General features: G+C 45.2%; 52 protein-coding genes (1 of these 52 running past the window's edge). 20 read left to right on the top strand and 32 right to left on the bottom strand.

Going from position 1 to position 57671, the window contains the following annotated elements:
- The 15 genes from MED222_RS00885 to pilM all read right to left on the bottom strand — a co-directional run.
- Window positions 1–71 carry the beginning of an aspartate aminotransferase family protein gene (locus MED222_RS00885; RefSeq protein WP_009848916.1) on the bottom strand. It extends 1141 nt beyond the left edge of the window, so 71 of the gene's 1212 nt are visible here — the first part of the coding sequence; the start codon lies at window positions 69–71; its stop codon lies off the left edge, out of view.
- 465 nt (window positions 72–536) lie between these two features.
- Window positions 537–1115 (bottom strand): aminodeoxychorismate/anthranilate synthase component II, encoded by a 579-nt coding sequence (locus MED222_RS00890; RefSeq protein WP_009848915.1) that lies wholly within the window; start codon window positions 1113–1115, stop codon window positions 537–539.
- Window positions 1116–1303: 188 nt separating this feature from the next.
- The gene (locus MED222_RS00895) at window positions 1304–3898 is read right to left on the bottom strand and encodes an ExeM/NucH family extracellular endonuclease (RefSeq protein WP_009848914.1); all 2595 of its coding nucleotides are present in this window, start codon (window positions 3896–3898) and stop codon (window positions 1304–1306) included.
- Window positions 3899–4282: 384 nt separating this feature from the next.
- Window positions 4283–5299 carry a tryptophan--tRNA ligase gene (gene trpS / locus MED222_RS00900; RefSeq protein ID WP_009848913.1) on the bottom strand — a complete coding sequence of 339 codons (1017 nt, stop codon included), beginning with the start codon at window positions 5297–5299 and terminating at the stop codon, window positions 4283–4285.
- Between the two features lie 175 nt (window positions 5300–5474).
- The gene (locus tag MED222_RS00905) at window positions 5475–6161 is read right to left on the bottom strand and encodes a phosphoglycolate phosphatase (protein WP_009848912.1); all 687 of its coding nucleotides are present in this window, start codon (window positions 6159–6161) and stop codon (window positions 5475–5477) included.
- Window positions 6162–6263: 102 nt separating this feature from the next.
- Window positions 6264–6938 (bottom strand): ribulose-phosphate 3-epimerase, encoded by a 675-nt coding sequence (rpe, locus tag MED222_RS00910; protein WP_009848911.1) that lies wholly within the window; start codon window positions 6936–6938, stop codon window positions 6264–6266.
- Window positions 6939–7126: 188 nt separating this feature from the next.
- A complete protein-coding gene (locus MED222_RS00915; RefSeq protein ID WP_009848910.1) occupies window positions 7127–7987 on the bottom strand; it encodes a Dam family site-specific DNA-(adenine-N6)-methyltransferase in 861 nt (286 codons plus the stop codon).
- Window positions 7988–8056: 69 nt separating this feature from the next.
- Window positions 8057–9574: an SPOR domain-containing protein gene (locus tag MED222_RS00920; protein WP_009848909.1), complete on the bottom strand. Its 1518-nt coding sequence runs from the start codon at window positions 9572–9574 to the stop codon at window positions 8057–8059.
- Window positions 9575–9653: 79 nt separating this feature from the next.
- A complete protein-coding gene (gene aroB, locus MED222_RS00925) occupies window positions 9654–10742 on the bottom strand; it encodes a 3-dehydroquinate synthase (protein ID WP_009848908.1) in 1089 nt (362 codons plus the stop codon).
- Window positions 10743–10766: 24 nt separating this feature from the next.
- The gene (gene aroK, locus MED222_RS00930; RefSeq protein ID WP_009848907.1) at window positions 10767–11285 is read right to left on the bottom strand and encodes a shikimate kinase AroK; all 519 of its coding nucleotides are present in this window, start codon (window positions 11283–11285) and stop codon (window positions 10767–10769) included.
- Between the two features lie 176 nt (window positions 11286–11461).
- Complete coding sequence (locus tag MED222_RS00935; RefSeq protein ID WP_017100004.1) at window positions 11462–13180, bottom strand: type IV pilus secretin PilQ; 1719 nt, start codon at window positions 13178–13180, stop codon at window positions 11462–11464.
- A gap of 35 nt (window positions 13181–13215) precedes the next feature.
- Window positions 13216–13734, bottom strand: a complete 519-nt coding sequence (locus MED222_RS00940) for a pilus assembly protein PilP (protein WP_009848905.1) — start codon at window positions 13732–13734, stop codon at window positions 13216–13218.
- Window positions 13721–14332: a type 4a pilus biogenesis protein PilO gene (locus tag MED222_RS00945; RefSeq protein WP_009848904.1), complete on the bottom strand. Its 612-nt coding sequence runs from the start codon at window positions 14330–14332 to the stop codon at window positions 13721–13723. Before MED222_RS00945 ends, MED222_RS00940 begins: the two co-directional genes overlap by 14 nt.
- Window positions 14325–14939, bottom strand: coding sequence for a PilN domain-containing protein (locus MED222_RS00950; protein ID WP_009848903.1), 615 nt, complete (start codon window positions 14937–14939; stop codon window positions 14325–14327). The genes MED222_RS00945 and MED222_RS00950 overlap by 8 nt, the downstream gene beginning before the upstream one ends.
- Window positions 14923–15948, bottom strand: a complete 1026-nt coding sequence (gene pilM / locus MED222_RS00955; RefSeq protein ID WP_009848902.1) for a type IV pilus assembly protein PilM — start codon at window positions 15946–15948, stop codon at window positions 14923–14925. The genes MED222_RS00950 and pilM overlap by 17 nt, the downstream gene beginning before the upstream one ends.
- 151 nt (window positions 15949–16099) lie before the next feature.
- Here pilM and MED222_RS00960 point away from each other — a divergent pair, with 151 nt between their 5' ends.
- On the top strand, window positions 16100–18658 hold the full coding sequence (locus tag MED222_RS00960; RefSeq protein ID WP_032555356.1) for a penicillin-binding protein 1A: 2559 nt from the start codon (window positions 16100–16102) through the stop codon (window positions 18656–18658).
- Window positions 18659–18765: 107 nt separating this feature from the next.
- Here MED222_RS00960 and oxyR read toward each other — a convergent pair whose 3' ends face one another.
- Window positions 18766–19659: a DNA-binding transcriptional regulator OxyR gene (oxyR, locus tag MED222_RS00965; protein ID WP_009848900.1), complete on the bottom strand. Its 894-nt coding sequence runs from the start codon at window positions 19657–19659 to the stop codon at window positions 18766–18768.
- Between oxyR and MED222_RS22780 the strand changes: the two genes are divergently transcribed.
- From MED222_RS22780 to MED222_RS00980, 3 genes are all read left to right on the top strand, one after another.
- Window positions 19658–19837 (top strand): hypothetical protein, encoded by a 180-nt coding sequence (locus MED222_RS22780; protein WP_017099997.1) that lies wholly within the window; start codon window positions 19658–19660, stop codon window positions 19835–19837. The two genes, oxyR and MED222_RS22780, sit on opposite strands and share 2 nt — an antisense overlap.
- 44 nt (window positions 19838–19881) lie before the next feature.
- Window positions 19882–20610 (top strand): glutathione peroxidase, encoded by a 729-nt coding sequence (locus tag MED222_RS00975; RefSeq protein ID WP_009848898.1) that lies wholly within the window; start codon window positions 19882–19884, stop codon window positions 20608–20610.
- A 305-nt stretch (window positions 20611–20915) separates the two neighbouring features.
- Window positions 20916–22382: a dihydrolipoyl dehydrogenase gene (locus tag MED222_RS00980; protein WP_009848897.1), complete on the top strand. Its 1467-nt coding sequence runs from the start codon at window positions 20916–20918 to the stop codon at window positions 22380–22382.
- A 180-nt stretch (window positions 22383–22562) separates the two neighbouring features.
- Here MED222_RS00980 and MED222_RS00985 read toward each other — a convergent pair whose 3' ends face one another.
- Window positions 22563–22910 carry a RidA family protein gene (locus MED222_RS00985; protein WP_004729674.1) on the bottom strand — a complete coding sequence of 116 codons (348 nt, stop codon included), beginning with the start codon at window positions 22908–22910 and terminating at the stop codon, window positions 22563–22565.
- An 87-nt stretch (window positions 22911–22997) separates the two neighbouring features.
- On the opposite strand from MED222_RS00985, the gene MED222_RS21635 reads away from it, so the two are divergent.
- Window positions 22998–23246, top strand: a complete 249-nt coding sequence (locus tag MED222_RS21635) for a DUF3624 domain-containing protein (RefSeq protein ID WP_032555354.1) — start codon at window positions 22998–23000, stop codon at window positions 23244–23246.
- 253 nt (window positions 23247–23499) lie between these two features.
- On the opposite strand, the gene argH is transcribed toward MED222_RS21635, so the two are convergent.
- The 4 genes from argH to argC form a co-directional block, all read right to left on the bottom strand.
- Window positions 23500–25374 carry an argininosuccinate lyase gene (argH, locus tag MED222_RS00990; protein ID WP_009848895.1) on the bottom strand — a complete coding sequence of 625 codons (1875 nt, stop codon included), beginning with the start codon at window positions 25372–25374 and terminating at the stop codon, window positions 23500–23502.
- Between the two features lie 347 nt (window positions 25375–25721).
- Window positions 25722–26933 carry an argininosuccinate synthase gene (locus MED222_RS00995; RefSeq protein WP_009848894.1) on the bottom strand — a complete coding sequence of 404 codons (1212 nt, stop codon included), beginning with the start codon at window positions 26931–26933 and terminating at the stop codon, window positions 25722–25724.
- Between the two features lie 113 nt (window positions 26934–27046).
- Window positions 27047–27835 (bottom strand): acetylglutamate kinase, encoded by a 789-nt coding sequence (gene argB, locus MED222_RS01000; RefSeq protein WP_009848893.1) that lies wholly within the window; start codon window positions 27833–27835, stop codon window positions 27047–27049.
- 12 nt (window positions 27836–27847) lie between these two features.
- On the bottom strand, window positions 27848–28852 hold the full coding sequence (argC, locus tag MED222_RS01005; protein ID WP_009848892.1) for an N-acetyl-gamma-glutamyl-phosphate reductase: 1005 nt from the start codon (window positions 28850–28852) through the stop codon (window positions 27848–27850).
- 153 nt (window positions 28853–29005) lie between these two features.
- Between argC and argE the strand changes: the two genes are divergently transcribed.
- The 3 genes from argE to MED222_RS01020 all read left to right on the top strand — a co-directional run bounded on the left by argE (window position 29006) and on the right by MED222_RS01020 (window position 33917).
- The gene (gene argE / locus MED222_RS01010; protein WP_009848891.1) at window positions 29006–30142 is read left to right on the top strand and encodes an acetylornithine deacetylase; all 1137 of its coding nucleotides are present in this window, start codon (window positions 29006–29008) and stop codon (window positions 30140–30142) included.
- Window positions 30143–30393: 251 nt separating this feature from the next.
- Window positions 30394–33030: a phosphoenolpyruvate carboxylase gene (ppc, locus tag MED222_RS01015; protein WP_170962733.1), complete on the top strand. Its 2637-nt coding sequence runs from the start codon at window positions 30394–30396 to the stop codon at window positions 33028–33030.
- A gap of 347 nt (window positions 33031–33377) precedes the next feature.
- Window positions 33378–33917, top strand: coding sequence for a PadR family transcriptional regulator (locus MED222_RS01020; RefSeq protein ID WP_009848889.1), 540 nt, complete (start codon window positions 33378–33380; stop codon window positions 33915–33917).
- 130 nt (window positions 33918–34047) lie between these two features.
- Here the strand turns inward: MED222_RS01020 and metF are convergent, their stop codons facing one another.
- The 3 genes from metF to MED222_RS01035 form a co-directional block, all read right to left on the bottom strand.
- Entirely contained in the window at window positions 34048–34947 is a 900-nt protein-coding gene (gene metF / locus MED222_RS01025; protein ID WP_009848888.1) for a methylenetetrahydrofolate reductase, read from the bottom strand.
- Between the two features lie 339 nt (window positions 34948–35286).
- On the bottom strand, window positions 35287–37698 hold the full coding sequence (locus tag MED222_RS01030) for a bifunctional aspartate kinase/homoserine dehydrogenase II (RefSeq protein ID WP_009848887.1): 2412 nt from the start codon (window positions 37696–37698) through the stop codon (window positions 35287–35289).
- A 2-nt stretch (window positions 37699–37700) separates the two neighbouring features.
- Entirely contained in the window at window positions 37701–38882 is a 1182-nt protein-coding gene (locus MED222_RS01035; protein ID WP_009848886.1) for an O-succinylhomoserine (thiol)-lyase, read from the bottom strand.
- 208 nt (window positions 38883–39090) lie between these two features.
- Between MED222_RS01035 and metJ the strand changes: the two genes are divergently transcribed.
- Window positions 39091–39411: a met regulon transcriptional regulator MetJ gene (gene metJ, locus MED222_RS01040; RefSeq protein ID WP_004729686.1), complete on the top strand. Its 321-nt coding sequence runs from the start codon at window positions 39091–39093 to the stop codon at window positions 39409–39411.
- A gap of 198 nt (window positions 39412–39609) precedes the next feature.
- Here metJ and MED222_RS01045 read toward each other — a convergent pair whose 3' ends face one another.
- Entirely contained in the window at window positions 39610–40899 is a 1290-nt protein-coding gene (locus tag MED222_RS01045) for a malic enzyme-like NAD(P)-binding protein (RefSeq protein WP_009848885.1), read from the bottom strand.
- 331 nt (window positions 40900–41230) lie between these two features.
- Complete coding sequence (gene rpmE / locus MED222_RS01050) at window positions 41231–41449, bottom strand: 50S ribosomal protein L31 (protein ID WP_009848884.1); 219 nt, start codon at window positions 41447–41449, stop codon at window positions 41231–41233.
- 330 nt (window positions 41450–41779) lie between these two features.
- On the opposite strand from rpmE, the gene priA reads away from it, so the two are divergent.
- The 7 genes from priA (at window position 41780) to rraA (ending at window position 49721) form a co-directional block, all read left to right on the top strand.
- A complete protein-coding gene (gene priA, locus MED222_RS01055) occupies window positions 41780–43981 on the top strand; it encodes a primosomal protein N' (protein WP_009848883.1) in 2202 nt (733 codons plus the stop codon).
- Window positions 43982–44221: 240 nt separating this feature from the next.
- A complete protein-coding gene (gene cytR, locus MED222_RS01060; RefSeq protein WP_009848882.1) occupies window positions 44222–45226 on the top strand; it encodes a DNA-binding transcriptional regulator CytR in 1005 nt (334 codons plus the stop codon).
- A gap of 122 nt (window positions 45227–45348) precedes the next feature.
- Window positions 45349–45888 carry an SPOR domain-containing protein gene (locus MED222_RS01065; protein WP_009848881.1) on the top strand — a complete coding sequence of 180 codons (540 nt, stop codon included), beginning with the start codon at window positions 45349–45351 and terminating at the stop codon, window positions 45886–45888.
- A 220-nt stretch (window positions 45889–46108) separates the two neighbouring features.
- On the top strand, window positions 46109–46657 hold the full coding sequence (gene hslV / locus MED222_RS01070) for an ATP-dependent protease subunit HslV (protein WP_004729692.1): 549 nt from the start codon (window positions 46109–46111) through the stop codon (window positions 46655–46657).
- Between the two features lie 58 nt (window positions 46658–46715).
- Window positions 46716–48056, top strand: coding sequence for an HslU--HslV peptidase ATPase subunit (gene hslU, locus MED222_RS01075; protein ID WP_009848880.1), 1341 nt, complete (start codon window positions 46716–46718; stop codon window positions 48054–48056).
- A 155-nt stretch (window positions 48057–48211) separates the two neighbouring features.
- Window positions 48212–49129 (top strand): 1,4-dihydroxy-2-naphthoate polyprenyltransferase, encoded by a 918-nt coding sequence (locus MED222_RS01080; protein WP_009848879.1) that lies wholly within the window; start codon window positions 48212–48214, stop codon window positions 49127–49129.
- 73 nt (window positions 49130–49202) lie between these two features.
- Window positions 49203–49721 carry a ribonuclease E activity regulator RraA gene (gene rraA, locus MED222_RS01085; protein WP_009848878.1) on the top strand — a complete coding sequence of 173 codons (519 nt, stop codon included), beginning with the start codon at window positions 49203–49205 and terminating at the stop codon, window positions 49719–49721.
- Between the two features lie 109 nt (window positions 49722–49830).
- Here rraA and zapB read toward each other — a convergent pair whose 3' ends face one another.
- Entirely contained in the window at window positions 49831–50073 is a 243-nt protein-coding gene (zapB, locus tag MED222_RS01090; RefSeq protein WP_009848877.1) for a cell division protein ZapB, read from the bottom strand.
- 324 nt (window positions 50074–50397) lie between these two features.
- On the opposite strand from zapB, the gene glpX reads away from it, so the two are divergent.
- The 3 genes from glpX to MED222_RS01105 all read left to right on the top strand — a co-directional run bounded on the left by glpX (window position 50398) and on the right by MED222_RS01105 (window position 52716).
- Window positions 50398–51405: a class II fructose-bisphosphatase gene (glpX, locus tag MED222_RS01095; RefSeq protein ID WP_009848876.1), complete on the top strand. Its 1008-nt coding sequence runs from the start codon at window positions 50398–50400 to the stop codon at window positions 51403–51405.
- Window positions 51406–51605: 200 nt separating this feature from the next.
- Window positions 51606–52232: a helix-turn-helix transcriptional regulator gene (locus tag MED222_RS01100; RefSeq protein ID WP_009848875.1), complete on the top strand. Its 627-nt coding sequence runs from the start codon at window positions 51606–51608 to the stop codon at window positions 52230–52232.
- Window positions 52233–52368: 136 nt separating this feature from the next.
- On the top strand, window positions 52369–52716 hold the full coding sequence (locus MED222_RS01105) for a DUF3135 domain-containing protein (protein ID WP_009848874.1): 348 nt from the start codon (window positions 52369–52371) through the stop codon (window positions 52714–52716).
- A 69-nt stretch (window positions 52717–52785) separates the two neighbouring features.
- On the opposite strand, the gene MED222_RS01110 is transcribed toward MED222_RS01105, so the two are convergent.
- A complete protein-coding gene (locus tag MED222_RS01110) occupies window positions 52786–53208 on the bottom strand; it encodes a DUF805 domain-containing protein (RefSeq protein WP_009848873.1) in 423 nt (140 codons plus the stop codon).
- 100 nt (window positions 53209–53308) lie between these two features.
- Window positions 53309–53656: a 5-carboxymethyl-2-hydroxymuconate Delta-isomerase gene (locus MED222_RS01115; RefSeq protein ID WP_004729703.1), complete on the bottom strand. Its 348-nt coding sequence runs from the start codon at window positions 53654–53656 to the stop codon at window positions 53309–53311.
- A gap of 249 nt (window positions 53657–53905) precedes the next feature.
- Between MED222_RS01115 and tpiA the strand changes: the two genes are divergently transcribed.
- Entirely contained in the window at window positions 53906–54676 is a 771-nt protein-coding gene (gene tpiA, locus MED222_RS01120; RefSeq protein WP_009848872.1) for a triose-phosphate isomerase, read from the top strand.
- A 150-nt stretch (window positions 54677–54826) separates the two neighbouring features.
- On the opposite strand, the gene pfkA is transcribed toward tpiA, so the two are convergent.
- The 3 genes from pfkA to MED222_RS01135 form a co-directional block, all read right to left on the bottom strand.
- The gene (gene pfkA, locus MED222_RS01125; RefSeq protein ID WP_009848871.1) at window positions 54827–55789 is read right to left on the bottom strand and encodes a 6-phosphofructokinase; all 963 of its coding nucleotides are present in this window, start codon (window positions 55787–55789) and stop codon (window positions 54827–54829) included.
- Between the two features lie 316 nt (window positions 55790–56105).
- On the bottom strand, window positions 56106–57014 hold the full coding sequence (gene fieF / locus MED222_RS01130) for a CDF family cation-efflux transporter FieF (RefSeq protein WP_009848870.1): 909 nt from the start codon (window positions 57012–57014) through the stop codon (window positions 56106–56108).
- A 163-nt stretch (window positions 57015–57177) separates the two neighbouring features.
- Window positions 57178–57671, bottom strand: a 494-nt coding sequence (locus MED222_RS01135) for a CpxP family protein (protein WP_009848869.1), incomplete at its 5' end; no start/stop codon positions are given.

Below are 57671 nucleotides of genomic sequence, written 5' to 3'. Positions count from 1 at the left end.
TCCATTGGGTTATAACAAGGCACCATCACCTCATTAAACAGACTACGTTCTACTTTATTTTCCACTGTCATCGTACATTCCTTCTCGATACCGCAAGCTTCGCAAATAAGCGTAATGGTTCATAAGTGAGACAAAGATATTTTGTCTCGCCATAATCCCGCTGCAGCATTATATTTACATTTAATTAACCTTTTCAATAGTAGATTATTCTTTAGCCATCCCTCACAACCAGCTAAACGTCACTACCTATGACTATTTATGCATCAATTAATCTGTTTTATGAAGCTTTTTTTACCTAAACGTATGACTAGTAATAGCAAAGCCTTACTGGCACAGCGGTATATAGGGTTCGAGAGGAAATAACGCGAATAATTTTGCATAGGCTAAAAACTTAGCGAAGCGAGAGAGAAATGTTATAAAAAGTGATCGGCGTCAGAGGAGTAAGAGACTCGTAGAGCCCGAATTTAAACGCTTAACAAATTGGCTGACAGGTTTAACTGGCTTATTTAGGCGGAGAAAGGGGCAAATTTAAACACTCAACGCGCTAAGAAGTTAGCGAGAAGTTGGTGTCCCTGCTCTGTTTTAATCGACTCAGGGTGAAATTGTACGGCATCAATCGGCAAGGTTTTGTGTTGATAACCCATGATCTCATCCATGCTGCCATCTTCAAATTCCGTCCAAGAGGTCAATTCAAAGCAGTCAGGCAGCGTGCCATTTTTCACCACTAGAGAATGGTAACGTGTCACGGTTAGAGGGTTATTCAACCCCTGAAAAACACTCTTGCCATTGTGGCGGATGGGAGAGGTTTTACCGTGCATCACTTGTCTGGCTCGCACGACTTCACCACCAAAGACTTGAGCAATGGCTTGATGACCAAGGCACACACCTAAGATAGGCAACTTACCCACGAAGTGTTCAATGACTTGCAGAGAGATTCCCGCATCATCGGGCGTACACGGGCCCGGCGAGATAACAAGATGGCTAGGATTCAGCGCTTCGATACCTGCGATATCAATCTCATCGTTGCGAACAACTTTCACAGTGACCCCTAACTCACAGAAATACTGATACAAGTTATAGGTAAAAGAGTCGTAGTTATCGATGATAAGTAACATGGGTCGAAATCGTTTGCTAAATACTAAATGATTGGGAGATATAGGGGCGGTATTGTGCAATACCCATGGCGAAAGGCAAGTGGAAACTGCATTTCGCCAATAATTAAGGCCAACCTAAGTTGACCTTAATTGTTTACAGATAACTTTCAGTTACCTGTATCAACTGGCTTGCGCAGTTAACGATGTCACTACTTGCGACGACGCCACATTGCTAAGCCAAACAATGACATCAATGCACCTAAGCCGAATGAACCACCGACTTTAAGCTCAAGAACTGCCGGATCATGATCCGATGAACGGAAGTGATCTTGGTACTTCGGCAGATCACCTTTGAACTCTTCGTTGTAATCAAGCAACTTCGATTCACCGCCGTTGATGTGCCAGTCAGTCGCATCCACCACCATGTCTTTCAGGCTGTCGCTGATCAACAGGTGATCCAAAGCGCCAACCTCATCATTGTATGAGTAGCTCCAGCTGTCTGGGTGCTTTTGAGCCACAGCATTAATGTAGCCGTAGTTCTTAGTAATCACCGCACCGTTATCGCCAAACTGCTCGACACCGTCAATGTAGGTGTTACGCGCCGCTTTGATTTGCTTACCGTATTTCTCTTCAGAGTAATCCGTCAGTACCAGCATTGGGTCTTCCATGCCGTACGAGTTCATATCACCCAGAATCACTTTATGGCCTTTGATGCCATCTAGCGCTTCACCCAGTGCAACCGCAGCAGCCACACGGAAGTTCTCACATGAGCCTTGCTTATCGGCGTCAACACCACCTTGGCCGCCCTGTTCGACAGGGGCTGCATCTTCCCAACACTTAGAACCTTTCGATTTAAAGTGATTAATCGCAACGGTCAGTTTCTCTTTGGTGCCTTTCACTTTAAAAGTTGGCGCCAATGAGTCACGTTGATAGTTCTTACCGTCTTCAATCACCTTGCCTGAATCGTCTAACACTTCTGGTGCTTGTTGGCTTGGCATCGCGATAACACGGCTGTTTTTAAGCTTCACTACCTTCTTGCGGTAGATAACACCCGTTGTGATAACGTCAGTACCAATCGAGTCCATCTCGTCGGTTACGCCATCTTCGTTCGAGTCGACAGCCACAAAGGTATAACGGTCTTTCTTACGCTCAATGCGATCATTCAGTTGGTTTACAAGTTGCTGAATAGCAGAGCCTTCACCAAAGCCGTTGTTCTCAATTTCCATCAAACCAATGATGTCTGCATCTAAGCGAAGAATCGCGTTCACAATCTTCTCTTGCTGCATCTCAAACTCAGTGATGGTGTTCGCGCCACGGTTGTTGCCGTGCTGATTCGCGTCGCCACCAAATGGAGAGTTAAAGTAGTTCAATACGTTGAAGGTCGCGATACGTAAATCACCTTCATCCATATCTGGTTTGTCGGTACGCGGATCGTTACGTAAGAAGTTTTCAGCCGAGATCTGGTTGGTCGTAATTAAACGATACTCACCGTAGCTGTAGGTCAGCACGCCTTCTAGGCCAACAATGGTGTCATCAATGCGGATGTAATCTTCTGTTGAACCGTCTTGGTCGATATCAGTGCGGCCAAAATCTGGATAAAAAGGGACTTGTCCATCAGCCGCTTTTTGATCGGTTTCAACGAAAAGACGACGGTCTGCGTTGTCTTCAGTTTGCTGCTTCGCTTCGTCAGAACCCGCGGCGAAAAGCTGATTTGGCTGCATGTTAATACGCTCATGCGCCAGTACCATGTTGTTACGACGACCTGCGTAGTCATAACCAAAGGTACGCGTCACACGCATATCAAGTGCTTCGGTTGTTTTCACCAACATGCCTTCGTAGCGTTCAAGCGTTGCAGCGAAGTTCTCGTCACTGTCTAACACTTCAATCGCTGTCGCTTGTGGTGCTTGTTGTTCGCCCTGCTTTAGCCATTGGTTGTTTTCAACTTTAAGCTGAGTGTGGCTGTAGTATTCTTGAACCTTACCTTTCACACACACCACATCGCCCGCAGTTAAATCTGAGCTTGACTGGTTAGTGTGAATAAATAGACCTTCAGAGGTACTTGAATTGAAGTCATCCTCAAGTGCTTGCAGATAGAAGCCTTTGGTTAGGCCAGTAGTGACTGCACTTACCACACCTTTGACGAAGTATTCATCGTCAGTGATGTATGGATAGCCATCGATGAATGGCGATGTAGCGCCCTCACCTTGGATTTCTTGAATGGTGGTGAATACTGGGTCAGAGCCATCTTGTGTACAAGTAAACGCTTCTGGCAGTTCAACACTGTCTAGTGAACCTAGGCCTTCAATACTGTCTTTTGGTAGCGATACCCATTGTGAAGCATCAAACGTCGCAGAAGGTGTTTGTGTCGCACGAACCAAAGTAACATCTTTGCCCCAGTCCACATCGCCCATCAAACCAACAACATCATGTACCGAACCATCTGAATTCAAAATAGCCAGCGGGTCGTCACCGTTATGATTGGCGATAGAGGCATTAATGATGTCAGCTTGAGCTTTAATCTCATCACTCGCACTAGAATGTGCGACCACGAGTACTTCACCGGGCGCTAAAACGTGGCCATCTAAAGGTAAAGTGGCGCCCCATGATCCATTGCCATTGGCAGACTTCGCCAGTGAGTAACCATCTAAGTTAATGCTGCTATCGCCGTTATTGGCGATCTCAACCGCTTTGTTGTAGCTGCCGCCTTCCACATATTGTGAAATAAACAAATCAGCGTGTGCGCTTGTGGTTAACAAGCTACCAATTGCCACTGCTAGCAATGAAGGTTTGTGTAAAAGAGCCATCCGTTTCACCTGAGTTCATTGATTTATAGTCACTGCCATCTATGGACAGTCATGTATTTTGTGGTAACTATCAGGTTTATTTATGAAAGGAATAAGTCAGTTGGCAAGAAAATGAGGAACTTATCACTTTGGAATCATCAATTGTTTGGCACGTTATATATTTCCAACATATATAGAAACGAGAGTGACTTTATAAAGCTTGAGGATACCAAATAAGATCACCTGCACAGCATTAGCATGATGAATGTGTTAGCTAGATAATGCTTAAATTATCAATTCAAACAAGAGATTTACTGGGAAGGTAAATGGAGCGGGCAATAAAAAGCCCAAAGTAAACAAAGTCACTTTGGGCTTGAATTTCTAAACGAGTCGTTTTAGTAAACCCTATGGGCGAGTAACAAAACCTACCGCTTCGTATGCTTTTTTCAGTGTTACTGCAGCACGCTCAGAGGCTTTTTCGGCACCCGCTTTCATTACTGCGTCCATGTAAGCACGGTCAGCACGGATACGGTGGTATTCAGATTGAATCGGCTCAAGCATCTCAGCCAATGCTGCGCCTACATCTTTCTTAAATGGACCGTACATTTCAACGCCTTGGTACTGCGCTTCGATCTCTTCAAACGTTTTACCCGTCGCCGCAGAGTAAAGACCCATTAGGTTAGAGATACCTGCTTTGTTTTCCCAATCGTGAGCAATACGTGGTGGCGTTTCTGCATCGGTTTGCGCTTTGTTGATCTTCTTGATGATCGACTTAGGCTCTTCTAGCAGAGTAATCACGTTCTTACGGTTGTCATCCGACTTAGACATCTTCTTCGTCGCATCTTGCAGGCTCATTACACGTGCATTCACTGTTGGAATGTAAGGTTCTGGTACTTGGAAGATTGGCGTTTCAGGACCGTAAATGTTGTTAAAGCGAGTTGCGATATCACGCGCTAGCTCTAAGTGTTGTTTCTGGTCGCTACCTACTGGCACTTGGTGAGCACCGTAAAGCAGGATGTCTGCAGCCATCAACACTGGGTAGTCGTATAGGCCTACGTTTACGTCGTTTGAGTGACGTGCAGACTTATCTTTAAACTGAGTCATACGGCTCAGTTCACCCATTTGCGTGTAACAGTTAAGAAGCCAACCAAGTTGAGCATGCTCTGGTACGTGTGACTGAACAAATAGCGTGCTCTTCTTTGGATCAACACCGACAGCAAGACAGATTGCTAATGCGTCTAGAGTCGCTTCGTGCAGTGCTTTCGGATCTTGGCGAACCGTAATTGCATGAAGGTCTACAACACAGTATTGGCAATCGTAATCATCTTGCATCTGTTGCCATTGACGTAGAGCACCCAAGTAGTTACCGATACTTAGTTCACCAGATGGTTGAACACCACTCAATACGATGGGCTTGCTCATGGTTTTAATTCCTTTGCTTGTTAGCTAAGCTCGTTAACTTAGTTTCTTAACCTAGTATCTGAAAAACTTAGCTTCTTAACTTTAAAATAGAAAGCCGTACAGCTCTTCTGCACGGCTCATCCAGTGTACTCATTGATAAGTATTTTGCTAGTAGGTTAGCTAACTTTTATCCGCTTTATGCTGAAACTAGAACGACATCTAGTAATTGCGCAATATTGTCTGCGACATAGTCAGGGTTTGATACTGAAATCGACTCACCGTGGTTGTAGCCGTATGTCAGACCAAACGAGTGACAGCCAGCATTCTTAGCCGCTTTGATGTCATTGCTTGAATCGCCAACCATCAGCATCTCTTCAGCTTTTACATTGTGCTTTTCTAGCAACCAGTTCAACGCCACTGGATTCGGCTTTTTCTCTGGGAAAGAGTCGCCACCCAACACATCAACAAAGTACTTATCAATATCGTGTTGCGCCAGAACGGCTGGTACAAATTTCGATGGCTTGTTTGTTACAAGCGCCATGGTGAAGCCCGCTTTATCCAACTCAGCTAACGTTTCTTTTACTGATGGGTAAAGGTGGCTCAGCTTATGGCCACTCTGCTCGTAAAAATCATCAAACAAGATACGCGCTTTCTTTAGCAGTTCAGGCTCTAGGTTTGGATCAACCGTCAAGTTGCGGCTCAGTGAGCGCCCGATAAGAACGTCAGCACCATTACCCACGTAGTCGCGAACTTGCTCTTCGCTTACAGAAGAAAAACCCAGTTCCTGACAAGCCTGATCAGCGGCAACAGCCAAATCAGGCACGCTATCTAACAAGGTTCCATCCAAATCAAAGGCAATCAGTTTTATTGAGCTTAATGACATCTTACTTTCCTATTTATTATGTTCGTCTTATGAGTTGAGCTCCAAGACGTAAAAAAGGGGCCAATGAGCCCCTTAATATTCAATCTATCTGTAGTTTTACGATTATGCGTTTACTTTTGCAAGCTCTGAACGCATCTCATCAATCACTTCTTTGTAATCTGGTTGATTGAAGATAGCGGAACCCGCAACGAACATATCTGCACCCGCTTCTGCAATTTCACGGATGTTATCAACCTTCACGCCGCCATCAATCTCAAGGCGGATATCACGGCCAGATTCGTCAATAAGTTTACGAACAGCGCGCAGCTTATCAAGAGTATGAGGAATGAAAGATTGACCGCCAAAGCCAGGGTTCACTGACATCAGTAGAATCATGTCGACTTTGTCTAGGATGTAATCAAGGCAAGAAAGTGGCGTTGCTGGGTTAAGTACGACACCCGCTTTACAGCCGTGTTCTTTGATTAACTGTAGAGTGCGATCAACGTGCTCAGACGCTTCAACGTGGAAGGTAATCATTGATGCGCCAGCTTTGGCAAACTCAGGTACGATGCTGTCTACTGGCTTAACCATTAGATGAACATCGATAGGAGCTGTGATGCCGTAGTCGCGCAATGCTTTACAGATCGGTGCACCAAAAGTCAGGTTAGGTACGTAGTGGTTATCCATCACATCGAAGTGCACAACGTCGGCACCGGCTGCGAGTACTTTTTCGACGTCTTCACCAAGACGAGCAAAATCTGCAGACAAAATCGATGGAGCGATTAGAAAATCTTTCATACCAAACCTCTTAAGAGTGAGTAAATTGCGAATATCACCGCCTTGTGACCTCTCATACACAAGTACAAGACTCAATCCCAAGACTATTTGGTGTGCAATTCTACCTAAGCACCTAAGCAGATCCTAGCAGTTCGAAAGATTAGTTTAAGAAAGTACCCGTGGGTCACTCAATTTAATGAGTTCGAGGATTATGCTGACGACGGCAATTCTGTTGAAGCGTGTTGCTGGTTTTTCTCTTTATGGAAAAGCGCCAGTAACTCATCAACTTTATTGCGCCCTGCGCCATTCCGGCTAATGGTGCGTTTCACCTTGACCACGTTCAGTTCCGCACCATGGTATAAACGGCGCGTTAAGGTGGTGTCATGGTTTGAAATCAAGACAGGAATATCGCGTTCCATCGCCGCTTTTTCAGCGACATCCGCCAGTGCAGCTTGGTCATCTAAGCTAAAACCATTACCTGCGTAAGAGGTAAAGTTAGCCGTGTTCGACAGCGGTGCGTATGGAGGATCACAGTAAACCACGCAACCTTTGCGCGCGCGGCTAAAGGTTTCATGGTATCCCTCACAGACGAAGGTGGCTTTTTTCGCTTTCTCAGCAAAAAACTCTAGCTCGGCTTCAGGGAAATAAGGTTTTTTATAAGAACCAAACGGAACGTTAAAACCGCCCTTCTTGTTGTAACGACACAAGCCATTGAAGCCAAATCGGTTCATGTACAAGAAAGCTAACGAGCGATACATAACGTTATCTGTACCATTGAACTCAGCGCGAACATCTAAGAACACTTCTCTACGGTTATTCTCCGGACAGAACCAACGCTTCGCTTCAGTGATATAGGTTTCAGGATCGGTTTTAAGTAGATTGTATAGGTTGATAAGATCAGGATTAATATCTGCAAGTAGGTACTGTTCAAAATCAGTATTCAGAAATACTGATCCGGCACCGACAAACGGTTCTACCAATTTACGAGCAGGTGGCAGGTGACGTTGGATGTCTTCAACTAGGCCATATTTACCACCAGCCCATTTTAGAAAGGCACGCTGCTTTTTCATTTACTGCTCTATCTATCAACTCAAAAATAAGGCTGCGGAATGTAACATATTTTGAGGCTAAGCTCAGGGTTATTTCGCACGTTCTATCTCTCGATGCACTTGATTCATCGATTTTGCCCAAGGTTCCAACTGTTGAAGTGGTTTTGATAACGCACTTGCCGCATCTCGCGCCACTTGAATCGTTGGGTAATCTTGATAAGTGATAATAAACCACTTGGTGTCGTTACGAAGTGTTGGGTAAATACGAACCTTGTTCTCAAGCTCATACTCTTCAATGAAAGATTGTACATCTTCCAATGATGTCATCGCACTCAACTGCAGGGTATAAGCGCGCGGCGAGATAGCTTGTAGCTCTTCGCGTGCAAATGAAAATGTGATTTTTTTTATCGGAGGTGCTGATTGTGTTAGCTCTGAACCTTCATTCGTTGCCGGCAATGACTCACGTTCCACAACATCAGGCTGCGGGATAACGACTGCATCTGTCTTTTCTTCAACTACAGCTTCAATTGCACTGGTATCAACACTCTCAGGTTTATCATCAAGCAAAGCATCGACCACATCAGAGGTGATCACCACACGTTGCTGGTCTTGTTCTACCTGACCAACACTGGCTGTCTCTTCAACCACGACCGGCGGCAGAGAAGAGCTGTCATCGTCAGCACCTTGATAACTCATATCAACTTCGGCTTCAGAATCGACAGTTCCGTCGATTGTGGCTTGCTCAGTTACATTTTCCACTTCCAACGTTGGAATAACTGTCTGCTCAATAGGGGCGATAATAGATTGCGCTTTATCGTCAGGCGTTGGTTGATTAAACATCCACCAGTAACCGCCGCCGATAACAAGCAACAACAACGCCACCACAATCGCAATATTGATAGGTGAACCAATGATTGAGCGAATAATAATCCTTTTTTCCACTTTCAATTCTCCTAAGGCTATTAGCTCACCGGGCAAAGGTTGCGCTTTTTTAAATGCATTTCGCACCCGAGATTCTGACTCATCATCGACATATCGAATCACCAGTGACTCAAAGAAATGTTCAGCTTCTGGTTGCGAAAGATCATCGATCTCAAGGGCGATAGGTTTGTGCGGCTGACCGTAACTAAGTCGTGTTAATAGCGTGTCTAGGTGACCAGTTTGCGAGAACAGAACGATATTAATCGTCCATTGAGGGTTTGATTGAGATTCAAGTACCAACATCCATAATTCTGATACCAGTAGCTCAGACAGTCGGTGGGCGTCATCAATGACAATAAGCACATTACACGTATCTCCATCCAGCAACCTAGCAAGGCTATCAGATAAAGAATCATGTTGATTAAAGAGTGGGTCAGAAACAATCTGACTAAGAATAAGTGCGCGGCGCTGTTGATCGTCTTGGCTTGGGTGACAAAGCAGTAAACACTGATTTTTTTCTGTCGACCATGCTTCAAGATAACGCTGAGCTAACCAAGATCGGCCAGAACCCGTTTTACCAGCAACATTTACAAAGTTTGAACCAAAGTTAGTTAAAAGCTGTAAACGCTCTAGCAACTCAACTTGAGACTCTAACTCCAATACTCTTAAATCATGAGCCAAACTCATTGGGGATCCCTACTGATAAGTTCGATCTGTAAAGCGCTTGAGTTGCCTAGAGTTTAGCTAGGCAACCTCACAACCGAATTTAAAGAGTACGGCAGAAATCAATCGCTTGTTTAATGATGTCTTGAGGTACATCAGCAACCACTTCAGCAGTACCAATACTTGTTGGTAATACCAGACGCAACTGACCAGACAGCACTTTTTTATCGCGCATCATGTGCTTCATAAAGTCTTCAAAAGACATGCTTTCTGGCGTATGGATTGGTAGTTTCGCATTCTTGAGTATAGAAATAATTCGCTCAAGTTGCTGCTGAGAAATCAGTCCCTGTAATTGGGCGGTTTTTGCTGCCATTACAGTGCCTGACGACACAGCTTCACCATGTAGCCAATTACCATAGCCTAGTTCTGCTTCAATCGCATGACCAAATGTATGACCTAGGTTCAATAACGCTCTGATTCCTGACTCTTTTTCATCGATAGCAACCACTTCAGCCTTAATTGCACAACAACGAGCAATCGCGGTAATCAGTGCGTCTTCATCAAGTTGATACAGTTTCTCTAGATTCTGTTCCAACCAGCCAAAAAAGGCTTCATCGTAAATGATGCCGTATTTGATCACCTCAGCCATGCCCGCTGCAAACTCACGCTCTGGAAGCGTTGATAGGCAGTTAGTATCGATGATGACAGATTTTGGTTGGTAAAAAGCGCCGATCATATTCTTGCCAAGGGGATGGTTCACTGCAGTTTTACCACCCACAGAGGAGTCCACTTGAGAAAGAAGGGTCGTCGGGATTTGAATGAAATCAATACCGCGCTGGTAGCAAGAGGCAGCAAAACCGACCAAATCACCGATAACACCACCACCCAAAGCAATCACCACCACATCGCGGCTGTAATTTCCTTCAAGCATGTAGCTCATCACTGAGTTGAACGTTTCAAGTGTTTTGTATTGCTCACCGTCTGGCAACTCTAAAAGAGATGTCTGACAGCCGACTTGATCCAATAGCGATAAAATTTTATCAGCATAAAGAGGCGCTACTGTCACATTACTGATAACAACAACTTTCTGCTTACCTGATAAAAAAGAAAGGTACGCCGGGTCTTCAAATAACCCGGCGCCAATAGAGATAGGGTAGCTACGCTCAGCTAGATTGACCGTAATCCGTTCCATGGGTTTGCTCTCCGAAAAATGAACTTAACGTTCTTCTAGCATTTTTACGATCTGGTTGGCTACCACTTTTGCACTTTGGTCGTCAGTACGAACTGTGTAGTCCGCCACTTCTTCGTATAGTGCGTTGCGAGATACAGCTAGATCTTCTAGCACATCACGCGGGTTGTCTGTTTGAAGTAGAGGGCGTTTCTTGTCGCGGTTAGTGCGAGCAAGTTGCTTTTCAATTGTTGTCTCTAGGTATACAACAATGCCTCGTGCAGATAGACGGTTACGGTTTTCTTTGCTCAGCACTGAACCACCACCTGTCGCAAGAACAATACCTTGTTCTTCTGTCAGATCGTTGATTACAGATTCTTCGCGCTTACGGAAACCATCTTCGCCCTCAACATCAAAAACCCATGCGATGTCTGCGCCAGTGCGCTCTTCGATCACAGTGTCAGAGTCTAGAAACTCCATATGAAGTTGGGAAGCTAGGTGTCTACCAATTGTACTTTTGCCGGCGCCCATTGGGCCAACAAGAAAAATATTGCGTTTCTCAGCCATGTTTTTAGCAGTAATTTACAACGTTAATTCAATGACATCGCCACAAGGTAGGTCAGTACAAGTACTGAAATTAAAAGGCCCGTGGCACCGATTCCTCACAGATAATTCGTGATAAGACCCGAAATTATCAAGGTTAGGTGCCACTAATGCAACTTTATTTTTAATCTAATTGCTCATTACTGAATCACAACTTTAGGTGTAACAAAAATAAGTAGTTCACTTTTGCCTACATTTTCATAGCTACGACGGAACAATGCGCCAAGAACAGGAAGGTCTCCTAACAGTGGAACTTTATCAACTTGGCTGCTCACACTGTGTTGAAAAATACCACCTAACACGACCGTTTCACCATTATTAACAAGTACTTGCGTTCCAATTCTTTGCGTATCAATAGCGACAGCTTCACCGGTGCCGGTTTTCACCACTTGCCCCGGCCTATCTTGAGTCACGCTCAAATCCAATACCAAACGATTGTCGGGTGTGATCTGCGGAGTCACCTTGAGACTCAATACCGCTTTCTTAAATGCGACTGAAGTAGCACCACTTGAAGAAGACTCTAAATAAGGGATTTCAGTACCTTGCTCAATATAAGCGGGTTTTTTATTGGTGGTAATTAAGCGTGGGCTAGAAATAATCTCTGCTTTCGACTCTTGTTGCAGTGCTGACAATTCAAGATCAAGCAAGGTATCAGAACCCAGCTTGGCTACCTGAAACGCAATACTCGACGCGCTCGGGGAAGTTGCTCCTAAATTAACGTTGAGGAAATCGTCAATCGCACTATTCCCACCATTATCGTCATACGGTGTAATTTGCGATGGATGGTTGCCCTCTATCGAGCCGCCAACTTTGAAGCTTCCGTTGGTCGAGGAAACGCCCCAACGCACTCCTAGTTCATCAAGATTACCCTCAGTAACAGTGACAATACGTGCTTCTATCTGAACTTGCTTCACGGGAATGTCTAGCGATTCAATAATACCTCGTATCACCGCAATGTTTTCTTCCAATTCACGGATCAACAGGGAGTTAGTTCGCTCATCAATGGTAATCGAGCCTCGCTCGGACAACATGCTTACCGCCCCTTCCCCACCAATCATGTCGGCAATGTCGGTGGCTTTGGCAAAGTTAATCTTGATGATTTCCGACTTGAGTTCACCTAGCTCTTCTTCCAAACGAGATTTCTCTAGCGCTTGTTGCTCTCTAAGGTCGAGCTCAGCTTTAGGTGCCACCAAGATAACGTTGCCATCAACACGCTTATCCAACCCCTTAACTTGCAAGATAATGTCGAGAACTTGCTGCCAAGGCACACCATCTAAACGTAAAGTCAGATTACCCGTGACTGAATCAGAAACAACGAGATTGAAATCGTTGTAATCAGCAATAAGCTGCAAAACATTACGTACAGGGATATCTTGGAAGTTAATCGATATCACCTTGCCTTCTTTTTCTAAAACATTTTTCTCTATTGTCACTTCATCAATAGTAGGCCTACTGATCATTACCTCAATAAAGCGACCTTTTAAGTTGTATTCATATTGATAGTCACCAGCGATCGTTGCCAACAATCGCGTACTGGGCGTTTCCTTATACACCTCAATACCTTCAACTGAGGTCGCGAAGTCCTTCACATCCAGGAGGTAAAGCTTATCGTCATTCACCTGAGTATTGAGTAACTCGATACTTAAACCTTCCTGAGCACGTTGAACATCCACCACAGCAGTGCTGGTTGCCAATTCGATAATGATGACGGCGTCTTTCTCCTTGTTGACCCTAAAATCAATATTTTCCAATTGATTTGGCAAGCTCTCGGCATAGCTGAACACGCTAACCACCAACATCACAGACACAGCAAAACCTTGTAGAGCCTTGCTCACTAATCCACTTATTCCTTTAATCATATTTACATCTCATATCCACATCATGTGACATTGGTTTACTTCAGAGCGAGCCTAACGTTGCGCTTATGCCAACAACCTAAACCATCTGGAAGAGTTTCATTAATCTGTACATACTGGCTCGTCACCTTAGTAACTCGACCATTGTTTAAGCCAATAAACTGACCTTTTTTCACATTGACCACGTTCCCTTTTGGGGTTTGTACTAACCCTGAAACGCTTGTTCCACTGCCCATTACGCCTCTTAAACGCAGCTTACTCAGCGGGTATTTTTCTAACTTGCCAATACGAGAACGAGCGTTCGGCTGCCAACAGTCTTTCTTCACCAAGGGTTGATTTTGAACCATGGCTTCTTTAGGAAGTTCAAAGGGAGGGCGAAAGGCGTGGCGTTGATAAGTTGCGGCTAAGAACTCCGTTTCTGGGACAAGTTTTTCTACCTCTTTTCTCGCCTTAGCTTCAACTTGCCTCACAAAATCTTCTAACGAATCCTGACTGGCTTTACAGCCTGAAAGCACAAGCAGTAACAATAGGGACAAAAGGACGCTACTGAATTTCATCATTCACCTCCGATTTAAACTGATAGGTGTAAGCTCGAACCCTGAAATGTAGCGTGCTGCTTTCTTGACTGACTCGCTGCCAATTCACATCATCGAAGCTAATAATGCGTGGCAGTTTTGCGATGGCCGCGGAGAAATCGCCAATCTCATGGTAATCACCGGTTAGCTCAATATTGAGGGGTAACCGATAGAGGAATTCCTTGTTCTGCTTTTGACCCCAATCAATGCGCGTAAAGGTCAGCGCATTATCCAAACCAAGTTCATTCACTGAGGCCAACATACTGGCGAGCTCTTTTTGCACGGGCAGCTGCTCTAACAGATAATCGTAACGGCTAGTCAGCTCATCCAACTGACTCTGAAGCTTAGGCAAAGCCGCAACCTTGTTCGCTTTTATCCTTAACGTTGCTTTCAAAGTCTGCTCTTGCTGCTTCATCTGCTGCAGTTCATCGTCTAAAGGCAGTACATACAACCAAGTCCCAACACCTTGGATTAATATCATCAGCAACAGAATAACGAGCAGTTGGGGCAACAACGGCCATTCGGTGATCTCATCAGCATCGAGATCTTGCCAGCTAATCCTACTTTTAAGGTTAGCCATGATTTGTCCCCTTCTCTTTTCTGCTCGCGGTTGCGCTCTCTGCGGTTGTGTTTTCTAAAGAAACAGGGCTAAACACAAAAGAGACCTTGAAGGTCTGAAACTCTTTATTGAAGCGCTTTCGGTTATGGATAATAGAGTGCATCTCGACCCTTTTAAGAGAATCAGAACGCTCTAGATTGTCCAACATTGTGGCGAGGCGAGCCGTACTGTCGCTGATACCTGCCATCTCAATCTCCTGACCATTCATCTTTATCTTGTCGACATACACGCCCTCAGGAATCAGCTCCGGCATTAGATTCATAAAGTCGGTGGTCTTATTACGGCCAAGCTGCAAAGATTCCACCACATCAAGTCGAGTCAGAATGGCTTTGTGTTCTTGTTCTGCAACTTTTAACGATTGAATTTGTCGGTCGAGCTCGGCAATGTATTGATTAAGATAATTGAGGCGAGCTTGCTGTTTGGCTTGTTGAACCTGAAAATAGTGACCAACCGCCCATTGCCCTGTAAGTGCAATGATGACGCCAAGAATGACTAGGTGGATAAAGCGCTTCTTGTGTTGAGCGCGAATCTCATCACGCCACGGCAGTAGATTAATTTGATGCAACATGCTTTTCTCCCTGCCACTTGAGTCCACTCATCGCCATACCCGCGGCAATCCCAAACAGTTGCCAGTCCACAGGCAATCGGTGCCGCTTCGACACCTTATTCTCAAATAACGATAAAGGATTGAGCGATTCACAACTCATCTGAAAATGGCGCTCTAGATCTTCAACTACCATCGGAATGCTGGCCCCTTCGCCCATCAGCCAGATCCCGGATATCGGCTCAAGTGCATTCACTGAGGAATAGAGTTGCAACTGTCGCTTAAGCTTTTCAGCCAAATTGACAATAAACCGATGTGTCTCCTCTGCGTTGCCGAACACACCTTCTGTATAACTCGGGCTGTCAGTGCCGCGAAGATCTTGAGTACCAAAGGCGATGTCTTTATAGAAAGGTGCTGAATCCTGCGGGATAATGCCTAACGACGTTTGGTCAACTCCCACGTCCACCAGCAACCAGTTACTTTTTTCAGGATAAAGGCGTGAAGCCAACTGCCAAATATTGAGCAGACCATGTGCTTGGGTGTCGATGACAACAGGTTTAAATCCGGCTTTATTTAAAGCATCCGCTCGACTGTCTACAACTTCCTTACGAGTCGCATATATCTGATAGCTACTTGTCGATCCTTTACCAAATCGTTTGTCTTCCAGCTTTACAAAATCTAAACTCAGCTCCTCGATAGGAAAGGGAGATTGATGAGCAAAGGTTTGATAGATAGAAAACTCCTTTTCTCTGTCTTCTAAGTCACTCTCTATTTGCAGTACTTTGCTGATCACCGTGTTATCGGGTACCGAAATGGCGACGTTGCGACAGCCAAAAGGCAGTCCTTTCCTAAGTTCTTTAAGTTTCTTAACAGTTTTCTGATACTCCAAAGTATGGTTAGCTGTAAAAATGTCGTCCGAAATCGGCAGCTCTTTGTATCCCACTAGGGCATACAACTCCCCCACGGGTTTTAGTACCACGGCTTTGATGCTGTGATGATTTATATCTATACCTGTAATTAATGATGAACCCATGTGACCTAGCTCCTGAAGTGCCAAGCATTTCGTTGATTATCTAGGGGTTGTGATTATTAGTTAAATAAGCGTTAATAAACGAAAGCTAAGTTTTTAACCTAGAGTACAAGGGTTTGCTGCTTATCAGCCTTAACTAATCAGGGATTATCCGGTGAAGTTCATAAAGCGATTATTCATATTTACATTGATTTGCATGATTCTTGGAGTCAGTACAATTTTCGGGTTTTACTATTACGTAAAACCAGAGTTACCTGATGTTGCCACTTTGCGTGACGTAGAACTCCAAACGCCAATGCAAGTCTTCAGTCAAGACGGTAAATTGATCTCTCAATTTGGTGAAAAGCGTCGTAATCCCGTGACTTATGACGAGATTCCTCGCCACCTAGTTGAAGCTTTGATTGCTACCGAAGATAGCCGCTTCTACGAGCACCCTGGTATTGATCCAATTGGTATCACTCGAGCAGCACTCGTGGTTGCTATGTCCGGTTCAGCCAAACAAGGGGCAAGTACCATTACTCAGCAGCTTGCGCGTAACTTCTTCTTATCTAATGAGAAAAAGATCATGCGTAAAATCAAAGAGATCTTCATTGCGATCCACATAGAGCAACTTCTGAGTAAAGAAGAAATCATGGAGCTTTACGTAAACAAGATCTTCCTTGGTCACCGTTCATATGGTTTCGGCGCAGCAGCGCGTGTTTATTTTGGTAAGGATCTTCCTGAACTCACTTTAAGTGAATTGGCAACGCTTGCGGGCATGCCCAAAGCACCTTCAACTATGAACCCTATTTATTCTGTTGAGCGTGCGACCAACCGTCGTAACGTGGTGTTACGTCGTATGCTAGACGAAAAATACATCACTCAATCAGAGTACGATGACGCTCGCAGTGAAGAACTTATCTCGAAATATCACGGTGCCGAGATTGAACTGAGCGCGCCGTATGTAGCAGAAGTTGCACGAGCTTGGATGGTTGAACGCTATGGTGAAGCCGCTTACACATCAGGCATGAAGGTTTACACGACCGTTGATTCAAAACTGCAAAAAGCAGCGAACCAAGCCGCGATTAAGAACCTACTCGGCTACGATGAGCGTCACGGTTACCGTGGTGCTGAAAAAGTATTATGGCAAACGGCGCAATCAGCTTGGGATCATGAACAAATCGTTAAGCACCTTAAATCTCAACCAACCTATGGTGACTTAGTACCAGCAGTTGTAACCGCTGTTGATTCGAAAAGCGCTCAAGTTTGGGTTAAGAACCAAGGTGAAGGCACTATCGAGTGGCAAGGCATGAATTGGGCGCGTAAATTCCTAACGGACAACCGCCAAGGTCCAGCGCCTTCTCAAGCGAAAGAGATTTTGGCTGTGGGTGAGCAAATTTGGGTTCGCCATGAAGCAGTAACAGGCGATGAAGTATCTGAAGAGCCTACCGAAGAAACAACAACTGAACCTGAAACACCGATTGTATGGCGACTAAGCCAAGTACCGAATGCGAACACCGCATTTGTTGCAATGAACCCGAACAACGGCGCGGTATTGTCAATGGTGGGTGGCTTTAACTTTGTACACAACAAGTTCAACCGTGCAACGCAATCTATTCGTCAGGTGGGTTCTGGTATCAAACCATTTATCTACTCAGCAGCGATTGAGAAAGGCTTAACGCTAGCCTCACTGATCAACGATGCGCCTATCAATCAATGGGATAAGAGCCAAGGCACGGCATGGCGACCAAAGAACTCACCACCGACCTATGTGGGTCCAACTCGTTTACGTATTGGCTTAGCTCAATCTAAAAACGTAATGGCAGTACGTGTACTGCGCGAAGTGGGCTTGGATGATACTCGTAACTACCTAACTCGATTTGGTTTTGATATTGACGAAGTACCGCGCTCTGAAACCATTGCTCTGGGTGCGGGTAGCTTAACGCCAATGAAGGTAGCTCAAGGTTACTCAGTATTCGCTAATGGCGGCTACTACGTTGAACCTTTCTACATCAGCCGCATTGAAACACCATTTGGTGAGACTGAATTCCAAGCGACACCGAAAGTAGTGTGTAAAGACGATTGCCAACAGCCAATGACCTCAGATTCAATGGCTGATGAGTTTGCCGAGCAAGATGTGGATGCCCAAGTACAGTACGCACCCCAAGTGATCACTGAGCAGAACGCGTTCCTTGTTCGTGAAATGATGTACAGCAATATCTGGGGCGGCGGTGACTGGAGTGCTGGCACAGGCTGGAATGGTACAGGTTGGCGTGCTCAACCGCTGAAGCGTCGCGATATTGGCGGAAAAACCGGTACCACCAATGACTCGAAAGATACTTGGTACAGCGGTTACGGCCCTGGCATGGTTGCAACGGTATGGGTTGGCTTTGACAACCACAACCGTAACCTAGGTCGAACCAAAGCGAACTCTAACCTTGGTAAAAATCAAATTACAGGTGCAGAAGCGGGCGCTAAAACAGCAGAGCCGGCATGGGTTGATTTCATGGGCACAGCGTTAGCGGGTGTTCCGGCACAACGTAAAGAGCTTCCAGAAAATATCGTTCGCGTTCGTATCGACCGTGAAACTGGCTTACTGACCAACAAGTTTGATAGCTCATCAATGTTCGAGTATTTCGAGAAAGGCACTGAGCCAACCGAGTACATTACTGAACGTTTCAATGATGACATCTACTCAACGTCATCAGGTGAAGCAGTAGAAGAGCTGTTCTAGTTAGGGTTTGTTGAACCAAGTAACATGAACCAACAAAAAGGGTTGATATGTATTCATATCAACCCTTTTTTTGTGTCTATAATCAGAGCTATCTACGATTTAAATTACTAAACAGCTTTATCTAATTGAGTTCGGATAGCCTCAGCCAATTGCTCAAAGCGCCCCTTTAACGGAGAGCCCGGTCGGTAGGCAACAACAATGCGACGTGAAGGTGTTGGGTTCACCGCTGGAACGTAACACACACCATCTTTCTGTTTTTCCTTCGGTACCGATAGCTGAGGAAGCAAGGTAATACCTGCCCCTGCCGCCACCATGTTACGCAGCGTTTCTAAGCTGGTCGCTTTAAAGCGCTCATCATCTTTTGCACCCGCAGCAAAACAGAAGCCTAAGGCTTGGTCTCGCAAGCAGTGGCCATCGCCCAGTGCAAGTACGGTTTGTCCATTTAACTGCAGCATATCAACAGTGTCTTGCTTAGCCCACTCATGATCACACGGTACTGCGACGCTTAACGGTTCGTTATACACATCAATCTCTTTGAACGCCGCCGTTTCATCAACTGCAGCCAATACCAAACAATCAAGCTTGCCATCTTCAAGTTGACTCACTAGCTGATGGGTCTGCGCTTCATGCAGGTAAAGCTCAAGATCGGGAAAGCTATCTTTAAGATGAGGAATGATCTTAGGTAAAATATAAGGGCCAACGGTCGGAATAAAACCAATGTGCATCGGCCCCGTCATCGCTTCACCGTGTCCACTCGCCATATCTTTAAAAGTTTTCACTTCATTGAGAATACGCTTGGCTTGTTCAACAAGTTGTAACCCTGATTCTGTAAATATTACCTTCCTTGGACTACGCTCGGTTAACTGAAGTCCAATTTCATCTTCTAGTTTGCGTATTTGACCGCTTAGTGTCGGCTGACTGACAAAGCACGCTTCTGCCGCTTTTCGGAAGTGTTTATGCTCTGCGAGCGCCACCAAGTATTCAAAGTCACGAATGTTCATGATCAGTCTCTTACCTCAGGTTTTAATAAGAACAAGGGTTCTAATAGAAACATTTAAAAGAAAAATGCTCTTGATAGAATTTACCTATCAAAACCATAACATCAAACGATTAGAGCTATCAAAGGATTTGTCTAATAATGGGCTCAACGAAACGAAACAGAGCAAAGAAAAACGTTAAGCTCTGATAGAACAAAATTCAAAATACTATTTAAGGAAATCAATATGTTTGCATCTAAAGAAGGTCAATCAATCCCTCAAGTAACATTCCCAACTCGCCAAGGCGATGCATGGGTTAACGTAACGACGGAAGAGCTATTCAAAGATAAGACAGTTATCGTATTCAGCTTACCAGGTGCGTTTACACCGACATGTTCTTCAAGCCACCTACCTCGTTACAACGAGCTACATTCTGTATTCAAAGATAACGGTGTTGATGACATTCTATGTGTTTCAGTAAACGACACATTCGTAATGAACGCTTGGAAAGCAGACCAAGAAGCTGAAAAAATCACATTCATCCCAGATGGTAACGGTGATTTCACAGACGGTATGGGCATGCTAGTTGAGAAAAACGACATCGGCTTCGGCAAACGTTCATGGCGCTACAGCATGCTGGTTAAAAACGGCGTGGTAGAAAAAATGTTCATCGAAGAAGACGTACCAGGCGACCCGTTCAAGGTTTCTGATGCAGATACTATGCTTAACTACATTGCTCCTGAGCACAAAGAGCAAGAGTCAATCACAGTATTCACTAAGCCAGGCTGTCCTTTCTGTATGAAAGCGAAGCAGAACCTAATCGACAAAGGTTTGAACTACGAAGAAGTAGTACTAGGTAAAGACGCGACAACAGTAAGCCTACGTGCAATCTCTGGTCGCACAACGGTTCCACAAGTATTCATCGGTGGCAAACACATCGGTGGTAGCGAAGAACTTGAAGCTTTCCTAGGTTAATGACTTACCATCGATATAAGCTTAATCGTTAAGTTAACTAAGCAATATCAGCTAACCCACCCTCTTGTGGGTTAGCTATTCCAAACACTCTTATCTGAGCTTTGGAAAAGAATATAGCTTGTGACTCGCCCGTCTTTAACTAACCTATAGTTAGTAACAAGAAGCAGTTAGCAATAAAGGCAGAGCGACAAGCTAAACCTAATAAAACAGAATCACAAAACCTGCCCGTTATCCTGACTCTCAAAAAATCACCAGAGTTGGAGGGGTTCGTTCAAACTAAATTTAGCTATTGCGAGAAAATTATTATGAAACAAGTCAATGTAGATGTAGCAGTTATCGGGGGCGGTACGGCAGGTTTAGGTTCTTACCGCGCTGCAAAAGCACACACTGACAGTGTTGTGATGATTGAAGGCGGCCCTTACGGTACAACCTGTGCTCGTGTTGGTTGTATGCCATCTAAACTGCTTATTGCAGCGGCTGAAAGTGTACACCAAATTGAGAAAGCTCCGGCTTTTGGCGTTCACCCACAAGGGGATATCGTGATTAACGGCCGTGAAGTGATGGACCGAGTGAAGTTTGAACGTGACCGTTTTGTTGGTTTTGTTTTAGAAGGTGTTGATGAAATCCCAGAGCAAGACAAGATCTCTGGCTACGCAAAGTTCTTAGATGACAACACGCTACAAATCGATGACCACACAGTTGTGACGGCTAAGCGTATTGTTATCGCAACAGGTTCTCGCCCTGCATACCCTGCAGTTTGGAATGAACTTGGTGACCGTCTGATCATTAATGATGACGTATTCAGCTGGGATGATTTACCAGAATCAGTGGCGGTATTTGGCCCGGGCGTTATTGGCCTAGAGCTTGGTCAATCACTACACCGCTTGGGTGTGAAAACAAAACTGTTCGGTTTAGGTGGTCAAGTTGGCCCAGTAACCGACCCAGAGATCATGGCTTACGCAGACAAAGCCTTCAATGAAGAGTTCTACCTAGATGCCGACGTGAAAATCGAAAGCATGAAACGCATTACCACAGAATCGGGTGAAGCTCGCGTCGAAATCCAGTTCATCAATAAGCAAGGTGAATTAGAAACTAACATCGTTGAATACGTACTGGCAGCTACAGGCCGTCGCCCTAACACTGATAAGCTTGGCCTAGAAAATACCTCTCTAGAACTTGATGAACGTGGTGTGCCAGTTGCAGACCACTACACGCTACAAACATCGCTACCATCAGTATTTATCGCTGGTGATGCGAGTAACCAACTGCCTCTACTGCATGAAGCAGCAGACCAAGCGCGTATTGCCGGTGACAACGCAGGTCGTTTCCCTGAGATTCGTGCAGGCTTACGCCGCTCTAAAATCTCGGCGGTATTCTCTGACCCGCAAATCGCGATGGTTGGTGAAACGTACAAAGAGATCACCACCCGCCTAGGCACATGTGGCTGTTTCGCAACGGGTGAAGTGTCTTTCGAGAACCAAGGTCGTTCACGAGTGATGCTACGCAACAAAGGTATTCTGCACGTTTACGGCGAGCAAGGTACAGGCCGTTTCCTTGGTGCTGAAATGATGGGACCAAACGCAGAACACTTGGCGCACTTGTTAGCATGGGCACACCAGAACAAGATGACGGTTTCTGAAATGCTAGACATGCCGTTCTACCACCCAGTAATCGAAGAAGGTGTACGAACTGCACTACGTGACCTCAATGCGAAACTGCACCTAGGTCCAGAGATGGTGAAACACTGTCTGGATTGTGGTCCGGGCTGTTAATCTCAGACTATCGTTAGTCAGTTAACAAACGCTAGATACTAAAAAGGAAAGCCATTGGCTTTCCTTTTTGTTTTGGCTAAACGCATCAGCTAATCTAAAGTTAAACTCGTCATTTCAAAACCGAGGGACGAGGTATCTGGAATCTCTTGAAGCCATTGCGTCACTAAAAGCTTTAAGCCATTACTTCTCAGCGGCAATCACAGAGATCTCAACAAGTAGCGCTTCACGAGCCATGTCGCCAGTCACACATGCGCGAGCTGGAGCGTGGCCTTCAGGTACCCATGCATCCCATACTGCGTTCATTTCTTGGAAGTCTTTCATGTCTTTCAAGTAAATCGTTGCTGACAGCATGTGCTCTTTATCGCTGCCCGCTTGCTCAAGTAGGGCTTCCACTTTATCTAGCATCGTTTGTGTTTGTTCTGTGATGTCTTTAGTTGCATCAGCACACACCTGGCCACATAGGTAGATAGTGCCGTTGTGTTTAACAATACGGCTCATGCGTTGTTTGGTTTCTTGGCGCTCAATCATCGACTTTCTCTCTCTGTGTCACCGTGATCCAATATCTTGTGACGTGTTATTATCAAGGCAACAAGCATAACGCGAATCAAACCTAAGATGACATGCATTCATTGCAATAAAAGTGAAAAAATCCGTAACAAACTCGGCCGCTGCCAACGTTGTATGAACCAACTGATGGTGTTGTCGATTTTAAGTTGGGGAGCGTGGTGGTTATTTTTCAAAGAAGACCCAAAAACCATCAATGCCATCGCGTTGATGATGGCCGCTTTCACGTTCAGTGGGTTGTTGTGGTTGCATTGGATAATGAAATTTTTCGTGCTGCCTTTAAGGGAAAAGAAGCGTTAGCAGAAAGACTTGATTAGATAAACGATAATGGCTAGATGTTCGATTCAATGACCCGATAGTGCTTTGATTTAACGACCTACCCTCATTTCCCAAACAGCAGATAGAAAAAAGCCCCAGAACCAATCGATTCTAGGGCTTTCTTAGAAAATTCTAAGAAAAAGCAGTGGTACTTTAATAGACCGGACTTTTCTTAGTTTGTTCCCAAAAAAGATCAGATTTTTGATCTTTTTTTAGGTGCCATAAAATCAATGCCTTATGCAACATTCACCTTTGCGATGATCTGTTCAACCAAATTCACTTCCAACGCCACTTCATCACATGCATGTTGGCGAGGACACTGATCACAATCTTTCAGTACCTTCTCAGGCAACAGAGATTTTGATGTCGGTAAAAAGTCATGCTTCATAAAGAACTCTGGGGTACGAGTCAGCACAAACACCTTCTTGATCGCCATTTGTCGCGCTTTATCAACCAAGTGCTGCACAATCGCGGTGCCCTGCCCTTGGCCTTGCCAACCAGCTTCAACACCTAACGAACGGATTTCCGCTAAGCCAGAGTCATACACATAAAGTGATGCACAACCTGTCACCTCTCCATGATGCTCTGCGACGGCAAACGAACCAATATCACGCACCAGTTCATTACGAGAACGAGGCAGGTTTTCACCCATATTCGCCCAGTAGGCCACCATGCCTTCCAACGCTTCAATATCGGTCAGACGAGCAGAACGAACCTTAACGATAGAAGTATCACGCTGTGATAAACGCTTCTCTGCTTGGTCAACCGCGTAAGCCACTTGTTGTGGTGATACACCGCCTAGCGCACTACGTTTTTCAAGACACGATTCAATGGTCAGGATGTCATACACATCCTCTTCAATCACCTCAGAGAACTCTTTCATCTCTGCGATGGTTAACTCTTCTAATGCGCAGCCTTTAGCAATAGCTGCGACGACTGTTACACCAACAATGTGGTGAGCTTCACGGAAAGGAATGCCTTTCGCTACTAAGTAATCAGCCAGTTCTGTTGAGTTCGCGTAACCTTGTTTTGCTGCTTCAAGTGTACGTTCGCCGTTCACTTTAATGCCGTCAAAACAAAGAGCAGCCATTTCCATACAATCATTCCAAGTATCTAAAGCGTCGAACAGACCTTCTTTATCTTCTTGCATGTCTTTGTTGTACGCCAAAGGCAGAGCTTTCACTGTCATCATCATTGCGGCTAATGAACCGTATACACGGCCAGTTTTGCCACGGATAAGCTCTAGCGCATCTGGGTTTTTCTTTTGTGGCATCAGAGATGAACCTGATGTCACGGTATCTGCTAACTCGATGAAGTTCGATTCACCCGAGTTGTAGAAAATCATATCTTCTGCAAGACGCGAAAGGTGAAGCATAGAAATAGATGCAATCGACATCAGCTCCATCACATGATCACGGTCAGATACTGAATCTAGAGAGTTACGCGTTGCACGATGGAAACCTAAGTTGTGAGCTAACTCTTCACGGTCCATCGGGTAAGCAGTTCCAGCAAGGGCACCAGAACCCAGCGGACATGTATCTAGACGCTTAATCGCATCATTCAAACGAGAATAATCACGCTCAAGCATTTCAACGTAAGCCAAGCACCAGTGAGCAAAAGTTACCGGCTGAGCACGTTGTAAGTGAGTGTAGCCAGGAAGTACGGTTTCTTGATGCTGAGAAGCGACGTTCACCATTTGGCTTTGTAGGCGATCCAATGCAAGTAGCAGTTGGTTACCTTGCTGACGACACCATAGTTTAAGGTCTGTGGCCACTTGGTCATTACGAGAACGGCCAGTGTGAAGTTTTTTGCCCAAGTCACCGACTTTGCCGATAAGTTGTTGCTCGACCCAGCTGTGAATATCTTCTGCATCAGAACGTAGAATCTGTTCAGGATCTTCCATCACCTCAAGTTTTAGCTCATTCAACGCTAACTCAAGCTTCTGTTGCTCTTCTTCTGTTAATACGTTGACCGACAGTAGAGCTTTAGACCAGGCAATTGAGCCCACAATGTCTTGCTCAGCCAATCGGTAATCAAAACGAAGAGAATCGTTAAAATCTTTAAACCGGGTGTCTGCTGCTTGGGTAAATCTACCGCCCCATAATGCCATTGTGTATCTCCTAATTGCACAGTGCTCACTGTTTTTGCAAATGATAATTCTGATTAAAATTCAGTATTTTTCTGATGGTTTAAACTTACGGCAATTCAAAATGAAAATAAAGTATTAATTCATTATTTTCACATATTTATTCATCAATGATTTAATCCACTATTTATTTTCAGCGTGATTCGCGAATTATATGCCATTCAATGATAAAAACCGAAGCTGATTTATTAGACTAATAGATAGAAAAAAGCCCATTCACTAGTCAATAGTGGATGGGCTTTGCATAATAATGTCTATTTGCTAACCTTCCGTTATTCGTAAAAGGCTAGCTTACTAACTCATGGTTAGGATTACTTTTGACTATTCAGAGCACGGATACGGCTTGATAGCGAGTAAAGACGGATAAAGCCTTCAGCGTGGCTTTGGTCGTAAACTTCATCTTCACCAAAGGTTGCAAACTCTTCTGAGTACAGGCTGTTGTCAGAACGCTTCTGAGTCACCGTTGCATGGCCTTTGTAAAGTTTGATAACCACTTCACCATTTACGTCTTGTGCTAGTTCATCTGTTGCCGCAAGAATTGACTTACATAGCGGAGTGAACCAACGACCGTCGTATACAAGGTGAGAAGCTTTAACACCTAGCTCTTCACGGAATTCGAATGCCGCTTTATCAAGAACCAGTTGCTCTACTGCACGCAGTGCTTCCATCATGATTGTGCCACCTGGAGTTTCGTAACAACCACGAGACTTCATGCCAACAAGACGGTTTTCTACGATATCGATACGACCAACACCGTGCTTCGCACCCTTCTCATTTAGGTAAACCAGTGCGTTGTATGGCGTCATTGTTTCGCCATCAACCGCTACCACTTCACCTTTTTCAACTTTAAGCGTCACAGTTTCAGATTCGTTTGGCGCTTGCTCTGGGTCTACAGTCCAAGCCCAGCAATCTTCATCCGGTGCGTTCCATGTATTTTCTAGCACGCCGCCCTCTGTAGATATATGCCATGCGTTTGCATCACGCGAGTAGATCTTAGTAAGAGAAGCCGTACAAGGGATGTTACGTTCAGCTAAGTAATCTAGACACTCTTCACGGCTCACTAGATCCCATTCACGCCATGGTGCAATTACGTGTAAGTCTGGTGCGAGAGCAGCAAATGCGCCTTCAAAACGAACTTGGTCGTTCCCCTTACCTGTGCAGCCGTGACACAGTGCGTCTGCACCGACTTTACGTGCAACCTCAACCTGAGCTTTCGCGATAATTGGACGAGCCATTGAAGTACCTAGTAGGTATTTACCTTCGTAGTAAGCGCCCGTTTTCAGCGTTGGGTAGATGTAATCTGCCACCATCTCTTCTTTAAGGTCAGCGATGTAACACTCAGAAGCACCAGATGCTTTTGCTTTCTCTTCAATACCAATCAGCTCTTCATCGCCTTGGCCTACATCTGCAACAAATGCGATAACTTCGCAATCATAGTTCTCTTTCAACCATGGAATGATTACTGATGTGTCTAGACCGCCAGAGTAGGCTACTACAACTTTCTTTACGTTAACTTTGCTCATTTTCTTTCTCCTAGTTTCCATACTGCACATGGCGGTCAGCGTTGGAAATGACTTCATTATTATGTGTTAAATTTATTTGTCTAAATTCTTTAAGTAGTGACTCGTTGTGAGGTCTACTGAGGTAAAAACTGCGTTCCTATGCTTTTACCTGCAAAAAGTTGTGTCAGTTTTTCTGGGTATCGCCAAGTGGCAACCTCGATTGGTCGTCCAAGGTCATTAGCGGCTTCTAGTGCAGCTTGTACTTTCACGATCATGCCATCGGTAATCACTTTGCCTGTAATAAGGTCATCAGCTTGTTGTTGATTAAGGCTTGGAATCAGGTGACCTTTGCCATCCAACACACCACTTACATCAGAAAGCAGTACCAGTTCAGCATCAAGCGCGCCTGCAACGGCAACCGCAGCTTGGTCGGCATTAACGTTCATCAGTTGGCCTTGCTCAGTCAGACCAATTGAGCTAATGATTGGCAGTGCGCCCGCATTAAGAATCGCTTGCAGGACGGTTGAGTCGCCCGGCTCCGCTTTACCTACCGCGCCCAGTTCAGGGTTCAGTTCGCTCACTTTGCATAAACCACCATCTGCAAGGCTCAAACCAACGGCATTGATACCGTCTTTAATCGCCTGACCTTGAAGTAGTTTGTTAGCCGTGCCCGCTAGCGCGCCAGCGATAACAGGGATCTGATCATAAGGAGTAACACGAAGCCCCTCTTTCTTAACGGTTTCGAGGTTCAACTTATTCATCAAATCATCAACAAGGTAACCACCGCCGTGAACAATCACGATTGGTCGCTGTGCCTGTTGTTGGTAAGCTGAAATCGCACCAAATAACTTGCTAAGTGTTTCACCACAAGATAGCGCAGCGCCACCTAACTTTATGATTAATGGTTGATTATTAAGGCTCATATCTAGATTCCCTTACACTAACGCAGTTAATGGCGCAAAACCATAACGTAAATTTAAACACTGCATCGCTTGGCTAGATGCACCCTTTAATAAGTTATCAATCGCCGAAACAACGATGATGTGCTGACCTTGTACCTTCCAGCCTAAATCGCAGAAAGGTGTCTGTTCTACATCTTGAATTCTTGGCAATGTCTCTTCGAGCAATCTCACGGCTGGCTTACCTTGATAAGCTTGCTCGAAGGCATCTTGTATCTGTTGTTCTGTCACACCGTCAGCCAGTTTCATGGTAATGGTCGCTAAAATGCCACGCTTAAAGTTGCCGAGGTGCGGGGTGAAAATCACATCACATCCTAAATGTGCGACCATTTCAGGTTGATGACGGTGATTGAAGACGCCATAAGCTTGCAGGCTCACTTCGCAGAAGCTGTTAACCATGGTCGCCTTGCGGCCTGCACCAGTTACACCGCTGGTTGCGTTAATCACTGGCCATTGGTTCTCATCAAGTAACTTGGCTTCAACCAAAGGCTTAATCGCCAGTTGTGATACCGTTGGGTAACAACCCGCTACCGCAACAAGCTGAGCTTCTTTTATTTCTTGTTCGTTCCATTCCGCTAAACCGTAAGCCGCTTTGTCTAGCCATTGTTCGTGTTGATGTTCAAAACCGTAAAACTCTTGATAGAAGTTTTCACCTTTAACTCTGAATGCACCCGATAGGTCGAAAACTTGGCAATCGTTCTCTAGAAAAATGGGCGCTAGGTCGTGACTGACTTCGTGTGCCGTTGCTAGAAAAATCACATCAGACTGTTTAGCCACTTCTTCCGGATTTGTTAAAGGTTGTACTGGCATATCAATCAGGCCAGCTAACTTACCGTGCAGTGCAGCGATAGGTTTGCCCGCATCTACACTATTGGCTGAGACATATAAACCTGATAGCGTGAGCTCAGGGTGTCTGTTTATCATTAGAGCCAGTTCTGCTCCTGTATAGCCGCTTGCACCAATGATCGTGGTTTTCAACATCTCAACACATCCATTCTTGAGGTAAGTTACATTTCAAATTTGACTATTCATACTTAATTTTTAGCTATATTTGATTTCTTATGCATTAAATATGATTTAATATGTGTTTTACCGACTTATGGTTTTCCTGTCAATAGTAGAAGTGAAGATATTATGCAATTACCGAGTTTCCTTGAGGTCTATAAAGGCCTAATTTCCACCGACTCCATTAGCTCAACAGATCCAAGCTGGGATCATGGCAACGAGAAAGTGATCGAAAAAATGGCTCAATGGTTTAAAGACGTAGGCTTTAGCGTTGAGGTCGTGGAAGTCGAACCCGGCAAGCATAATATGGTCGCAAAGATGGGTTCTGGCGAAGGGGGCTTATTGCTTGCAGGACACAGCGATACCGTGCCATTCGATGAAGGGCGTTGGAACTTCGACCCTCACGCATTGACAGAACACAACAACCGCTTCTACGGATTAGGCACCGCCGATATGAAAGGCTTTTTTGCCTTCGTTTATGAAGCTGCGAAGAAAATGGATTGGAGCAAGCAAACCAAGCCACTTTATGTTTTAGCAACGTGTGACGAAGAAACCACTATGCTAGGTGCACGTCATTTCACTGAAAATGCGCCGTTTAAACCGGACTACTGCATTATTGGTGAGCCAACCAGCCTAGTGCCGATTCGTGGTCATAAAGGCCATGTCGCCAACGCAGTACGAGTAACGGGTAAATCAGGTCACTCTTCAGATCCAGCTTTAGGCGTTAACGCCATCGAGATCATGCATGAAGTGTTATTTGCTTTAATGCAGTTGCGTGACAAGTTAGTCAAGGAGTACCATCACCCGGGCTTCGCGATACCAAGCCCTACTCTAAATCTTGGGCATATTCACGGAGGAGATAGCGCTAACCGAATCTGTGGTTGTTGTGAATTACACTACGACGTTCGTCCTTTACCGGGCATCAGCTTAGATGGTTTGGATAACATGCTGCGCAGCGCGCTCAAGGAAGTAGAAGCAAAATGGCCGGGCAGGATTGAGATTACTCCCCTGCATGAGCCGATTCCGGGTTACGAGTGTCAGCACGATCATCCATTTATCGGTGGCATGGAATCGGTGTGTGAAACCGAATCTCAAACTGTGAACTATTGTACTGAAGCACCTTTCCTTCAGGAGTTATGTCCAACCTTAGTGTTAGGCCCAGGCTCAATCGACCAAGCTCACCAACCGGATGAGTTCTTAAGCTTCGATTTTATTGACCCTACAATTGATGTTCTGAGTAAATCGATCCGTAAATATTGTTTCTAGTTATTACTTTCCTTCCGATATTTTCGTATAAAAGCCACCCGAAAAGGTGGCTTTTATTCTGTTATCCCTGACACAGCCCGATCTTGTAATTAAATTTCACTTTTTCCCTAAGTTTTGAAAAATTTACTTCTCCTGCATTTTTAAACCTAATAATTGCAAACTTAGAATGCTTTATTTGACTAGATACAGCACTTTTCGCTAGATTGTGTACTTAACAAGGAACAATGGATGTAATTTTTTTACGAGGCAGGATGACAATGAACGAGAAATACGCCGCTCTCAAGAGTAACGTAAGCATGCTGGGACGCTTGCTAGGTAACACAATCCAAGATGCACATGGTGACGTTATCTTAGAGAAAGTGGAGACTATCCGTAAACTTTCCAAATCCGCCCGCGCAGGCAACAAAGCTGACCGTGACAGCCTAGTTGAAGAAATCAAAAACCTGCCGAACGAACAACTCACTCCTGTTGCTCGTGCATTTAACCAATTTCTCAACCTCACCAACATGGCAGAGCAATACCATACGATCTCTCGCCACTGTGAGGAGCATGTTTGTGAACCAGATGTGCTGCAATCTCTATTTTCCAAATTAAATCAGAATGACATCAGCAAGCTAGACGCGGCTCAAGCCGTTCGCGACCTGAACATTGAACTCGTTCTGACTGCACACCCAACAGAAATCACTCGTCGCACCATGATCAACAAGCTGGTAAAGATCAACGAGTGTCTGTCTAAATTAGAATTAAGCGACCTATCACACAAAGAGCGCGTGAAAACCGAACGCCGCCTAGAGCAACTGATCGCTCAAGGTTGGCACTCTGATGTAATTCGTCAGCAGCGCCCAACGCCACTTGATGAAGCTAAGTGGGGCTTTGCGGTTGTCGAAAACTCACTTTGGGAAGCTGTGCCTGATTTCCTACGTGAAATGGATGGTCGATTAAAAGGTTACCTTGGTGAAGGCCTGCCAATTGATGCGCGCCCTGTTCATTTCTCATCTTGGATGGGTGGTGACCGCGATGGTAACCCATTCGTAACGCACACCATCACTAAAGAAGTACTGCGTCTGTCTCGCTGGAAAGCCGCTGATCTATACCTAGGTGACGTGAACGAGTTGATTACCGAACTGTCGATGACCAAGTGTAATGATGCCGTTCGTGAATTGGCTGGCGATGAGCACGAAGCTTACCGTGCAATCCTGAAGAGCCTACGTACTCTGCTCAACAACACGCTAGAAGTGCTTGATGCAAAACTGCACGACGCAGAAGTACCGAAGAAAGAAACTCTACAGAACATAGACCAACTTTGGACACCACTTTACGCATGTTACCAATCACTGCACGAATGTGGCATGGGCGTAATCGCGGACGGTTCTCTACTTGATACGCTACGCCGCCTAAAAGCATTCGGCGTGCATTTGGTTCGTCTCGATGTTCGTCAAGAAAGTACTCGTCACTCAGATGTGCTATCTGAATTGACTCGCTACCTAGGCATTGGTGATTACGACCAATGGAGCGAGCAAGATAAGGTTGCTTTCTTAACCAATGAATTAAGCTCAAAGCGCCCACTGTTACCACGCGACTGGGAGCCATCTGAGCAGGTCAAAGAGGTTTTAGACACCTGTAAGGTCGTTGCTGCTCAACCTCGTGAAGCCTTTGGTGCTTACGTGATCTCTATGGCTCGTACTGCCTCGGATGTATTGGCTGTACATTTGCTTCTACAAGAATGTGGTTGCCCGTACCGCATGGACGTATGTCCATTGTTCGAAACGCTAGACGACTTGAACAACTCAGAAGCCGTAATGAAACAGCTAATGAGCATCGATTTATACCGTGGCTTTATCCAGAACCACCAAATGGTGATGATCGGATATTCTGACTCAGCTAAAGATGCCGGTGTAATGTCTGCAGGCTGGGCGCAATACGATGCAATGGACAAGCTAGTTAAGGCTTGTGAAGAAGAAGGCATTGAACTGACTCTATTCCACGGTCGTGGTGGTACGGTTGGTCGTGGTGGTGCGCCAGCGCACGCGGCTCTTCTTTCTCAGCCACCTAAAAGCTTGAAAGGCGGCTTACGTGTAACTGAACAAGGCGAAATGATCCGCTTTAAACTTGGCTTGCCAGATGTTGCAGTTAATAGCTTCAACCTATACGCAAGTGCGATTCTAGAAGCGAACCTTCTGCCACCACCAGAGCCAAAACAAGAATGGCGCGACCTAATGGAAGTGCTGTCTGAAGTATCTTGCGAAGCTTACCGCAACGTCGTTCGTGGTGAAGAGAAGTTTGTTCCTTACTTCCGCCAAGCGACGCCAGAGCTAGAGTTAGGCAAGTTACCTCTTGGTTCTCGTCCTGCGAAACGTAACCCGAACGGCGGCGTAGAAAGCCTACGTGCGATCCCATGGATCTTCTCATGGAGCCAAAACCGTTTGGTACTTCCTGCATGGTTAGGCGCTGGTGAAGCGATTCAATACTCTGTCGATCAAGGCCATCAAGCGCTACTTGAAGAGATGTGTCGTGAATGGCCATTCTTCTCGACTCGTCTAGGTATGTTGGAAATGGTGTACTCGAAGTGCAACATGGAAATAGCTAAGTACTACGACCAGCGACTTGTTGACGAAGAGCTATTACCTCTGGGTGAGTTACTGCGTGAACAGCTGCAAAAAGACATCAAAGCGGTGCTGAATGTAGAAAATAACGAGAACTTGATGCAAAGCGACCCTTGGGGACTTGAGTCAATTCGTCTACGTAACATCTATGTTGAGCCACTAAACATGCTTCAAGCGGAACTGCTTTACCGTACTCGTAAGTGTGAAACACCACCAGCAGAGCTAGAAGAAGCGCTAATGGTGACGATTGCAGGTATTGCAGCAGGTATGCGAAACACTGGTTAATTAGTGATTCCATCTACAAAACAAACAAAAGGTCGCCATTGGCGGCCTTTTTATTTTGCCAAATGACCGCTAGTGAGTATTTTGTCAGTTTTTTGGGTTATTTTGTCCATGTATTCTACTTTATGCTTATTATTTAGATATACTACTGCTCCGCTGCAGAAACACTCCAAAATAATAATCTGCGGCACTCGACCAATAAACTGGTCAACCTAGGTGATAAACGGCTTTGTAAGGTGACATAACCAACGATTGAGTTGGTGCTACTTGAACATAACCAATATAACGTGCCATAGAAGCACACTTGTTGTTCAAGTATTTGTTTACTGTTTACCATTTGGATTTCAGACATGTCATTACCACACGTAATTTTAACCGTTTTAAGTACACGCGATGCTACTGGTTACGATATCACAAAAGAATTCTCCGCAAGCATTGGTTACTTCTGGAAAGCTAGCCACCAACAAGTTTACCGCGAGCTAAATAAAATGGCTCAGAACGACCAGGTAACTTGCGTACTTGAGCCTCAAGAAGGCAAACCTGATCGTAAAGTTTACTCTATCACCGATGCTGGCCGTGGCGCGCTAGGTGAATGGTTTGAACAACCAACTGCACACCCAACCGTTCGTGACGAGTTCTCAGCTAAGTTAATCGCTTGTGCTGTACAACCTTCTGATGCGTACCGTGTACAACTTGCTGAACTAGTAGAAGAGTCTCGCAAACTGGTTTCTCACTACAAAGAAATCGAAGCGGCTTACTACGCAACGCCATCTACACTAGACAAGCAAGCACGCCTAGAGCGTCTAACGCTTCGTCGTAACCTACTGATCCGTGAAGCATGGATTGTATGGGCTGACGAAGTACTGCTTGAACTTGGCGCTCTTGCTTAAGTTAAGCTAGAAACTAGAAACGTAAAAGGCTTGAACTCTTAGAGTCCAAGCCTTTTTTGTATCTATAGGATTTGAAATGTTACTACCAGAAGCTTTTACAAGCGCTTGGGCTTTACTTCCTAGACTTTACTTAAAGCGCAGCGACTTGTGGGCGAACACCTAGCGTATGGCAAAGTGCATAAGTCATTTCTGCACGGTTTAGCGTGTAAAAGTGGAAATCTTTCACACCTTCACGGCTTAGCGTACGAACCATATCGATCGCTTGGCTAGCACCGACTAACTGACGAGTTGTTGGATCATCATCCAAGCCTTCGAACTGCTTCGCCATCCAACCTGGTACTTTTACGTTATTCATCGCAGCAAAACGAGACGCTTGCTTGAAGTTAGAAACCGGCAAGATACCCGGTACAATCTCTACGTCAACGCCAGCCGCCACACAACGGTCACGAAAACGTAAGTAGCTTTCGACATCGAAGAAGAACTGAGTGATTGCACGGTTTGCACCCGCATCCACTTTACGCTTTAGGTTAATAAGATCAGATTGAGCGCTTTTTGCTTCAGGGTGAACCTCAGGGAATGCCGCTACTGATATATCAAAGTCGTGACGAGATTTAAGCAGCTCGACTAAATCAGACGCATACATATCTGGCGCACCACCGCCTGCTGGAATATCACCGCGCAACGCAACAATACTTTCAATGCCATTTGCCCAGTAATCGTCGGCAATTTGAATCAGCTCTTCGCGGCTAGCATCAATACACGTTAAGTGTGGTGCAGCAACTAAGCCTGTTTGGTTCTTAATTTCTTTAATGATTGAGTGGGTACGATCACGCTCACCCGAGTTTGCACCATAGGTTACTGATACAAATTTAGGTTGAAGTGTTTTAAGACGGTGAACAGAATTCCACAGGGTCTCTTCCATCTTCTCACTGCTTGGTGGGAAAAATTCAAATGACACATTGATGTTGTCAGAAAGCTCTGCAATATTCTGATTTAAAGCGTCGATATGACTTGCGTGTGTGTATCCCATCTTACTCTCCCTGTGGCAAAAGCAACCACTAAATAATCTCAAATCCCTAGCGACGTTTAGACGTCTATATGTCTCCAGAATGAATTGAATACGATTTAATGTCAACAGATCCATTATGAATTTTTTTCAAGTAGATAGTGAGAAAAGCTCAAGCCGATAGGTGGGTCGCAAAGAAGAAATAATGTAGAAAAAAGGCTGAAAACACATCGTGCTTTCAGCCTTATTTATCTTAGTGGATAGTATGCTATTTACGCATTTAAACAATTAATCTGAGTATTAAAGCAATTGATCTGACTATTAAGCCAATCGCTCTAAGTATTAAACCAACCGCTCTAAGTATTAAAACAGGCTAGACATTCTGTTTAAATCAGACTGAATTGCACCAGCAGTCACTTCACGACCAGCACCTGGGCCACGAATAACCAATGGATTATCTTTGTACCATTTGCTCTCAATCGCAAAGATGTTGTCGCAAGGCAGTAAGTTCGCCAGAGCGTGTTCTTTAGATAACGCTTCAACGCCTACCGTTGCCTTACCATTCTTCTCTAAACGCGCTACGTAACGAAGGACCTTCTGTTGAGACTGCGCTTTCTCTAAACGCTCGGCCAACTCTTCACTCAGTACAGAAGCTTTATCAAAGAAGTCATCCACTGACAGATCTTGTAATTCTTCAGGTACCAATGATTCTACTTTGACGTTTTCAGGCTCAATATCTAAACCCGATTCACGCGCCAGAATCACTAGCTTACGCATCACGTCAGAGCCATCGAGGTCAGCACGAGGATCCGGTTCCGTCAGGCCTTGTTGCCACGCTAAATCAACCAACTCGCTGAACGGCACAGTGCCATCAAACTGTTGGAATAACCAAGATAGAGTGCCCGAGAAGATACCTGACAGAGCAATAATATCGTCACCGCTTTCGCGCAGGTCACGTACCGTGTGGTTAATCGGTAAGCCAGCACCCACTGTCGCATTGTACAGCCAATGACGGCTGATCTTAGCGAAAGCATCTTGTACTTGATGGTAATACTCGCTTGATGCAGAACCTGCCACCTTGTTAGCTGAGATCAGGTGGATACCTTGTTGTGCGACTTGCAGGTATTTTGCAGCAAGCACCGGGCTTGCCGTGACATCGAGTACTACAGCTTCATCGTAACCCTGAATAGAACCCAAACGCTCTAGCCAGTCGTTGCCGTTATTGGCAATCGCTTCATCATCAAAACGCTTGCTCACAGAAGTCGCATCAATGCCTTGATCATCGAACCAATAAGTTTGGCTATCAATCACCGCAACCAATTCAAAGTTCATTCCACGACGCTTTTCAAGTTCCGCTTTTTGCTCAGCAAACAGGCTTAACCAACTTGAACCAATATTGCCCTTGCCACATAAAGCAATCGCAACACGCTTCTGCGCTTGGAACAGTTGAGAGTGAATGCCTTTCACTAGGCTTGATGTTTCACTCTTACGAATCACAGCCACTAAGCTCAAGCCAGAGTTCGCTTCTGAGATAAACTCAACCGGTGAGCTCTTGAGTTGTTGGTAGAATCCATAACAATGGTTCGGGTTCTTAGTCACACCAGCACCCACCGCCGCAATCAGAGAGAAGCCTTCTTTAAGCTTAATTTCCGCTTCAATCGCGTGGTCTTGTAGATATTCCAACGCACCACCAGCAATCTCTTCCGTGTAGGCAAGGCGCAAGCAGTGCTGATCCGGTTCAAGCTCATAAGCAAGCGGCTCAAGTTGAGCTCGCTTAAGGCCTTCAAGGACTTCACTTTCTAAGCGGTCAAAATCATGGCCATGACCAAAGGTCAGCTGAACGATCAGAACTTCATCCAGAGAGGTAATAATTTTTGCGCCGCGACCCGATGCCAGTACACGCTCTATTTGTGTAGAGCCCGCCTCAGGCTGGTAGCTGCAGCGCAAGCTGAGATCCATAGCACTTTGAGCCACAGGCTGTAGCGTTCGGCTATGGAGCACTGGAGCCGCCAGACGAGCGAGTTCACTCGCTTCATCAAGGCGAAGCAGAGGCAACAAACACGCATCCGAAACCAAACGAGGGTCAGCGCTGTAAACGCCCGCCACGTCACTCCAAATCGTCACACGTTCAACTTCAGCCAAGGCGCCAATCACGGTTGCTGAGTAATCTGAACCGTTACGACCAAGCAGTACTGTTTCACCTTCGCAGTTCTGAGCCATAAAGCCCGTAATCACCACTCGGCAATGCGTATGCTGAGCCAAAACTTCTTTAATCAGAGGATAAGAACGCGCGCGATCCACTTCGGGTTGAGCACCCGCTTCTGCACGTAAAAAGGCACGCGCATCTTGAGCAACTGCTTGTAAGTCATGTTGGCACAACAGAGCGGCTAACAAACGTGAAGACCAAACCTCACCGTGTCCTAACACCTGTGCTTTTTGCGATTCGCTTAGAGGAGCAGTTAGCTCACCTAAAGCAGTAAATTCTTGTTGAATAGTGGCCGTTAGCTGAGCCGCAGACTCACCTTCAAGCAGCGCTTCAATCAGCTCAAGCTGGAACTGACGAAGGGTTTGTAGACATTCATGCGCAATACGACCATCTTTGTCGAGCGCTTCAACAAACTCAATCAAGCGGTTAGTTGTTTTACCCGCAGCCGATACCACGACCAAGTCAGTAGATGACGAGTATTCTCTAAGAATATTGACCACGCGTTGGTAACACTCAGGGTTCGCTAAACTGCTGCCACCAAATTTATGTAGCTGGCGAAAGGTTGTCATTATTAAACCTCCCCTTCTGCGATAAAGCCTTGTGTTTTTTCAAACGCTTGCTTGAGATCATCAATCAAGTCTTCTGCATCTTCAAGGCCAACAGAAAGGCGCAGTAATTGTTGAGAAACACCCGCTTCTGCTAAGGCTTCTTCGCCCATAGCACGGTGAGTCATCGACGCTGGGTGACAAATCAGGCTTTCAACACCGCCCAATGATTCAGCCAAAGAAAATAGCTCTAATTTATCCACAAAATATTTAAGTGCTTCAAAAGATCCCGAAAATTCAAAGCTCAGCATGGAACCAAAGCCCAACTGCTGTTTCTTCGCGATCTCGTGACCCGGATGTTCAGGAAGGCTTGGGTGGTAAATCGTACCCACCAGATCTTGTTGTTGCAGAGCCGTCAGAATTTCACGTGAGCTCTCTTCGTGAACGCGCATACGTGCACCTAGCGTACGAATACCACGTAGCGTCATGTAGCTATCAAATGGTGTGCCGGTTGCACCAATACAGTTACCCCACCATGATAGCTCTTCAGCGTGCTCTTCAGTTTTAGTGACCACAACGCCGCCAATAACATCTGAGTGTCCGTTGATGTATTTAGTGGTTGAGTGGATAACAAAATCCGCACCCAGCTCTAAAGGCTTTTGGAACACAGGCGTCAAAAACGTGTTGTCGACAGCAACCAGAGCACCTACTTCTTTCGCTTTACGGCAAGTTTCTGCAATATCAACCACACGAACCAATGGATTCGATGGCGTTTCGATTAAGATTAACTTTGGCTTAAGCGCGATCGCCGCATCCAGTGCAGCTTGATCCGATTGATCAACAAACAGAACTTTGAAGTCACCTTTGAGTGAGCGTGTGTTAAACAGACGGTAAGTACCGCCATAGCAGTCGTGCGGTGCAATAATAAGATCATCGCCACCTAAGAAAGCGGATACCCATAAGTTAAGTGCCGACGTACCGCAGTTAGTGACAACCGCGCCTTTGCCTGATTCAAGCTCAAACAGTGCCGTTTCTAATAGACCGCGGTTTGGGTTACCAGAACGGGTATAATCATACTTTGGCACTTTACCAAAAGCGGGAAACCCATAGTTAGTCGAAAGATAAATAGGTGGGACAACGGCATGGTGTTGCGTGTCTGACTCGATGCCAGTACGTACTGCGATGGTTGCTGGCTTCCGGCTGCTCATAGGTGCTTCCTTACAAGTTTTGCGTCTGAGAATCACAGCTGCTTGTCGGCATTTTGTGGCTGTGTTAGATATATGTTACTCACTTTACTTTCATAAACGTGAGACGTCAACACTTCTGGACGTCTATATGTCTTTGCTTATGGCAGTAAATCCCGCTAAAATCAGCACTATTAATTTATTCTAACAACTAAAGTGATGAAGGTACGCAATGGCCGACTGGAATGGTGAATACATAAGCCCATATGCTGAGCATGGAAAGAAAAGCGAACAAGTAAAGAAAATTACAGTTTCTATCCCTCTAAAAGTGTTAAAGGTTCTTACTGACGAGCGCACTCGCCGCCAGATCAATAACCTACGCCATGCAACAAACAGTGAGCTACTGTGCGAAGCCTTTCTACATGCGTACACAGGCCAACCACTGCCAACGGATGAAGACCTTCGTAAAGATCGTCCAGACGACATCCCGACTGAAGTCAAAAAACTGATGACAGAGATGGGCATCGAGTTCGAAGCGTTTGACGAAGAATAAAAACAACTCAGTCACCGCCTTCATTATTGATTCGCTATAGCTGAACCCTATTTGTCACATCACCCACTACGTTATCTGTAGCTGCGCTGTAAATGATAGACATAAAAAAACCGACTCCTATGAGTCGGTTTTTTATTATTCTTTTCGCTCAATAGAGCAACAGCTATTAAGCTACTGAGCTACTGAGCTACTAAGGCATTAAGCCATATAGTTAGCAGGCATCTCAATACGAGCAACGCCAGACTCAACAGCCGCTTCAGCAACTGCTTTTGCAACACGAGGAAGCAGACGCGGGTCCATTGGCTTAGGAATGATGTAACCCTTACCGAACTCCAGTGCAGTCTCGCCCGCAGCTGCCAGTACTTCAGCTGGAACTTCTTCTTTTGCTAGTTCACGAATCGCTTTAACCGCCGCTAGCTTCATTTCGTCATTGATTTCGCTCGCACGCACGTCTAGTGCACCACGGAAAATGAATGGGAAACAAAGTACGTTGTTTACTTGGTTAGGGTAATCACTACGGCCAGTACCCATGATTAGGTCAGAACGAACTTCATGTGCAAGCTCAGGTTTGATCTCTGGATCTGGGTTTGAACATGCAAACACAACAGGCTTATCAGCCATCAGCGTAAGTGCCTTAGCTGGTAGCAGATTAGGACCCGATACACCCAAGAACAGGTCAGCGCCTTCGATAACATCTTCAAGCGTGCGCTTGTCGGTGTTATTTGCGAACAGCTCTTTGTATTCATTCAAGTCATCACGACGAGTGTGGATCACACCTTTACGGTCAAGCATGTAGATCTTCTCACGCTGAGCGCCACACTTAATCAGTAGCTCCATACAAGCAACCGCTGCTGCGCCAGCACCTAAACAAACGATCTTACACTCTTCCAGTTTCTTACCTTGAAGCTCGATCGCGTTAAGCATACCCGCTGCCGTTACAATCGCAGTACCGTGTTGATCATCATGGAAAACAGGTACATCACAACGCTCAATCAGGCGACGCTCGATTTCAAAACAGTCTGGTGCTTTGATGTCTTCTAGGTTAATACCACCAAATGTATCTGCGATATTCGCAACCGTATCAACGAACTCATCGATTGTGCGGTGTTTTACTTCAATATCGATAGAATCTAAACCAGCAAAACGCTTAAACAGTAGCGCTTTACCTTCCATGACCGGTTTAGAAGCAATAGGACCAAGATTACCTAAGCCAAGAATTGCAGTACCGTTAGAGATAACTGCAACCATGTTGCCTTTACCTGTGTACTTATAAACGTTATCGACATTCTGTGCGATCTCGCGAACAGGCTCAGCTACGCCAGGGCTGTATGCCAGTGCTAGGTCTTCTGCAGAGTTTGCAGGCTTCGTCAGTTCTACGGCAATTTTGCCTGGAATTGGGAACTCATGATAATCAAGAGCTTGCTGACGGAATTGTTCTTGAGGCGATAATTCTTGAGGGGATTGATCTTGGCGGCTGTCTTCAGACATAGGTGTAGGTTCCTAGGATATTATTATTTGGGGGATCTTGTTCATGTTAATGGATGTACTTCAAAGTTCCTAGGTGGTTGAAGCATCTGTATCATTAAAAAACGAGATTTCACTACTAATAAGACCAGTGGGCAGTTGAAATTACTGTCGCCTGCTCAACTTTAGAGCGAATTTCGAGGAAGGAGTGTTGGGGTAAGCGATGAAATAAAATTTACGCCAGTAACCTACCACTTTAAATGAGCTAATAATGAAATACGATTCAGTATTTTTTCAAATTTAAGGCAACAAAAAAGGACACCGAAGTGTCCTTTTTATGTCTAAATAGCGAGAATTACTTCTTGCTAGAAAGAGCACCGAAACGCTTGTTGAAGCGATCAACACGGCCGCCCGTATCTACGATACGTTGCTTACCAGTGTAAAACGGGTGACATTTGTCACATACGTCTAGGTGGATTGATTCTTTTGCTAGCGTTGAGTTGAACTCAAATGTGTTGCCGCAAGAACAAGTTGCAGAAACTGCTTTGTATTCTGGGTGGATACCAACTTTCATGGGAAAACCTCAATTAGGCCGTGTCGCCATCCGATTCTAAGCCGGACACCACACGTAGTTAAAAAATAAATAAAGACACCGCTGTATCACTAAACCGCGATAAAGCCATACCTTTAAGGCGCAGTATAGTAATGAATCTGTGAGGTAGGATCAACTGATTTGATACATTTTTCACCAACACTGTCCTTAAACCTTCTATTAAGCGTTATTTTCTGGCTCCAGTAGCATTCAAGCCTCAAGTAAGCTCTGTCATCTAAACTGCTCCTCGAATTTAACGCCCTTATCCATTAGACTGTTCGCTCTCGTCAACTCAGATAAAGCCGTCCCTTTATGCGTCCAATGATTGCCCGTGTGGCACTGCCTGTTCCACTCGACAAGCAGTTCGATTACAAGATTCCTAGCCACCTATTTCCGATTATTGGCGGTCGAGTCTCTGTGCCTTTTGGACGACAAACCTTAACAGGCATTGTTACGGCTCTGGTTAACGAATCTGAATTCGAGTTAGACAAACTCAAGCCCATTAAAGCCTTACTAGACAACCAACCCGTTTGGCCGGAATCGGTCTACTCACTCTTGGTATGGTGCAGCCAGTTCTATCAGTATCCACTAGGTGAAACCTTGGCCAACGCACTACCAAGCGCCTTACGAAAGGGCAAAGCGGCCGATTTCGCGACGCTTGTTGAATGGCAACTGACCCCATCAGGTAGAGATCAACTGATGCAAGGCTTTGGTCGTGCCGTCAAACAAGCCAAAGTAATGCACATGCTTGAGCACGGCCCTGTTCCCCATCAAGAATTCATCGATGAAGAAGTGGGCAGCGCGGTACTTAAGACGTTGGAAGAGAAAGGCTGGGTTGAATCGGTAGAGAAAAAGCCGAAACGCCAGCCGTGGCCAGTTGAGCTCGAAAACGATCAAGATAAGCCAAAACTCAGTGAAGAACAGGCTATAGCAATAGCGACAGTAAATAGTCAAACCGACTTCGGTTGCTTCTTGCTAGAGGGTGTAACTGGCTCAGGTAAGACCGAAGTCTACCTGAATATGATCAAGCCGATTCTCGACCAAGGTAAACAAGCGTTAGTGTTAGTGCCCGAGATCGGTCTAACCCCTCAAACGATTAACCGCTTTAAGCGACGCTTTAATGTTCCAGTTGAGGTTATCCATTCTGGTTTAAACGATTCTGAGCGACTAAATGCTTGGTTGTCGGCGCGTGATAAAATAGCGGGCATTGTGATCGGTACTCGTTCAGCTCTGTTCACACCGTTCGCGGATCTGGGCATTATCATTGTCGATGAAGAGCACGACGCCTCTTACAAGCAGCAAGATAGCCTACGCTACCACGCTCGTGATGTTGCCATCATGCGTGCTCATAAAGCGCAGATTCCGGTTGTGCTAGGCTCGGCGACTCCGGCCTTTGAAACGCTGCACAACGCTCAGATCGGTAAATACAGTTACCTCACCCTGACCTCACGCGCAGGTGTCGCGCTGCCGACCACCAATAAAGTGTTGGACGTTAAGGGGGAATATCTAGAAAGTGGCTTGTCTGCGTCGTTGATTGCTGAAATGCAAAGACACCTCAAAGCAGGCAACCAAGTGATGTTGTTCCTCAATCGTCGTGGGTTTTCTCCCGCATTAATGTGTCACGATTGTGGTTGGACAGCGGAATGTAAGCGTTGTGATGCCTACTACACCTATCATCAATACAGCAATGAGATGCGCTGCCACCATTGTGGATCGCAGCAGCATATCGTGCACAATTGCCAAGGCTGTGGTTCGGCTAATTTAGTGACTGTAGGTGTCGGCACCGAGCAACTTGAAACACAACTTGGTCAACTATTCCCTGAATACAAAACCATTCGCATTGACCGAGACAGCACTCGCCGAAAAGGCAGTTTAGAAAGCGCGTTAGAATCGATTCGTAAAGGTGAATACCAAATTCTGATTGGTACACAGATGCTTGCTAAAGGGCATCACTTCCCAGATGTCACACTTGTGGCATTGCTGGACGTTGATGCCTCTTTATATAGCAGTGACTTTCGCGCCTCTGAGCGATTGGCTCAATTGTTTACTCAAGTCGCCGGTCGAGCAGGACGAGCCAGTAAGCCGGGGGAAGTTATCTTACAAACTCACCATCCAGAACACGGCTTATTACAGGCATTACTGCACAAAAACTACAACCACTTTGCTCAAACTGCATTGGCAGAGCGTAAACAAGCGATGTTGCCACCTTATACCTTCATGACTTTGTTTAGAGCGGAAGCCAATGACACTCGCTTAGTGGAAGAGTTTTTGCGTCAAGTGCGCCACACATTGGAATCGCATCCGTTATTTGACCAATATTGCATGGTGCTAGGACCAACCCCTGCACCACTAGCCAAACGAGCAGGTAAATCGCGCTGGCAGCTTATTTTACAAACACAGACTCGCTCGTTGATGCAAAAGCTATTAATGAGCGCCAAGCCAGCAATCAATATGTTACCCGCTGCGAAAAAAGTCCGTTGGTCACTCGATATTGAGCCGCAAGATCTGAGCTAAACCCACTTGGGTTAAAACTAATGATAAGTTTGTTCACAAATATTTCATATTTCTCGTGAGCAACTTCACACTAGTCATGTGATTTTTGTTAATCTAGCCGTAACTTTACATGGGTGAAACGAATAAAATATTGCAATAAAAAAAGTGTTAGCAACACTTTCACAATATCTATTCGATTACATTTATTATTCATGCCTTAGATACTTAGGCAGCAAAGGAATTAAAAAGAGGGTTTAATTTATGGCGACAATGAAGGATGTTGCCCAGCTAGCAGGCGTTTCAACAGCCACGGTATCACGTGCATTGATGAACCCTGAAAAAGTCTCGGTTTCTACTCGTAAGCGAGTTGAGACAGCAGTACTTGAAGCTGGATACTCACCCAATACATTAGCTAGAAACTTACGTCGCAACGAATCAAAAACCATCATCACTATTGTTCCTGATATCTGTGACCCGTATTTCGCAGAGATCATTCGTGGTATCGAAGATGCCGCAGTAGAAAATGACTACCTCGTTTTACTGGGTGATAGCGGCCAACAGAAGAAGCGTGAGTCTTCATTTGTTAACTTAGTATTCACCAAACAAGCTGACGGCATGCTACTACTTGGCACCGACCACCCGTTTGATGTCAGTAAGCCTGAACAAAAAAATTTACCGCCGATGGTGATGGCGTGTGAGTTTGCCCCTGAGCTTGAACTCCCTACCGTACACATCGATAACCTGACCTCAGCATTTGAAGCGGTGAACTACCTAGCTCAGTTAGGCCATAAACGTATCGCTCAAATCTCAGGGCCCATATCGGCAACGCTGTGTAAATTCCGCCAACAAGGTTACCAACAAGCGCTACGTCGTGCAGGAGTATCAATGAATCCTGCCTACAGCACTGTCGGTGACTTTACCTTTGAAGCGGGCGCTCAAGCTGTTCGTCAATTACTCGCTCTTCCTGAACAACCTACAGCGATCTTCTGTCATAACGATGCGATGGCCATCGGCGCGATTCAAGAAGCGAAAAAATTAGGCTTACGCGTTCCTCAAGACCTATCGATTGTCGGCTTTGATGACATCCAATTCGCTCAATACTGCGATCCACCGCTAACCACTATTTCTCAGCCTCGTTATGAGATTGGACGCCAAGCAATGTTGATGATGCTCGACGTACTTAAAGGCAACGATGTGCAAGCGGGGTCGCGCCTGCTTGAAGCCAAATTAGTCGTTCGAGGTAGTACAGCGCCGCCTCGAATCTAATCTGAAGAAATATCCTTATAATTCTGCGGCACATTTTGATGTGCCGCTTCCATTTCTGCACTGTTATCCTCGCTCAATCTGGATTACCATGAGAGCAGAATCAGCAACTATTGAATTGTCTTGTGGCTAATAGAGATTATGTAAAGCGCGGTCGTGGCACGAAAAAACCGACCAAGAAACAAGCCCCTCGCCGTAAACCATGGCGTAGTGGTCTTTTGGCGATCCTCCTTGCCGGTGGTTTTGGTTACGGCCTTTACCTATTGAGTAATGATCCTGAGCCGCCAGCACCGACTCCAGTGGTAACCAAACCAAAGCCTAAGCCGAAACCAGCAAAAGTAATTCCGCCCCCTCCAGAGGAGAAGTGGGATTACGTTGAAACCTTGCCAAGTCGTGAGATTGAAGTAAAAGCCAAAGAGCAACAGATCTCGAAGATCCCTTACATCATGCAATGTGGCGCGTACAAAACCTCAAGCCAAGCTGAAGCACGTAAGTTGGATATTGCTTTCCAAGGTATCTCAAGTTCAATCCGTAAAAAAGATGGAAGTAGCTGGTACCGTGTGGTTCTAGGGCCATATAAATTGAAGCGTGATGCAGAGCGAGATCGCCATAAGCTGCAGCGAGCGAAAATCGAACCTTGTGCTATTTGGAAAGACACCGAGTAGTTATAGATTTAGCCGCAGAAGCAGAAGCAGAAGCAGAAAAACCAAACACCGAAAGCCTCCCATTGTGGAGGTTTTCTTTTATCTACACCCTTTAGCCAAATTTCCTTACAACTTCCGCCGATAAGTTGCGCGACATCACTCGACCTTCCTTGAATTATCCGAGCACCATCCTCATATACTTTTTATACCCAAAGATAAGAAATATTAAGAGGCCCTACTCGTGACTACCATTGTATCTGTACGTCGTAATAATAAAGTCGTCATCGCGGGTGATGGACAAGTATCTCTAGGCAACACCGTAATGAAGGGCAATGCCCGTAAAGTACGTCGCCTATACAACAACAAAGTACTGGCCGGTTTTGCTGGCGGTACGGCAGATGCTTTCACGCTATTCGAAAAATTTGAAAGCAAGCTGCAAATGCACCAAGGCCACCTAACCAAAGCTGCCGTTGAGCTGGCGAAGGATTGGCGTAGCGACCGTGCTCTACGTAAATTAGAAGCACTGCTAGCAGTAGCGGATGAAACTGCTTCATTGATCATCACAGGTAACGGTGACGTAGTTCAACCAGAGAACGACCTGATTGCTATCGGTTCGGGCGGTAACTTCGCTCAAGCAGCAGCCACTGCACTATTAGAAAATACAGATTTAGATGCGCGTGAAATCGCAGAAAAGTCGCTGAACATTGCGGGCGATATCTGTGTATTCACCAACCATCACCACACTATTGAAGAACTAGAAAGCACCGTTGAGCTACCAAAACCAGAGTAACGACCGCTTCCATCAATAACGTTGTATTCAACAGTGATTAAAGAATTAAGGAAAAACCATGTCTGAGATGACTCCTCGCGAAATTGTTCACGAACTCAATCGCCACATTATTGGCCAAGACAACGCTAAGCGCTCAGTGGCTATCGCTCTTCGTAACCGCTGGCGTCGTATGCAGCTTGAAGAAAGTCTGCGTGTTGAAGTATCACCAAAAAACATCCTGATGATCGGCCCAACCGGTGTAGGTAAAACTGAAATTGCTCGCCGTCTAGCTAAACTAGCAAACGCGCCTTTCATCAAGGTAGAAGCGACTAAGTTCACTGAAGTTGGCTACGTTGGTAAAGAAGTTGAGACCATCATCCGTGATCTAACGGACGTTGCCATCAAGATGACACACCAACAAGCGATGGAAAAAGTACAGTACCGCGCTGAAGAACAAGCTGAAGAACGCATTCTTGATGCCCTTCTACCACCAGCACGTGATGCTTGGGGTCAGAACGAGCAATCAACTGAAGATACCACTTCTTCAAACACTCGTCAGATTTTCCGCAAGAAACTGCGTGAAGGTAAGCTAGATGACAAAGAGATTGAAGTTGATGTAGCGGCGCCACAAATGGGTGTTGAAATCATGTCACCTCCAGGCATGGAAGAGATGACAAACCAGCTACAAGGCATGTTCCAAAACCTCGCTGGCGATACCAAGAAAAAGCGTAAGATGAAAATCAAAGACGCATTCAAAGCACTAACGGAAGAAGAAGCTGCGAAGCTTGTGAACCAAGAAGAGCTAAAAGAGAGCGCGATCTTCAACGCTGAAAACAACGGCATCGTATTCATCGATGAGATCGACAAAATCTGTAAGCGTGGCGACAGCTCTGGCCCAGACGTATCTCGTGAAGGTGTTCAGCGTGACCTGCTCCCTCTTATCGAAGGCAGCACAGTATCAACTAAGCACGGTATGGTTAAAACTGACCACATCTTGTTTATCACTTCAGGTGCATTCCAAGTGGCTAAGCCATCTGATCTGATCCCTGAATTGCAAGGTCGTCTGCCAATCCGTGTCGAACTAGAAGCACTATCAGCACATGATTTCAAACGTATTCTTACTGAGCCAAAGGCATCACTGACAGAACAGTACATTGCCCTGATGAAAACAGAAGATGTCGGCATTGAGTTCACTGAAGATGGCATCAACCAAATTGCTGACGCAGCATGGCGTGTGAACGAAACCACTGAAAACATCGGTGCGCGTCGTCTACATACCGTCATGGAGCGCCTAATGGATGAGATTTCATTCGACGCAACAGACCGAGCAGGCAGCAAATTAGTGATTGATGAAGCTTATGTAATATCTAAGCTTGGCGAGCTCGTAGAAGACGAAGACCTAAGTCGCTTCATCCTGTAGCACAAGAAACTCCAACTTATTGCTCTATCTCAAAGAAATAGCAGCTAATAAGCGAATTCAAGGCCCACTTTCGAGTGGGCTTTTTATTACCCGAAAAATGGGCGTATACTCAAATCACAGTATGAAACGAAGACTTACAAAGAATTAGACCTACGATGAAACAATCTCTACTGATTTGGCTTGATGCCGCACGCCCAAAAACTCTGCCTCTCGCACTTGTCTCTATTCTTACAGGAAGTAGTTTAGCGTTCGCTGGTGGTCATTTTTCTTTATCAATAGCCCTGCTGGCATTTTTAACCGCCACTCTATTACAGATTCTGTCGAACTTAGCCAATGACTATGGCGACGCGGTAAAAGGCACAGACAACGAAAACCGTCTAGGGCCAACACGTGCAATGCAATCTGGCGCGGTGACCGCGAAAACCATGAAGCAAGCGATCATCCTCAACATCGTATTTACCATGCTCGCAGGGCTGATTCTTATCTTTCATGCCTTAACCTCGATTGAGAGTATCTTATCTTTCATTGCGTTAGGCGTATTAGCCATTGTTGCAGCCATCGCTTACACCGTCGGCAATAAACCTTATGGTTATATTGGCCTTGGTGACTTATCGGTATTTATCTTCTTCGGTTTGTTAGGCGTTTCAGGGACTTATTTCTTACACACTGGCCATGTTGAACCAAGCCTGTTTCTGCCTGCACTAGGCTGCGGATTGATGGCGGTTGCGGTACTCAATATCAACAACATGCGTGATATCGAAAACGACAGCGAATGTGGTAAGCGCACCATGGCGGTTCGCCTAGGGCAACGCAAAGCCAAGCACTATCATTTTGCACTGCTTGGGCTCGCCCTTGCCTCTTTCGCTATCTACCTGCTGATTCAAGAAAAACCGGTCTGGATCAGCCTGCCGTTTTTACTAAGCATTATTATTGTTTATAAGCACGGTAAGGCCGTTTGGGAAACCGAAAAGCCAGCGCAGATTGCACCAATGATGCCCGTGATAGTGAAATGTTCACTGGTCACTAACCTATTGTTTGCAGGGGTTGTCGTAGCTCAAACTCTATTGAGTTAAATAAGACTAATCATTGCAAAGGGATCAAGCACCGATATACTCAAAGTAAGCTCATTGTTCAAAAGGTATACTAATGGAATACAACACTTCAGCACTGTGCGACATATATTTGGATCAAGTTGATGTCGTGGAGCCAATGTTCAGCAACTTCGGTGGACGTGCATCCTTCGCAGGACAGATCACGACATTAAAGTGTTTTGAAGACAATGCTTTAATTCGCTCCGTATTAGAACAAGATGGTTTGGGGCGTGTGTTGTTAATCGATGGTGGCGGCTCACTGCGTAAAGCGCTGATCGATGCTGAGATTGCCCTACTTGCTGAAGACAATGAGTGGGAAGGTATTGTGGTTTACGGCTGCGTACGCGAAGTCGATGAGTTAGAAGACATGAATCTTGGTATTCAGGCTTTAGCCTCTATTCCTGTGGGTGCAAGCCAAGAAGGTGTCGGCGAATTGGATGTACCTGTGAACTTTGGCAGCGTGACCTTCTTACCGGAAGATTACCTCTATGCAGACAACACTGGCATTATTCTTTCGGCAGAGCCTTTGGATGTAGAACTCGATCTGGATGTTGAAGAAGAAGAGGCCGAGTAACTCACTCAGCTTCAAATAATAAAACAAGCCAAAGAACACAAAGCATAAGAATACAAACGAAAACGCCCGCTACTGAGTAGCGGGCGTTTTTTTAAATCTGAAGAGTCGATTACTCTACGTCATCCATTTTACCAAGAAGGTTACGGATGCGATCTTGCCATGCTGAATGCTCTTCCTGCATTTGCTGAGTTTTTTGCTCTAGCTCGTGACGGCTTGCTTTAAGCTCACCAGCTTCTGTTGCTAGTGCTTGTTTCTCTTCTTTAAGCTCTTCCACTTCCATTTGAAGAAGTGCAATTGTATCTACTGCTGTTTGAATTTTTGCTTCTAGCTGCTCTAGTACTTCAAAAGACATTCTGGCCTACCTTTAAGTTATCCGTTTGATGGTGAAGGTTCACTCCACTTATTTCCCCATTCTACTCAGCAGAGCAAGGATAAACACTCAATATATTCGATATTTTGCGCCATTCGATGAAAAAAACAGCGCTTTTTACCGAATATTGACGTGAGTGATTACCGCCACAAGGGCAAACCGATTATTTTGATGAATAATAACTGTTTTCCACTGCGAATTGATCGAGAGCAATCTCCAAAAAACAAAAAAGCAAACGTTTCCTTTGGGATATGGTAAAATTCGCCGCGAAATTTCTATTCCCCCTTTGATAATTTTGGAGTCCGCATGAAACGCGATTTAGCAATGTCATTCTCTCGTGTCACAGAAGGTGCAGCACTAGCTGGTTACAAGTGGCTTGGTCGTGGCGATAAAAACGCTGCAGATGGCGCTGCTGTAGAAGTAATGCGTAGCCTACTAAACAAAACCGAAATTAGCGGTGAGATTGTTATCGGCGAAGGTGAAATCGATGATGCACCTATGCTATATATCGGTGAAAACGTCGGTGTGGGCGGCGATGCTGTCGATATCGCCGTAGACCCAATTGAAGGGACTCGCATGACAGCTATGGGTCAATCAAATGCATTGGCGGTATTGGCTGCAGGCGAAAAAGGCAGCTTCCTTAAAGCGCCTGACATGTACATGGAAAAATTGGTTGTTGGCCCTGGCGCTAAAGGCGTAATTGACCTAGAGCTGCCACTAACAGAAAACCTAGAAAACATCGCGAAAGCATTAGGTAAAACACTCGATACGCTAGTAGTAACCACACTGGCTAAGCCTCGTCACGATCAAGTCATTGCCGACATGCAAGCCATGGGCGTTCGTGTATTTGCTGTACCAGACGGTGATGTTGCTGCTTCTATCCTAACGTGTATGCCAGACAGCGAAGTAGACGTAATGTACTGCATCGGCGGCGCGCCTGAAGGTGTCGTTTCTGCTGCTGTTATTCGCGCACTCGACGGTGACATGCACGCTCGTCTTCTTCCTCGTCATGAAGTAAAAGGCGATACAGAAGAGAACCGCAAGCACGGTGAGCTAGAACTAGAGCGTTGTGCAGAAATGGGCGTAACGGCAGGCATCGTCTTGAAAATGGAAGACATGGCACGCAGCGATAATGTTGTATTCTCGGCAACAGGTATTACTAAGGGTGATCTTCTAGAGGGCATCACTCGCACAGGCAATATCGCAACCACAGAAACTCTGCTTATCCGTGGTCGCTGTCGTACGATTCGCCGCATCAAATCTATCCACTACCTAGAGCGTAAAGACCCAGAAGTAATCGGTCACATCCTGTAGACCTAAACTAGCTCTAACAGAAACGTTCCAAGGCTGATACCAAGTATCAGCCTTTTGTTTTATTAGTGCACCAGAATCTCACCATTTGCTGTCGCTAGAGTAAAACGCTGTCTATATAGTAAATCCCCATCAATATAGTAAATGGTTTGCTTTATAAACACCTTGCCTCATAATAGTAAGGTTGATGAGGTAGGGATAGTATGAAAACAAGCGACAAAATCTTACAGACCATTAAGCGTCAAGGCGCGGTAACCGCGAAACAACTGTCAGAAGAGTTTGGCATGACGACAATGGGTGCAAGGCAACATCTGCAAAGTCTGGAAGATGACGGTATTCTTGCGTTTCATGATGTGAAAGTAAAAGTGGGTCGCCCGACTCGCCACTGGTCCCTGACTCAACAAGGCCATAGCCAATTTTCAGACCGACACGGTGAACTCACTATTCAAGTAATTGATGCCGTAGAAAATCTATTTGGTCAAGAAGGGTTGGCTAAGGTTGCTGCCGAGCGAGAACAACACACTCTGAAGCAGTATCAATCTGCACTGTCTGGCTGTGATTCGCTCATGAGTAAGCTTGAAAAACTCACACAGCTTCGTGAAGACGAAGGCTACATGGCTGAACTTCAAGAGCATGATGAGCACTACATCTTAATTGAGAACCACTGCCCCATCTGTAAAGCAGCAACTCGCTGCCCTAGCCTATGCCAATCTGAGCTCAATGTTTTCACTGAACTGCTCAAAAATGAGTGTCATGTAAGCCGCACTGAACACATTATTGCCGGCGAGAGACGCTGTACTTATACCTTAACGCCCACGCCTTTATCGTAATACCAAGTGCTAAGGGCTAGTCCCAACCCACCGATTCCGTCTCAATATTGAGAAAATGAGAATAGATTAAAATTTGTACAAATTTATTTCTTAAGCTTAAAGCATATGAAACACGCTTAATGCTAAGGAAGGAATCATGGCACAGCCACAGCCAAATCAAAAACTGCCCCCCTTTGATGAACTGGTCCAACTCGCCAAAAGCGATCCGAAAGCATTCAATCAATTCAAACACGAAATGTGCGAGCAGATGATTTGTTCGGCCTCGGAAACTATGCAAGACAGGCTACGCGCTCAGCAAAGTCACATCGATTTGGTGGTCGGTCGCTGTAAAAATCCACATCATGTTAATGTCGTGCTCATGCAGGAGCTTCGTTGTCAGGTCTGTAAATTCCAAGATTCACTCGAAGGTCGCTGTAGTTTTGAAGAACCTAAAACTGAAAATGTCGTGCCTTTCAGGCCGAATACAGAACCCAAAATGTACTAAAAGTAGAAAAGTATCAAAAAGAAAAAAGGGAGCGCAATGCTCCCTTTTTACTGATGAATCATCCAATCTTTAAACTGGATCTTCACCGTAATCATTACGGCCTTCTGTGCCTTTCAACAAACCACACTCAATCAGAATCCATAAGCCACACACTAACGCTGCAACGGTCGCAACCATATGGATTGGCGATACCGGCTCAGTGGTAGTCGCTGCCATTGGCGAAGCCAAACGACCCAGTACTAGGGGCACATTTAGTAGTAACCAGTAATTCGACTTATTGCGGTCGTGCCAGCGCTTAGCGGTGACCGCAAGATCTGGGATCACTAGCAGCAATAGGAATACTGGCAGTAGGATGTAAGAGTAAGCAGGGAACAACACAGAGATACCAGAAGCAAAACCAGTAATCGCTATGTAGTAGAAAATATTCCAAATCCAGTAAGTCTTACGACCAATTCTCCCTTTGAAAGAGAGCAGTAAATCTTTCATCGACATCTTAAAACACTCAAAAATTAATACGCTACCAAAAAGTTAGCAGCAAATAGTTAGCAGCAAATAGTTAGTGAATCACTTTTAGTTAGTTGATTATTTTTAGCTAGTTAATCACTTTCTGAAAGCAACTTTTATCCATATCCCGTATGTTGACCGTTAGGCTACGGATATGGCTTGCCTGTTCTTGTAAGGTTTGCATTAACAAACGCGACAATTCTCTTTTCTGTTCTTCAGTACGTCCAGAAAGTAACTCGAAGCTAATATGAACAAAATCTACATTGTCCTCTTCATCACCGACCAACCAGTTATGACAGCGTAGTGAACGAGACTTCACAGAAGGTACATCAAACAAACCACAGTTTAATGTAACTTGATGAAGGTCTTCCAGTAAACCTTGGATATTCACTCGCTCATCCACTGAATTTGAGTACTCTAGAACTAGATTCGGCATTATTACTTCCTATTGTTAACGCAATCGTTTGTCCCTTAATAGCAACTAACGATGAAAAATCCGAGAAGTTAGCTATTATTCTGTCTGCCGGATCACTGATATTTGCTCAAAATCTACTCTGACCATTGAGTAAGATCCAAGAAAGTCATGACCACAGTCATGATCTGTTGATATTATTCTGTTATATTATTTCGTAATAAAGTTTACTTTTTTACATTCGATTTATTTAAATACTTTGGAGATATTCCTATGCGTCATCCTGTAGTTATGGGTAACTGGAAACTAAACGGCAGCAAAGAAATGGTTGTTGATCTACTAAACGGTCTTAACGCTGAACTTGAAGGCGTAACAGGCGTAGACGTAGCAGTTGCTCCACCAGCACTTTTCGTTGATCTTGCTGAGCGTACGCTTACTGAAGCGGGCAGCGCTATCATCCTAGGTGCTCAAAACTCTGACCTAAACAGCAGCGGTGCATTCACTGGCGACATGTCTCCAGCAATGCTTAAAGAGTTCGGCGCATCTCACATCATCATCGGTCACTCTGAGCGTCGTGAATACCACGCTGAGTCTGACGAATTCGTTGCTAAGAAATTCGCATTCCTAAAAGAGAACGGCCTAACTCCAGTTCTTTGTATCGGTGAATCTGAAGCACAAAACGAAGCAGGCGAAACTGTTGCTGTATGTGCTCGTCAACTTGACGCTGTTATCAACACTCAAGGTGTTGAAGCTCTTGAAGGCGCTATCATCGCTTACGAACCAATCTGGGCTATCGGTACTGGTAAAGCAGCTACAGCTGAAGATGCACAACGCATCCACGCTCAAATCCGTGCACACATCGCAGAGAAATCTGAAGACGTTGCTAAGAAAGTTGTTATCCAATACGGCGGTTCTGTTAAGCCAGAAAACGCAGCAGCTTACTTCGCACAACCAGACATCGATGGTGCTCTAGTTGGCGGCGCAGCACTTGACGCGAAAAGCTTCGCAGCTATCGCTAAAGCAGCAGCTGAAGCAAAAGCTTAATTTAAACTTCACCGTTTAGATTAGATGAAAGGTCAACTTAGGTTGGCCTTTTTTGTGCCTGCCGTTTGTAAAAACTCAAACGACAGGCACAAAAAAACCGCTGAACAATCAGCGGTTTTTAATATTTTTTAAGCGAACGCTAAGCTTGGCTTAGAATAACTCTTCTGCAACGCGGAACAACTCAGAACGGTCTGGGTTCTGCATGTTCTCGATACAGTCGATGATATCGTGGTGAACAAGAGCTTCTTTCTCGATACCAACACAACGACCACCTTGACCTTCTTGAAGAAGGTGAACAGCGTAGTTGCCCATACGAGAAGCCAGTACACGGTCAAATGCAGTAGGACGACCACCACGTTGAATGTGACCAAGAACGGTTGCGCGAGTCTCACGACCTGTTGCCGTTTCAATCTCTTTAGCCAATTCGTTCGCGTCCATCATTAGTTCAGTTAGAGCGATAATTGCGTGCTTCTTGCCTTTCGCAATACCATCTTGGATATTGCTGATTAGCTGATCTTTATCTAGGCCAGTCTCAGGTGTAATGATGTACTCACAACCACCCGCGATTGCTGACATAAGCGTAAGGTCACCACAGTGACGGCCCATGATTTCAACAATAGAAATACGTTGGTGAGAAGAAGACGTATCACGTAGACGGTCGATTGAATCGATAACAGTGTTAAGCGCAGTTAGGTAACCGATAGTGTAATCAGTACCCGCGATATCATTATCGATTGTGCCTGGAAGACCGATACATGGGTAACCCATCTCAGTCAGTTTCTTAGCACCCATGTAAGAACCGTCACCACCGATAACAACAAGTGCTTCGATACCGTGCTTCTTAAGGTTCTCGATGCCTTTCTCACGAACAGCAACGTCTTTGAACTCAGGGAAACGTGCAGAACCTAAGAAAGTACCACCACGGTTGATCACGTCAGATACGCTTGAACGGTCAAGCTTTTCGATACGGTCTTCCACAAGGCCTTGGTAGCCGTCGTAAATGCCGTAAACTTCAATGCCAACTGATAGCGCAGTACGAACTACACCGCGAACTGCTGCGTTCATGCCTGGAGCGTCACCACCACTGGTCAAAACACCGATCTTCTTAATCATGCTCACCCTCGATTTTTGGGAATCTATTATTCAATTCTTGTTCTTGCTGATTGTATATCAACAAGATTTTAAATCTATATTTGTACGTTATGTTACATTTCCTCAACAGGAATAGCACTTAAATCACGTAAAATTATGTAACATTTCTACTTCTGTAAGAGTATTACAGTTTTACTCAATAACTTTGTTGATTCACATCAGAATCAACATTAATTGTTACTAAGGTGATTTTTGAATCACCTTCGAGTTAGCAATTTTTACTCACTTTAGTTCAAAAGCCATTCACTTGCCATTTGCTGCCTGATTTTTAGACGCATTACCATGAGTGAAATTTCTGCTGCTTCTCTGGTCCAAATACGACCGAATATGGATCTTGATGAATTAATACATCAGCATCAGGGAACACTGAAATAAGCTTGTCCTCTACTTCATCAGAAATGCGGTGTGCTTCAATCAGTGGGATATTGTCTTCGAGTTCTAAATGCAATTGAATGAAACGAACAGGCCCAGAACGGCGCGTTCTTAGTTGATGTACACCCAGTACCCCTTCCACACTCAACGATGCCTCTTTAATTTGTTTGAGCTCTTCATCGGGTAGCTTGTGATCAAGTAGAGATTGCACCGCTTCCATCGCCATTTGGTAAGCACTGTAAAGAATGTAGATGCCGATACCAATCGCGAATACCGAGTCTGCTTGACCGATACCAAACCAGCTCAGTGCTAGCGCCAGCATAATCGCCGCATTCATATAGAGGTCAGATTGATAATGCAGTGAGTCAGCCGCAATTGCTTGGCTACCCGTTTTGCTCACAACATGCTTTTGGAATCGAACCAAACCGAAGGTCATGACCATTGCGAACAAGCTGACATAAATACCAATTTCAGGAGAGTTCAGTTCATGCGGTCGGAAGAAACGTTCAATACCGTTAAGAATAAGGAAACAAGCAGAACCAGAAATAAACATCGCTTGTGCTAATGCAGCAAGAGATTCGGCCTTGCCATGACCAAAGGTATGTTCTTTATCAGCTGGCTGCAGAGAGTAACGAACCACCACAAGGTTGACGACAGAAGCGGCGATATCCAACAGTGAGTCAACAACAGAAGCTAATAAACTGACTGAGCCTGTCACCCACCACGCTGCAACCTTCACAACCAATAATATGGAGGCAATGATGGTGGCAGCCCAAGCGGCGAGCGTAACTAAACGTGCGTATTCTTGTTTCATAAATTGGCTATAAAGTGACTGATAGCACAAAGTATAACCCGCAAAACACCGATTGAATATGACAGCTAGGATCTAATACGTTCATTTTAAAGATCAAAAAAAGCGGCACTAGGCCGCTTCTTTCTAAACACTTTCAATCAATCCAGCTTTTTCAAACCATGAATTACTTGTCTTTGTTCATGCGTTTTTCCATTTTGTCCGCACATTTAGCCATGCGATCTTGCTGGATTTCTTTCAGTTGAGTCTTCTGTTCAGGTGTTAGTACGCTCATCATTTGATGTTGCTTCTTCAGCATGGTTAAACGACGCTCTGTTTGCTTCTCTACCATTTGGCTTGCTAGGTCGTTTGCCGCCGCTTCATCAAAGGTATCGGCTAGAACTAAATCTTGAACTTTCTCGTGGTGCGCTTTCATCTGCGCCATCTTGTCCGCTTTATTACCTGAATGCTTTGCTTTCATCTCAGCACGGTTCGCTTCACGCATCTCTTTTAGCTCTGCTTTTTGAGCATCCGTCAGATCCAGTTGGCGCATCACTTTTTTGTCAAAGCCGCCACACTTGCCGTGCATGCCTTTGTGGTCACCTTTATCGCCACCGCCATATGCGAACGCGCTTGCTGTACCTAACATAAGTGGAAGTGCCGCAGCTACTAGTACAAGTT

The organism is Vibrio sp. MED222 (assembly GCF_000153005.1).
GTDB classification, from domain to species: Bacteria; Pseudomonadota; Gammaproteobacteria; order Enterobacterales; family Vibrionaceae; genus Vibrio; species Vibrio tasmaniensis_A.
This window is presented reverse-complemented; position numbering and strand designations above follow the sequence as displayed.

Coding starts and splice junctions, on each gene's coding strand:
- MED222_RS00890 (WP_009848915.1), bottom strand. CDS start 1,115: ATGTTACTTATCATCGATAACTACGACTCTTTTACCTATAACTTGTAT.
- MED222_RS00895 (WP_009848914.1), bottom strand. CDS start 3,898: ATGGCTCTTTTACACAAACCTTCATTGCTAGCAGTGGCAATTGGTAGC.
- trpS (WP_009848913.1), bottom strand. CDS start 5,299: ATGAGCAAGCCCATCGTATTGAGTGGTGTTCAACCATCTGGTGAACTA.
- MED222_RS00905 (WP_009848912.1), bottom strand. CDS start 6,161: ATGTCATTAAGCTCAATAAAACTGATTGCCTTTGATTTGGATGGAACC.
- rpe (WP_009848911.1), bottom strand. CDS start 6,938: ATGAAAGATTTTCTAATCGCTCCATCGATTTTGTCTGCAGATTTTGCT.
- MED222_RS00915 (WP_009848910.1), bottom strand. CDS start 7,987: ATGAAAAAGCAGCGTGCCTTTCTAAAATGGGCTGGTGGTAAATATGGC.
- MED222_RS00920 (WP_009848909.1), bottom strand. CDS start 9,574: ATGAGTTTGGCTCATGATTTAAGAGTATTGGAGTTAGAGTCTCAAGTT.
- aroB (WP_009848908.1), bottom strand. CDS start 10,742: ATGGAACGGATTACGGTCAATCTAGCTGAGCGTAGCTACCCTATCTCT.
- aroK (WP_009848907.1), bottom strand. CDS start 11,285: ATGGCTGAGAAACGCAATATTTTTCTTGTTGGCCCAATGGGCGCCGGC.
- MED222_RS00935 (WP_017100004.1), bottom strand. CDS start 13,180: ATGATTAAAGGAATAAGTGGATTAGTGAGCAAGGCTCTACAAGGTTTT.
- MED222_RS00940 (WP_009848905.1), bottom strand. CDS start 13,734: ATGAAATTCAGTAGCGTCCTTTTGTCCCTATTGTTACTGCTTGTGCTT.
- MED222_RS00945 (WP_009848904.1), bottom strand. CDS start 14,332: ATGGCTAACCTTAAAAGTAGGATTAGCTGGCAAGATCTCGATGCTGAT.
- MED222_RS00950 (WP_009848903.1), bottom strand. CDS start 14,939: ATGTTGCATCAAATTAATCTACTGCCGTGGCGTGATGAGATTCGCGCT.
- pilM (WP_009848902.1), bottom strand. CDS start 15,948: ATGGGTTCATCATTAATTACAGGTATAGATATAAATCATCACAGCATC.
- MED222_RS22780 (WP_017099997.1), top strand. CDS start 19,658: ATGATCAGTCTCTTACCTCAGGTTTTAATAAGAACAAGGGTTCTAATA.
- oxyR (WP_009848900.1), bottom strand. CDS start 19,659: ATGAACATTCGTGACTTTGAATACTTGGTGGCGCTCGCAGAGCATAAA.
- MED222_RS00975 (WP_009848898.1), top strand. CDS start 19,882: ATGTTTGCATCTAAAGAAGGTCAATCAATCCCTCAAGTAACATTCCCA.
- MED222_RS00980 (WP_009848897.1), top strand. CDS start 20,916: ATGAAACAAGTCAATGTAGATGTAGCAGTTATCGGGGGCGGTACGGCA.
- MED222_RS00985 (WP_004729674.1), bottom strand. CDS start 22,910: ATGATTGAGCGCCAAGAAACCAAACAACGCATGAGCCGTATTGTTAAA.
- MED222_RS21635 (WP_032555354.1), top strand. CDS start 22,998: ATGACATGCATTCATTGCAATAAAAGTGAAAAAATCCGTAACAAACTC.
- argH (WP_009848895.1), bottom strand. CDS start 25,374: ATGGCATTATGGGGCGGTAGATTTACCCAAGCAGCAGACACCCGGTTT.
- MED222_RS00995 (WP_009848894.1), bottom strand. CDS start 26,933: ATGAGCAAAGTTAACGTAAAGAAAGTTGTAGTAGCCTACTCTGGCGGT.
- argB (WP_009848893.1), bottom strand. CDS start 27,835: ATGAGCCTTAATAATCAACCATTAATCATAAAGTTAGGTGGCGCTGCG.
- argC (WP_009848892.1), bottom strand. CDS start 28,852: ATGTTGAAAACCACGATCATTGGTGCAAGCGGCTATACAGGAGCAGAA.
- argE (WP_009848891.1), top strand. CDS start 29,006: ATGCAATTACCGAGTTTCCTTGAGGTCTATAAAGGCCTAATTTCCACC.
- ppc (WP_170962733.1), top strand. CDS start 30,394: ATGACAATGAACGAGAAATACGCCGCTCTCAAGAGTAACGTAAGCATG.
- MED222_RS01020 (WP_009848889.1), top strand. CDS start 33,378: ATGTCATTACCACACGTAATTTTAACCGTTTTAAGTACACGCGATGCT.
- metF (WP_009848888.1), bottom strand. CDS start 34,947: ATGGGATACACACACGCAAGTCATATCGACGCTTTAAATCAGAATATT.
- MED222_RS01030 (WP_009848887.1), bottom strand. CDS start 37,698: ATGACAACCTTTCGCCAGCTACATAAATTTGGTGGCAGCAGTTTAGCG.
- MED222_RS01035 (WP_009848886.1), bottom strand. CDS start 38,882: ATGAGCAGCCGGAAGCCAGCAACCATCGCAGTACGTACTGGCATCGAG.
- metJ (WP_004729686.1), top strand. CDS start 39,091: ATGGCCGACTGGAATGGTGAATACATAAGCCCATATGCTGAGCATGGA.
- MED222_RS01045 (WP_009848885.1), bottom strand. CDS start 40,899: ATGTCTGAAGACAGCCGCCAAGATCAATCCCCTCAAGAATTATCGCCT.
- rpmE (WP_009848884.1), bottom strand. CDS start 41,449: ATGAAAGTTGGTATCCACCCAGAATACAAAGCAGTTTCTGCAACTTGT.
- priA (WP_009848883.1), top strand. CDS start 41,780: ATGCGTCCAATGATTGCCCGTGTGGCACTGCCTGTTCCACTCGACAAG.
- cytR (WP_009848882.1), top strand. CDS start 44,222: ATGGCGACAATGAAGGATGTTGCCCAGCTAGCAGGCGTTTCAACAGCC.
- hslU (WP_009848880.1), top strand. CDS start 46,716: ATGTCTGAGATGACTCCTCGCGAAATTGTTCACGAACTCAATCGCCAC.
- MED222_RS01080 (WP_009848879.1), top strand. CDS start 48,212: ATGAAACAATCTCTACTGATTTGGCTTGATGCCGCACGCCCAAAAACT.
- rraA (WP_009848878.1), top strand. CDS start 49,203: ATGGAATACAACACTTCAGCACTGTGCGACATATATTTGGATCAAGTT.
- zapB (WP_009848877.1), bottom strand. CDS start 50,073: ATGTCTTTTGAAGTACTAGAGCAGCTAGAAGCAAAAATTCAAACAGCA.
- glpX (WP_009848876.1), top strand. CDS start 50,398: ATGAAACGCGATTTAGCAATGTCATTCTCTCGTGTCACAGAAGGTGCA.
- MED222_RS01100 (WP_009848875.1), top strand. CDS start 51,606: ATGAAAACAAGCGACAAAATCTTACAGACCATTAAGCGTCAAGGCGCG.
- MED222_RS01105 (WP_009848874.1), top strand. CDS start 52,369: ATGGCACAGCCACAGCCAAATCAAAAACTGCCCCCCTTTGATGAACTG.
- MED222_RS01110 (WP_009848873.1), bottom strand. CDS start 53,208: ATGTCGATGAAAGATTTACTGCTCTCTTTCAAAGGGAGAATTGGTCGT.
- MED222_RS01115 (WP_004729703.1), bottom strand. CDS start 53,656: ATGCCGAATCTAGTTCTAGAGTACTCAAATTCAGTGGATGAGCGAGTG.
- tpiA (WP_009848872.1), top strand. CDS start 53,906: ATGCGTCATCCTGTAGTTATGGGTAACTGGAAACTAAACGGCAGCAAA.
- pfkA (WP_009848871.1), bottom strand. CDS start 55,789: ATGATTAAGAAGATCGGTGTTTTGACCAGTGGTGGTGACGCTCCAGGC.
- fieF (WP_009848870.1), bottom strand. CDS start 57,014: ATGAAACAAGAATACGCACGTTTAGTTACGCTCGCCGCTTGGGCTGCC.